The organism is Nocardia sp., from assembly GCF_025465275.1.
Lineage (GTDB): Bacteria > Actinomycetota > Actinomycetes > Mycobacteriales > Mycobacteriaceae > Nocardia.
In genome coordinates this window covers 1-57,671 of the sequence record NZ_JAODNK010000153.1, presented here as the reverse complement: position 1 = coordinate 57,671, position 57,671 = coordinate 1, and the positions used below count along the sequence as shown (strand labels likewise).

Annotated in this window: 52 protein-coding genes, 1 tRNA gene and 1 riboswitch (1 of these 54 running past the window's edge); of the genes, 36 read left to right on the top strand and 17 right to left on the bottom strand. The window is 66.4% G+C overall.

All coding sequences use genetic code 11. From position 1 onward, the window contains the following. The 3 genes in view from JWN03_RS32630 to JWN03_RS32620 are tightly spaced (at most 35 nt apart) and all read left to right on the top strand, a layout consistent with a single transcriptional unit that may run on beyond the window. Positions 1–538 carry the 3' portion of a hypothetical protein gene (locus tag JWN03_RS32630; RefSeq protein WP_297623031.1) on the top strand. The gene continues 143 nt to the left of window position 1, outside the view, so 538 of the gene's 681 nt are visible here — the last part of the coding sequence; its start codon lies off the left edge, out of view; the stop codon is at positions 536–538. A gap of 35 nt (positions 539–573) precedes the next feature. After that, positions 574–1,086, top strand: a complete 513-nt coding sequence (locus JWN03_RS32625; protein WP_297623029.1) for a DUF3558 family protein — start codon at positions 574–576, stop codon at positions 1,084–1,086. Positions 1,087–1,091: 5 nt separating this feature from the next. Beyond that, a complete protein-coding gene (locus tag JWN03_RS32620) occupies positions 1,092–1,607 on the top strand; it encodes a DUF3558 domain-containing protein (protein ID WP_297623027.1) in 516 nt (171 codons plus the stop codon). A gap of 24 nt (positions 1,608–1,631) precedes the next feature. Here JWN03_RS32620 and JWN03_RS32615 read toward each other — a convergent pair whose 3' ends face one another. After that, the gene (locus tag JWN03_RS32615; protein WP_297623025.1) at positions 1,632–3,383 is read right to left on the bottom strand and encodes an NRAMP family divalent metal transporter; all 1,752 of its coding nucleotides are present in this window, start codon (positions 3,381–3,383) and stop codon (positions 1,632–1,634) included. Positions 3,384–3,721: 338 nt separating this feature from the next. After that, positions 3,722–3,901, bottom strand: a riboswitch (M-box (ykoK) riboswitch). A 158-nt stretch (positions 3,902–4,059) separates the two neighbouring features. Between JWN03_RS32615 and JWN03_RS32610 the strand changes: the two genes are divergently transcribed. Next, a complete protein-coding gene (locus tag JWN03_RS32610) occupies positions 4,060–4,491 on the top strand; it encodes a DUF6636 domain-containing protein (protein WP_297623022.1) in 432 nt (143 codons plus the stop codon). Positions 4,492–4,502: 11 nt separating this feature from the next. Here JWN03_RS32610 and JWN03_RS32605 read toward each other — a convergent pair whose 3' ends face one another. The 3 genes from JWN03_RS32605 to JWN03_RS32595 all read right to left on the bottom strand — a co-directional run bounded on the left by JWN03_RS32605 (position 4,503) and on the right by JWN03_RS32595 (position 9,348). Beyond that, positions 4,503–5,963, bottom strand: a complete 1,461-nt coding sequence (locus JWN03_RS32605) for a dynamin family protein (protein WP_297623021.1) — start codon at positions 5,961–5,963, stop codon at positions 4,503–4,505. After that, positions 5,960–7,735, bottom strand: a complete 1,776-nt coding sequence (locus JWN03_RS32600; protein ID WP_297623020.1) for a dynamin family protein — start codon at positions 7,733–7,735, stop codon at positions 5,960–5,962. Before JWN03_RS32600 ends, JWN03_RS32605 begins: the two co-directional genes overlap by 4 nt. Positions 7,736–7,809: 74 nt before the next feature. Further along, positions 7,810–9,348: a hypothetical protein gene (locus JWN03_RS32595; RefSeq protein ID WP_297623013.1), complete on the bottom strand. Its 1,539-nt coding sequence runs from the start codon at positions 9,346–9,348 to the stop codon at positions 7,810–7,812. A 168-nt stretch (positions 9,349–9,516) separates the two neighbouring features. On the opposite strand from JWN03_RS32595, the gene JWN03_RS32590 reads away from it, so the two are divergent. From JWN03_RS32590 to JWN03_RS32560, 7 genes are all read left to right on the top strand, one after another. After that, positions 9,517–9,960: a hypothetical protein gene (locus JWN03_RS32590; protein ID WP_297623012.1), complete on the top strand. Its 444-nt coding sequence runs from the start codon at positions 9,517–9,519 to the stop codon at positions 9,958–9,960. A gap of 255 nt (positions 9,961–10,215) precedes the next feature. Then, positions 10,216–11,991 (top strand): hypothetical protein, encoded by a 1,776-nt coding sequence (locus tag JWN03_RS32585; protein WP_297623011.1) that lies wholly within the window; start codon positions 10,216–10,218, stop codon positions 11,989–11,991. Between the two features lie 205 nt (positions 11,992–12,196). Continuing rightward, positions 12,197–13,477, top strand: coding sequence for an Hsp70 family protein (locus tag JWN03_RS32580; protein WP_297623010.1), 1,281 nt, complete (start codon positions 12,197–12,199; stop codon positions 13,475–13,477). A 108-nt stretch (positions 13,478–13,585) separates the two neighbouring features. Further along, the gene (locus tag JWN03_RS32575; RefSeq protein ID WP_297623009.1) at positions 13,586–13,867 is read left to right on the top strand and encodes a hypothetical protein; all 282 of its coding nucleotides are present in this window, start codon (positions 13,586–13,588) and stop codon (positions 13,865–13,867) included. 110 nt (positions 13,868–13,977) lie between these two features. Further along, positions 13,978–15,213: an ATP-grasp domain-containing protein gene (locus JWN03_RS32570; RefSeq protein WP_297623008.1), complete on the top strand. Its 1,236-nt coding sequence runs from the start codon at positions 13,978–13,980 to the stop codon at positions 15,211–15,213. A gap of 145 nt (positions 15,214–15,358) precedes the next feature. Beyond that, positions 15,359–16,912: an acyl-CoA carboxylase subunit beta gene (locus tag JWN03_RS32565; RefSeq protein ID WP_297623007.1), complete on the top strand. Its 1,554-nt coding sequence runs from the start codon at positions 15,359–15,361 to the stop codon at positions 16,910–16,912. A 115-nt stretch (positions 16,913–17,027) separates the two neighbouring features. Further along, entirely contained in the window at positions 17,028–18,029 is a 1,002-nt protein-coding gene (locus JWN03_RS32560; RefSeq protein ID WP_297623005.1) for an AraC family transcriptional regulator, read from the top strand. Between the two features lie 238 nt (positions 18,030–18,267). On the opposite strand, the gene JWN03_RS32555 is transcribed toward JWN03_RS32560, so the two are convergent. The 3 genes from JWN03_RS32555 to JWN03_RS32545 form a co-directional block, all read right to left on the bottom strand. Beyond that, on the bottom strand, positions 18,268–18,771 hold the full coding sequence (locus tag JWN03_RS32555; protein ID WP_297623003.1) for an HPP family protein: 504 nt from the start codon (positions 18,769–18,771) through the stop codon (positions 18,268–18,270). Further along, a complete protein-coding gene (locus tag JWN03_RS32550; protein WP_297623001.1) occupies positions 18,768–19,262 on the bottom strand; it encodes a carboxymuconolactone decarboxylase family protein in 495 nt (164 codons plus the stop codon). Before JWN03_RS32550 ends, JWN03_RS32555 begins: the two co-directional genes overlap by 4 nt. Positions 19,263–19,533: 271 nt before the next feature. Continuing rightward, the gene (locus JWN03_RS32545) at positions 19,534–19,899 is read right to left on the bottom strand and encodes a TetR-like C-terminal domain-containing protein (RefSeq protein WP_297623389.1); all 366 of its coding nucleotides are present in this window, start codon (positions 19,897–19,899) and stop codon (positions 19,534–19,536) included. Between the two features lie 28 nt (positions 19,900–19,927). On the opposite strand from JWN03_RS32545, the gene JWN03_RS32540 reads away from it, so the two are divergent. From JWN03_RS32540 to JWN03_RS32515, 6 genes are all read left to right on the top strand, one after another. Next, positions 19,928–20,488 (top strand): serine hydrolase, encoded by a 561-nt coding sequence (locus JWN03_RS32540; RefSeq protein WP_297622999.1) that lies wholly within the window; start codon positions 19,928–19,930, stop codon positions 20,486–20,488. A 350-nt stretch (positions 20,489–20,838) separates the two neighbouring features. Continuing rightward, positions 20,839–21,318, top strand: a complete 480-nt coding sequence (locus JWN03_RS32535) for a PPOX class F420-dependent oxidoreductase (protein WP_297622997.1) — start codon at positions 20,839–20,841, stop codon at positions 21,316–21,318. A 117-nt stretch (positions 21,319–21,435) separates the two neighbouring features. After that, positions 21,436–21,828, top strand: coding sequence for a hypothetical protein (locus JWN03_RS32530; protein WP_297622995.1), 393 nt, complete (start codon positions 21,436–21,438; stop codon positions 21,826–21,828). Positions 21,829–21,952: 124 nt separating this feature from the next. Next, positions 21,953–22,357, top strand: a complete 405-nt coding sequence (locus JWN03_RS32525; protein WP_297622993.1) for an SRPBCC family protein — start codon at positions 21,953–21,955, stop codon at positions 22,355–22,357. A gap of 383 nt (positions 22,358–22,740) precedes the next feature. Next, positions 22,741–23,637 carry a LysR family transcriptional regulator gene (locus JWN03_RS32520; protein ID WP_297622991.1) on the top strand — a complete coding sequence of 299 codons (897 nt, stop codon included), beginning with the start codon at positions 22,741–22,743 and terminating at the stop codon, positions 23,635–23,637. 316 nt (positions 23,638–23,953) lie between these two features. After that, positions 23,954–24,412 carry a YybH family protein gene (locus tag JWN03_RS32515; RefSeq protein WP_297622989.1) on the top strand — a complete coding sequence of 153 codons (459 nt, stop codon included), beginning with the start codon at positions 23,954–23,956 and terminating at the stop codon, positions 24,410–24,412. Here the strand turns inward: JWN03_RS32515 and JWN03_RS32510 are convergent. The 3 genes from JWN03_RS32510 to JWN03_RS32500 form a co-directional block, all read right to left on the bottom strand. Continuing rightward, positions 24,307–24,969 carry a hypothetical protein gene (locus tag JWN03_RS32510; protein WP_297622987.1) on the bottom strand — a complete coding sequence of 221 codons (663 nt, stop codon included), beginning with the start codon at positions 24,967–24,969 and terminating at the stop codon, positions 24,307–24,309. The genes JWN03_RS32515 and JWN03_RS32510 overlap by 106 nt on opposite strands. A 510-nt stretch (positions 24,970–25,479) precedes the next feature. Further along, positions 25,480–27,063, bottom strand: coding sequence for an acyl-CoA synthetase (locus JWN03_RS32505; RefSeq protein ID WP_366914503.1), 1,584 nt, complete (start codon positions 27,061–27,063; stop codon positions 25,480–25,482). 68 nt (positions 27,064–27,131) lie between these two features. Next, positions 27,132–28,016, bottom strand: a complete 885-nt coding sequence (locus JWN03_RS32500; protein WP_297622985.1) for a short-chain dehydrogenase/reductase — start codon at positions 28,014–28,016, stop codon at positions 27,132–27,134. Positions 28,017–28,089: 73 nt separating this feature from the next. Between JWN03_RS32500 and JWN03_RS32495 the strand changes: the two genes are divergently transcribed. Next, positions 28,090–29,133 carry an AraC family transcriptional regulator gene (locus JWN03_RS32495; protein WP_297622983.1) on the top strand — a complete coding sequence of 348 codons (1,044 nt, stop codon included), beginning with the start codon at positions 28,090–28,092 and terminating at the stop codon, positions 29,131–29,133. A gap of 9 nt (positions 29,134–29,142) precedes the next feature. On the opposite strand, the gene JWN03_RS32490 is transcribed toward JWN03_RS32495, so the two are convergent. Then, positions 29,143–31,071: a propionyl-CoA synthetase gene (locus tag JWN03_RS32490; RefSeq protein WP_297622981.1), complete on the bottom strand. Its 1,929-nt coding sequence runs from the start codon at positions 31,069–31,071 to the stop codon at positions 29,143–29,145. 155 nt (positions 31,072–31,226) lie between these two features. Between JWN03_RS32490 and JWN03_RS32485 the strand changes: the two genes are divergently transcribed. The 13 genes from JWN03_RS32485 to JWN03_RS32425 all read left to right on the top strand — a co-directional run bounded on the left by JWN03_RS32485 (position 31,227) and on the right by JWN03_RS32425 (position 44,209). Then, entirely contained in the window at positions 31,227–32,108 is an 882-nt protein-coding gene (locus tag JWN03_RS32485; RefSeq protein WP_297622979.1) for a short-chain dehydrogenase/reductase, read from the top strand. Next, positions 32,105–33,610: a flavin-containing monooxygenase gene (locus JWN03_RS32480; protein WP_297622977.1), complete on the top strand. Its 1,506-nt coding sequence runs from the start codon at positions 32,105–32,107 to the stop codon at positions 33,608–33,610. The genes JWN03_RS32485 and JWN03_RS32480 overlap by 4 nt, the downstream gene beginning before the upstream one ends. Further along, positions 33,610–34,551 (top strand): alpha/beta hydrolase, encoded by a 942-nt coding sequence (locus JWN03_RS32475; protein WP_297622975.1) that lies wholly within the window; start codon positions 33,610–33,612, stop codon positions 34,549–34,551. The genes JWN03_RS32480 and JWN03_RS32475 overlap by 1 nt, the downstream gene beginning before the upstream one ends. A 91-nt stretch (positions 34,552–34,642) precedes the next feature. Beyond that, on the top strand, positions 34,643–35,470 hold the full coding sequence (locus tag JWN03_RS32470; RefSeq protein ID WP_297622973.1) for an SDR family oxidoreductase: 828 nt from the start codon (positions 34,643–34,645) through the stop codon (positions 35,468–35,470). A 249-nt stretch (positions 35,471–35,719) separates the two neighbouring features. Beyond that, the gene (locus JWN03_RS32465; RefSeq protein ID WP_297622971.1) at positions 35,720–36,547 is read left to right on the top strand and encodes an ABC transporter permease; all 828 of its coding nucleotides are present in this window, start codon (positions 35,720–35,722) and stop codon (positions 36,545–36,547) included. After that, entirely contained in the window at positions 36,547–37,413 is an 867-nt protein-coding gene (locus tag JWN03_RS32460) for an MlaE family ABC transporter permease (protein ID WP_297622969.1), read from the top strand. The genes JWN03_RS32465 and JWN03_RS32460 overlap by 1 nt, the downstream gene beginning before the upstream one ends. Positions 37,414–37,423: 10 nt before the next feature. Continuing rightward, positions 37,424–38,464: an MlaD family protein gene (locus JWN03_RS32455; protein ID WP_366914508.1), complete on the top strand. Its 1,041-nt coding sequence runs from the start codon at positions 37,424–37,426 to the stop codon at positions 38,462–38,464. Beyond that, positions 38,461–39,462, top strand: coding sequence for an MlaD family protein (locus tag JWN03_RS32450; protein WP_297622965.1), 1,002 nt, complete (start codon positions 38,461–38,463; stop codon positions 39,460–39,462). The genes JWN03_RS32455 and JWN03_RS32450 overlap by 4 nt, the downstream gene beginning before the upstream one ends. Next, on the top strand, positions 39,453–40,487 hold the full coding sequence (locus JWN03_RS32445; protein WP_297622963.1) for an MlaD family protein: 1,035 nt from the start codon (positions 39,453–39,455) through the stop codon (positions 40,485–40,487). Before JWN03_RS32450 ends, JWN03_RS32445 begins: the two co-directional genes overlap by 10 nt. Positions 40,488–40,491: 4 nt before the next feature. After that, positions 40,492–41,589, top strand: coding sequence for an MlaD family protein (locus JWN03_RS32440; protein ID WP_297622961.1), 1,098 nt, complete (start codon positions 40,492–40,494; stop codon positions 41,587–41,589). Beyond that, complete coding sequence (locus JWN03_RS32435; protein ID WP_297622959.1) at positions 41,586–42,632, top strand: MlaD family protein; 1,047 nt, start codon at positions 41,586–41,588, stop codon at positions 42,630–42,632. The genes JWN03_RS32440 and JWN03_RS32435 overlap by 4 nt, the downstream gene beginning before the upstream one ends. Continuing rightward, complete coding sequence (locus tag JWN03_RS32430; protein WP_297622957.1) at positions 42,629–43,585, top strand: MlaD family protein; 957 nt, start codon at positions 42,629–42,631, stop codon at positions 43,583–43,585. Before JWN03_RS32435 ends, JWN03_RS32430 begins: the two co-directional genes overlap by 4 nt. A gap of 15 nt (positions 43,586–43,600) precedes the next feature. After that, complete coding sequence (locus JWN03_RS32425; RefSeq protein ID WP_297622955.1) at positions 43,601–44,209, top strand: hypothetical protein; 609 nt, start codon at positions 43,601–43,603, stop codon at positions 44,207–44,209. 354 nt (positions 44,210–44,563) lie between these two features. On the opposite strand, the gene JWN03_RS32420 is transcribed toward JWN03_RS32425, so the two are convergent. From JWN03_RS32420 to JWN03_RS32410, 3 genes are all read right to left on the bottom strand, one after another. Continuing rightward, a tRNA-Arg gene (locus JWN03_RS32420) sits at positions 44,564–44,636 on the bottom strand. A gap of 86 nt (positions 44,637–44,722) precedes the next feature. Continuing rightward, positions 44,723–45,637 carry a methyltransferase domain-containing protein gene (locus JWN03_RS32415; protein ID WP_297622953.1) on the bottom strand — a complete coding sequence of 305 codons (915 nt, stop codon included), beginning with the start codon at positions 45,635–45,637 and terminating at the stop codon, positions 44,723–44,725. 135 nt (positions 45,638–45,772) lie between these two features. Continuing rightward, a complete protein-coding gene (locus tag JWN03_RS32410; RefSeq protein ID WP_297622952.1) occupies positions 45,773–47,242 on the bottom strand; it encodes a flavin-containing monooxygenase in 1,470 nt (489 codons plus the stop codon). A 515-nt stretch (positions 47,243–47,757) separates the two neighbouring features. Between JWN03_RS32410 and JWN03_RS32405 the strand changes: the two genes are divergently transcribed. Both JWN03_RS32405 and JWN03_RS32400 read left to right on the top strand, forming a co-directional pair. After that, the gene (locus JWN03_RS32405; RefSeq protein WP_297622950.1) at positions 47,758–49,395 is read left to right on the top strand and encodes a long-chain fatty acid--CoA ligase; all 1,638 of its coding nucleotides are present in this window, start codon (positions 47,758–47,760) and stop codon (positions 49,393–49,395) included. Between the two features lie 191 nt (positions 49,396–49,586). Beyond that, on the top strand, positions 49,587–51,266 hold the full coding sequence (locus tag JWN03_RS32400; RefSeq protein WP_297622948.1) for an acyl-CoA synthetase: 1,680 nt from the start codon (positions 49,587–49,589) through the stop codon (positions 51,264–51,266). A gap of 21 nt (positions 51,267–51,287) precedes the next feature. Here JWN03_RS32400 and JWN03_RS32395 read toward each other — a convergent pair whose 3' ends face one another. From JWN03_RS32395 to JWN03_RS32385, 3 genes are all read right to left on the bottom strand, one after another. Then, positions 51,288–51,710: an EF-hand domain-containing protein gene (locus JWN03_RS32395; RefSeq protein ID WP_297622947.1), complete on the bottom strand. Its 423-nt coding sequence runs from the start codon at positions 51,708–51,710 to the stop codon at positions 51,288–51,290. Between the two features lie 125 nt (positions 51,711–51,835). After that, positions 51,836–52,228, bottom strand: a complete 393-nt coding sequence (locus JWN03_RS32390; protein WP_297622945.1) for an SCO5389 family protein — start codon at positions 52,226–52,228, stop codon at positions 51,836–51,838. 57 nt (positions 52,229–52,285) lie between these two features. Further along, positions 52,286–53,335: a nitronate monooxygenase gene (locus tag JWN03_RS32385; protein ID WP_297622943.1), complete on the bottom strand. Its 1,050-nt coding sequence runs from the start codon at positions 53,333–53,335 to the stop codon at positions 52,286–52,288. Positions 53,336–53,674: 339 nt separating this feature from the next. On the opposite strand from JWN03_RS32385, the gene JWN03_RS32380 reads away from it, so the two are divergent. From JWN03_RS32380 to JWN03_RS32370, 3 genes are all read left to right on the top strand, one after another. After that, entirely contained in the window at positions 53,675–54,361 is a 687-nt protein-coding gene (locus JWN03_RS32380; RefSeq protein ID WP_297622941.1) for a M23 family metallopeptidase, read from the top strand. A 59-nt stretch (positions 54,362–54,420) separates the two neighbouring features. Continuing rightward, the gene (locus JWN03_RS32375; protein WP_297622939.1) at positions 54,421–55,401 is read left to right on the top strand and encodes a helix-turn-helix transcriptional regulator; all 981 of its coding nucleotides are present in this window, start codon (positions 54,421–54,423) and stop codon (positions 55,399–55,401) included. A gap of 198 nt (positions 55,402–55,599) precedes the next feature. Then, positions 55,600–57,671: non-ribosomal peptide synthetase (locus JWN03_RS32370; RefSeq protein ID WP_297622937.1), on the top strand; the 2,072-nt coding region annotated here is incomplete at its 3' end.

Here is a 57,671-nt window from a genome sequence, read left to right as displayed (position 1 = left end):
GGTGTTCAGTTTGGCGGACTGGCCCACCATCTCGTCGACGATCGGGCATCTGCAGGCCCAGCACGCGTGGGTACGCCTGATCGTGGTATTCGTCATCGTGGTCCTGGCGTATTACGCGGTGCCGCAATTGACGATGGATCCCGATCCGGCGCCCAGCACCGTCGGGGGTCGGCCGGTGACCGCCAATGGCCGTATCACCACGAACAATGCGTCGGTCCAGCTGCTCGGGGTGGGGTATCTGGTGCTGGCCGCAGTGGTCTTGGTCTTCGGCGTGCTGTTCGCGGCCGGTGCGCGGCATATGGATCCGAATACCTACCTGGGCGCATACGTGCTGTACGGCCTGATCGCGCTCGTATGGGTGGTGATTCCCAGCGTGCTGTCGCTGGTGTTCAGCCGCGATGTCCCGTTTCCGACGCTGTTCCGGACCATCGGCTATCTGGAGCGCCGGGCCCATCCCTTCGCGGCGGTCCTGCTCGCGCTGCTGGTGGTGCTGCTCATCCATCTGGCCCTGTACCCGTGGCCGCGGGTGGTCGCGTAGCGCCTGGAAGTCGCTCCGTCGCTATCATCGCAATCGTGCGTGCATTGTCGGGAAAGGTGAGTGTGGCGCTGCTGGCCGCGCTGCTGCTCTCGGCCTGCGGCACGCAGCACAGGGACACTCCCGCCGCCGCTCCCGCCGGTTCCAAGCCGCAGGTGGCCGCGCCGTCGGTGGATGTCGGGCTCTGTGGTTCGGCGGACGCCGCCCAGGTCGGCACGCAATCCGGGCTCGGCGCGGTGACTCTGGTATCGAGTGACGCACTGCTGTGCCGCTGGGAGGCGCAGGACGGATCGAGCGTCACCTTCCGCTGGTTCCGCGGCAGTCCCATCGATCAATATCACAGCGACACAGCGACTTCCGGGAAGCGGGACGGCATCGATATCGGCGGCCGCCCCGGATACAGCTGGCGCACTGCGCATTCCTGCGAGGTGGCGGTGCCCACCGGTGACGCCGATTTCATCGCCTGGACAGTCGATTCCACCGCCGGCACCCCCGATGCCGCCTGCGTCGCCGTCGACCGGCTGGCCTCGACGACCCTGGCGAAGGGGTAAAACCCATGCTCACCAAGACAATTGCGGCAGTGGTGGTAGCCCTTGCGGTAGTCGGCGGCATGACCGGATGCTCGAGCCACCAGCAGGACACCACCGTGCGCTCGGCCGACGACCCCGACCTGCTTGCCGGGTGTGGTCCACTGCCCGACCAGGTCATCGCGAATACCCTGCACGTGCCGTCGGTGCACCAGCAGAGCGCGCCGACCATCTGCAATTGGGTCGGCGACTACCCGGCAGGCGGCACCGTCGGACTGACCTATGCCTGGCTGCGGAACGACAATCTGATGACCGAAACCAAGGTGGCCGCCGATTTCGGTTATCAGATCGAGCGCGTGGTGATCAAACATTTCGCGGGCATGTACGTGCGGGACCCCAGCGATCCGGGCAGCTGTGCGGTGACCATTTCCGATACCGGCATAGTCACCTGGTGGGTGCACAATCGCAACCACACCGCACAGCCGGATCCGTGCGCCGCCGCCATGAGCCTGATGCAGGCGACGCTGGCGATCGACGGCGTCTGATCGCCCTTTCCTGCCTTCGGATACTCAGCCGGTAATCGCCTGGAAGATCTTGACGCCCACCAGGATCACCGCCACGAGCAGATAGCCGCGCAGTGCGAGCATGCCCGTCATCCGCGCCGTACCGAACACCGGACGCTCCAGCGTGTGCAATGCCGGGGTGCGCCAGGTGTCGCGGTCCTGCTCCGCGATCGCCTTGCGCTCGGCGCGGGTGAGCGGGGTGGCATCCAATTCCTCGATCTGATCCGGGTCGATATTGCCGAGTTCCTGTGCGGTGCGCTCGATTTCGCGCCGCTTGGCGATCCGCCGGCTGATCAGCATGCCCGCGCCGCCGAGCAGCCCGACGGCCACCCCCGCACCGAATCCGATCTCGAGGGCGCCGGTGGTCAGACCGGGGAAGAAGGTCGCGGCGGTGAGCGCCAGCGACAGCAGCACCAGCGACCACACGATGACACCCGCGACAATGTTCTGCCGCACGGTATTCACCCACGGGCCGAGCACAGCCCGGTCATTGCAGAGCAGCACCAGAAACACTGTGGCGGAAGGCAACAGGACACCGGCCAGCGCCTGCACGCCCTGGGTCAGCAGGCCCAGTACATGATCCGGGCTGAACGACACCGCCGCCGCGATCGCCAGCAGCGCCGCATATCCCGCATAGAACATCGGCGCTTCGGTGATCTTCCAATGCAGCGAGTGCCGCTTGCCCATGGTGTCGCCGAGGGCATAGGTGGTGGCCAGGCCCACGGCATTCGCGCCGATGAGCGAGGCATCCAGCAGCAGGATGGCGAACAGCGCGCCGACGGTCTTGCCCATGTGATCGGACAGGCTCTGGGCAACAGCCCCCGCATCGGTGAAATTGCCGATGGCATCGGTGCCCGCGAGACCGAAAGCAGCGGCGGCCATGATGGCGATCGCGCCGGCCATGACCACGACGATGCCGATCCACAGATCGATGCGCTCGTAGCGGATCCAGCGCGGGGTGATGCGCTTGTCGACGATATTGGATTGCTGGAAGAACAGCTGCCACGGCGCGACGGTGGTGCCGACAATGGCGACGATCAGCAGCAGCAGTGTGGAATTCAGCCCACCCGGGAATGAGGGGAGCAGGCCGTGGGCGGTGTCGCGCACACTCGGATGCACCATGAAGGCCAGTGGGAACATGACGATATTGACGGCGATGAGCCCGAAAAGGAAGCGCTCCCAACGACGGAACGAACCGCCCGCCACCATGGCGAACAACAGCACCGCCGCCAACGGTACCGAAATGCCCTTGGGCAGGCCGAAATAGCCCAGAGCCATGGAGACACCGATGAATTCGGTGACGATCGTCAGCGCGTTCACAATGAACAGGTCGCCGACGCTGAACGCGCCCCAGAACCTGCCGAATCGGTCGAAGATCAAGCGCGCGTGCCCGACTCCGGCGACCGCGCCAAGTCGCACCACCATCTCCTGGTTGACGTACAGCACCGGGATCAGCAGCAGCAGCGTCCAGACCAGGGCCATGCCGTAGTTCTGTCCGGCCTGCGCGTAGGTGGCCACGCCACCGGCGTCATTGTCGCCGACCATGACGATGAGGCCGGGGCCCATGATCGCGAGCAGCATGCGCACACGCTGTTTGCGGGTACGCCCTTCGAGGGTGTCGTGCTGGCCGATACTGCCCAGCGCGCCGACGATATCGCCCACGTGGGCGGAATCCATGGTGGCGGAGGTGGCGGCGGCTCCGGTGGGAGCCGCGGTGGTCGCGGTACGGCGGTCGCCGCCATTCGAGAAGAAGGCCATAACCATTCCCTCGCTTTCGACATCAGGTGTTGCGGGCGTGCGGAATCAACCCGGTCACCTAGCGATTTCGGGCATACCGAAGCTGCTCGCGGCGCACGCCTACCACACCGCCGGCAATGCGCCGGAGGGTCGAATGTGCTTGCGGGTCAGCCGATTACCGAAATGCGGCAAGCCGGGGACGAGACGAATCGGAAATCCGTACTCGGATACGGACTATCGCCGGAACTCATGTGTCGCCCCTCACCTCCTTGCCGCCGTGACGCACGAGGACGTCGTGAAACTCGTCGCGTCAGACCGCGCGGGCAAGGGGGAAACACGGCCACGCGCAAAGGCGTAGCCCTGCACCCCTCTCGTCAGAGCTTCGGCACTGTACGACGTATCCGGGGGCTCGCGGCCCGGGGAAGCCACTTTGGATCAACCCTTAATCCGGGCTGATCTGTCCTAACCCTGGGCGTCTCTCGACGTCGTCGGATCAGTGGCCTGTGTTCGTACAGGAGCCTCGCCTAGCGAGGTGCTGACTCGGCAATGTTGAGCGTGCTCGGTGGGATTGTCAACTTCGGCCCGGTCGGTTCGTTTTCCGGACTGCCTGTTGACAAGCCGGGCGTAAGGGTTTTGAAACCGGGCGGGAACAGCATGGGGACACCCTCATCGAGCACCCGAGAAAGACTCCGAAGTCATGAAAGCGACATACTTTTCGACCGTCCTGTGTGCCGTCGCGGCGGCCACCACGGCCCTCGCCCTCAGCGTGGCACCGGCGAATGCCGCGCAACTCGATCAGTTCGTCACGCCGTCCGGGAATATCGGCTGCCTAGTCGGCCCGCACGGTGCGGTGTGCGAGATCAGGGACCACAGCTATGCCCAGCCGGCGGTGCCGGCCAACTGCCACGGCGCGTACGGCGACGTGTTCTCCGAACAGGACGGCGCCTTCGCGCAGATCAACTGTCACACCGATCAGCCTGTCGACTTCCATTCTCGCGTAGTCGATTACGGTCAGCAGGTCCGGCAGGGCACGCTGGCGTGCAATGTCACCACGCGGTTCGTCGAATGCGCCGACGGCAGCACCGGCCACGGCTTCACGCTGGCTCGCGAGTTCTACAGCGTTTACTGAAACCCGTCCGGCTACCGAATCGCGGTCCGGCTGTCTTCGACAATGGATTCGCAACTCCGGGCAACGGCCCGGCAAGTGGCGGCGGTGAGCGGATCCAGCAGCGGATTGTCGAGTCGGTTGCGCCAGTCCCGGATTGCGCGCAGGGCGGCATCGCGCCGCTGCGCCGGACCCGCGTTCGCGGGCAGGCCGAGCCGCTGGTGTGCGGAGATACCCTTGCCGCCGAGGACCCGGGTGGCGAGGTCGCGGTCGAGTTCGCTCAGTCGGGTGGCGCGCATGCTGGACAGTAGCCGGAGCTCGGTGAAGGTATGTGTATCGGCGAGACTGCGATCCACCTGACGGGACAGCCCCTCGCTCGCCGGGTGGCGGGCCAGAATGCGTTTGAGCGATGCCATCGCGGAATGGGCTTTCAGTTGTTCATTGCGCTGGCCGAATTGGCTGTTGAGAGTGCGGCGCAGGTCATCGAGGCCGCTGCGGCGCAGCAGTTCGGCGGCCAGCGCCGGTGCGTCGGCAATGCCCGCGTGAATCATGGAGACGGCCAGTCGAATACCGAACAGGCCGAAGGCATTGACCAGACGGGTGCGGTCAATCTCGGTCACCGGAAGATTGCTGGTGGGCGCGGTGAAGCGGGTGACCGAGATCAGGGCCGCGTCGAGGTCATTGCGGGGGACCGATGCCAGGGCGCGCAGGATGGTGAATTCGGCCTGGCGCAGCGTTTGGCCGCGCAGGGCCAGCAGACCGGAAACCGGAATGAAGCTCTGGTGCAGCCCCTGTAGTTCCGGCGCATCGGCCAGGTCGCGGCTCAGTCGGTGGGCGGCCGCCAGCGGATCGCCGTGGCCGCCGTCGATCTCATCGGCTCGCGACAGTACGCCGACAACGCCCAGCGGACCGGTGCCGGTCGCCATCTGGTCCTGAATATGTTGCAGCAGTTGGACATCGGTGTCGTGCAGATCGCGCATGAGGTAGACGATGGCGTCCGCTTCGCAAGTCCCGTCCTCGGGGGCGAGCAGTGCCAGGGTGCGTTCGGAGACGTCGCGAGAGTTCGACGAGGTGCCGGGGGTGTCGATGATGGTGAAATCGTCGAGCAGCGAGGAAGGCCAGAAGACCTCCAGCTTTTCGACACGGTCGGCGGAGACACCCGGGTCGAGGGTGAGCTGGCCATCGGTGCGCAGCACCGGCAGCAGGCGCGGGCGGCCGTCTGCGGTGAGCTGGATACGGGGTGTCGCCGATTGCTGGAACCAGGTCACCACGCGGGTGCATTCGGTGGCATCGGTCGGCGCGATCTCATCGCCGATCAGCGCATTGAGCAGTGTCGATTTACCCGACTTGAGGGTGCCGGCCAGCGCCACCCGCAGCGGTTCGCCGAGTCGGCGCTCGCACGCGGCCAATTCGGCGGCGCACCCGGAGCGCGGGCCGAATTCGGCACGGGCCGTACGGATCAGGCGGTACGCCTCGGTCAGTTCTCGCCCGGTCACTGTGCCTCTCCTGCCTGGACCAAACCTGCTGCCTGCACGCGCAATTGACGCAGATAGCTCAGATTGCCCTCGACCTGGGCGATGCGGGTCGCACGCTGGCTCTCGTGCGTATTGCCTGCCTCCTGCGCGGCCTGCAGGGAATCGCTTGCGGAGCGGAGCATTTCGTCGGCCACCGTGGTGAAGTGGTCGCGCAGGGTGCGCTGCACATCGCGCAGGCGCTGCTTGGATTCCTTGCTGACCTGGAAGACGACCTCGTCCATGAGTCGGGCCACGGCGAGCCTTGCCTCGGAACGGCGGCGGGCCTTGAGGGTCTTGTGATCCTCACGGAAAGTGTTGGCGCCGAGCAGCAATCCCGCGCCGATCGACCACGGATTCACCAGGGCGAGTCCGAGCAGGCTCGTGGCCAAGCCGACCATCAGCACGCCGCCGTACGAACCGCGCAGGCTGGTGATGGCGCGCTGGATAACTCCGGCCTTGCCGCTCTCCAGCGCTTCCACCGAACCGAGCCGGCCGAGCAGGGAATCGGTGTCCGCGCCGGGGAGCGCCGGCAGCTGGACCTTGCCGTCCTCGCTGAACTTGTCGGCGACCTTGCCCGCCAGATCGATCGAAAGCTGGTGCGCCAGAATGAAATTGTCTTCAACCGCGGCCGAGACCCGACCATTGATCCGCTCGCCGAACGCCTCCCATCGGCGTGCTGGATCGGATTTCATGATCTCCTCCTCGGCCTCGCGCACAATGGCGCGCAGCCGGTGCCGCAGATCATGTTCGACGGAGACGGTCAGCTCGGTGATGCCGTCGCCGAGGACGTACTGCCAATTCGCCGTGCGCTTGCGCAGTGCGTCGGCGGTGTCGCGGGCGGCTCGAATGCGATCGAGGAGTTCCGCGCTGCGCGCCGAGTCCTGCAGGGCGGTCAATTCGGAATTCAGTGCCAGCGCAACGTGATCGGAGACCACTCGGACATCGTTGACGACCGATTCGCGGGCCAGCGCATCCGCCCGGGCGACCAGGTGATTGCGAATGAAGGCCACGAGTTGCGGGATGCCGGATTCGACCTCCAGCATCTGGTCGTCCAGTCGATGCGCCGTTTTGTGCATGGCCGAGGAGACGGGCAGGATCGGCAGATCGAGATCGGCATCGGTGAGATGCTTGCGATCGGCCTTCTGGATATCGGCCCAGCGGACATAGCTGTCGATCTTGTTGATCACGCCCGCGACCATCGGGCAGAGCTGGTGAATCTGTTGCAGGAAACGGATTTCCGGTGCGGTGTACTCCTGGCTGGCATCGGAGACGAACAGCACCGCGTCGACGGTGGGCAGCATCGACAGGATCTCCGTCGCGCGCCGGGAACCGGCGCCGGTGACACCCGGCATATCGATGAGCACCACACCCTCGGCGAGCAGATCCACCGGCAGGGTCACCTCGGTCCGGCCCGCCTGGCTGACCTTCTTGGACTTCGACTCGCCGTACTCGACGACCACCGGACCGGCCACCGGCTTCGATCCACGATTGCGTTCCGGCGCAGCCACATTCGTGGCACACACATCGGCCGCGACCAGGGCGTTGACCAGCGAGCTGATGCCCTTCTTCGACTGGCCGGTGACAACGATGCGCAGTCGTGAATCGCTGACCCGCTGCCGCGCCGACAACAGCCGGTTCGACAGATCGGTTCGCCCGACGGCATCGGTCACCGACCGCAGCTCATCGAGCAGCGTGGTCATCGAATCGGTCGAGGGGGAGAGTTTCCTCGCGGAAGCCGGGTTTGACGCGGTCACACCATTTCCTTTCATGCGTAGTGGCGGGGTGCTGTCCGGCCCGCCGCGTCGGACGCGGCGGGCCGGATCGGCGATCAGTGGTGCAGATCGGTGGTGGTGGTGGGGTGACTCGTATCGACCGTGCTGTGGGTCAGCGCGCCCGGATCGGAGGTCAGTCCGGTCGACAGACCGGCGTCGGAGGTGGTCAACCCGGTGTGATCGGTGGTCGCGCCGGGGTCGGCCGCCGTGACATCGACCGGATGCGCTGTGGTCGCATCGGCCGGGTGGACGGTGGTGGCGGCCGATACGTGATCCACAGGTGCCGGTGCAGCGGCCGGTGCCGGTGCCGGAGCAGCGGCCACTGTGGTGACCGGAGCGCTGGCCGCCGGGGCGGTGGTTGCCGGGTGTGCGGCATCCGCGGGGTTCGCTGTGCCCGCGGACGTTGTCGGGGCAGTGGTCGAATTGCCCGACAGCAGCGCGCCGGCATTGGCCGAGGCGTGCGGGGTGGTGCCCGCCGTTGTGCTGGTGCCCAGATCCGCGGTGGGAGCCGCGGCCGCGGTGGTCGGAGCGGTGACCGGCGCATGCGTGGGTTCCGGTGCGGGCGCACCGCTTTGCGGCGCCACCGCCGCGCCACCGGCAGCCACTGCCGCGCCGCCACCGGCCGCAATGGTGGGTGCGGTGACTCCCGCGTGAGCGGGTTCCGGTGCGGCCGAGCCGATCTGGGATCCGGCCGTCGTGGTCGAGCCGAGCTGGGATCCCGCCGGTGCGGTCGCGCCGAGCTGAGGCGCCGCCGGTGCGGTGGTCACCAGGTGGGTCGGTGCTGCCGCAGCACCGCCGGTGGTCGGCGACAGTGCGGTCGAAGCCGCACCGAGGTCGGCCGCCGGCGCGGTGACCGGATGCACCGAGCCACTCGTCAAGGAGAAGGAATTGGCGACAGCGGCAGGCTGCGGAGCCGCCGCGGCCTGCGCCACCGTCCCCGAAATCGACTGTGCGGCAGCACTCGTCTGTACACCCGCCGACACCGGAGTAACGGCGATCGGCGCGACCGCATTCGCCGCGGCCACCCCGGAAGCGGACGACGCCGCCGACTGACCGAAGTGGGCGATACCGACATTGCCCGACGAGTTGAGATTGGCACTCGAATTCGACAGTCCGAGCGACGCCCCCGGCGCCTGCCCCAACCCCGCGCCGGACGAAAGGCCAGCGCCGGAGGACAACCCCACGCCGGACGCACCGCCGCCGGAGGACAACCCCACGCCGGACGCGCCGCCGCCGGAGGACAGGCCTACACCGGAGGATGCGCCACCGCTGGTAGACAGGCCCACACCAGAGGGTGCAACGCCTGAGGTCAGGCCTACGCCGGACGACGCGCCGCTGCCGGAGGACAGGCCCGCGTTGGTGGACAGGCCGGTGCCGGATGGCAGGCCTACGCCGGAGGATGCGCCACCGCTGGTAGACAGGCCCACACCAGAGGGTGCAACGCCTGAGGTCAGGCCTACGCCGGACGACGCACCCGCTCCGGAGGACAGGCCCGCGTTGGCGGACAAGCCTGCGCCGGACGAAACACCGGCGGAGGACAGGCCTGCGTTGGCGGAAAGTCCTGCGTTGGAAGACAGGCCGACACCGGGGGACACACCCCCGCTGTGGGCTCCCGTCAATTCATTCGACCCTGCGCCGGAAACGCCTGCATTGCTTGCGAATCCACTCCGCCCCTGGCTGTCGTCGCCGCCCGAGGAGTTTCCGAACCGCTCGCTCTGCCCGCCGGAATCCTGCGGCCCCGAGCTCTGCTGCCCCGCGCCACCATGAGACCCGTTGTCGTGCCCGGCATTCCCGACGCCGACCCCGACACCTCCGGCCGCATGCCCACCGGCGCCTACACCGAATCCACCGGCCGCCCCGCCATTCCCATGCTCACCCACACCGCCGTGCTGCTCCCCGCCGCCGACCCCGACCGAACCGCCGGCCCCGATCCCACCGTGCGCCCCACCCGAACCGTGCTCACCCGAACCGCCGTGCCCGCCAACCCCCGACTGACCCGGATTCCCCTGCTGCCCAACCCCACCCGGCGCACCAGGCTGCCCATGCTCCCCGCCGCCACCGTGCTGCCCGGGATTCCCGGGCTGCCCCGATCCGCCAGGCGCACCCGGATTGCCGTGTTCGCCTCCACCGTTGTGTCCGCCCGGCGCACCGGGATTGCCATGCTCGCCCCCGCCGTTGTCCGACCCCGGGTTCCCGAGCTGCCCTGATCCGCCGGGTGCCCCGGGGTGGCCGTGGTCATCGCCGCCGTTAGGTCCGCCGGGATTTCCGTGCTGGCCTGATCCGCCGGGAGCTCCGGGGTGCCCGTGGTCGCCGTCGTTAGGTCCGCCGGGGTTGTGCTGTCCCGGTCCGCCGGGCGCGACCGGGTGGCTGTGTTCGCCACCGTTGGGTCCGCCCGGGTTCCCGTGCTGTCCATTGCCGGGAGCCCCGGGACGCCCGTGCTCGCCTGACCCGGGAGCACCCGGATGTCCGTGCTCGCCTCCGCGATTCGGTCCGCCGGGATTCACTCCCGAGCCGGGCGCACCCGGATGTCCGTGCTCGCCTCCGCGATTCGGTCCGCCGGGATTCACTCCCGAGCCGGGCGCACCGGGATGGCCATGCTCACCACCGCGATTGCCGCCGCCATTGTGCTGGCCGGATCCGGGAGCCCCGGGATGCCCATGTTCGCCTCCACGGTTGGGTCCACCGGGATTCACGGGTCCGCCGTGCTCCCCGCCGCCGTTGTGCCGTCCCGGCTCCCCGTGCTGTCCCGAACCGGAGCCGTGTTCGCCGCCGCCGTTGTGCTCGCCGGGCCGACCGTGCTGGTCCGATCCGCCGGGTGCGCCGGGATGCTCGTGTTCGCCACCGCGGTTGGGTCCGCCGGGATTCACAGGTCCGCCGGGGTGGCCGTGTTCGCCGCCGCCGTCGTGTCGGCCGGGCTCCCCATGCTGCCCCGAGCCGGGTGCGCCGGGACGTCCGTGTTCGCCGCCGCCGTTGTGCTCGCCGGGCCGACCGTGCTGGCCCGGGCCTACGGGTGCGCCCGGGTGGCCGTGTTCGCCGCCGCGATTGCCGGGGCCGTTGTGCTCGCCGCCACGGTCGCGGCCGCCGTCGTGTTCGTCGGGATTGTGTTCCGGCCCAACCGGGTTGGGCTGGCCGGGGCGCCACGAGTGTCGGCCTTCGCCGCCGTGCTCATCGACCCCGCCGCGTCCATCGAAGCCGCCGCGCTGGTCGACCCCGCCGCGTCCGTCGAAGCCGCCGCGCTGGTCGAATCCGCCGCGTTCGCCGATCCCGCCGCCTGCATCGAAACCGCCGCGCTCGTTGAATCCTTCGTGCTCACCGAATCCGTTGTGCTGGTTGAAGTCACCGCGTTCGTTGAAGCCCCCGCGCTGGTCGAAACCGATGCCTTGGTTGAAGCCGTCGTGTTCGTGGAAGGACTGCTGCTGGTCGAAACCGATGCTCTCGTTGAAGGTTTCGCTCTCGTTGAAGCTGACGTTCTGGTCGAATCGGGTCTGCTGGTCGAATCCGACTTGCTGGTCGAACCCGCTGGCGTTCTGGTCGAAGCCGAACTGCTGCTCGATCCCGCTGATCTGCTGGTTGATCCCGCTGAACTGGTCGGAGCCGCCGATCTGCTGTTCGAATCCGCTGACCTGCTGGTTGAACTCGTTGACCTGCTGGTCGAAGCCGATCTGCTGTTCGAATCCACTCACCTGCTGGTCGAATCCGCTGACCTGCTCGAAACCGGTCTGCTGCTCGAAACCGGTCTGCTGGTTGAAACCGTCATGTTCGTGGAAGTCGTGGTGTTCGCCGAATCCATTGTGCTGGTTGAAATCGCGGTGCTCGTTGAAGCCATTGTGCTCGTGGAGGGCGCCGGTCTCGCCGAAAGCGGTGTGCTGGTTGAAGTCAGCGCTCTCACGGAAGTCTGCGTTGTTGTCGAAACCTGCGTGCTGACCGAAGTTGTTGTGGTCGCGCGGTTCCGGGCGGGTGTCGAGGTGCTGGGATTCGTTGACGGTCTGGCTCTGGTACTCGGAGAAGCCGGCCTGGCCACCAGTGGTCTGGAAGACAGCTTGGTTGGTGGACTGAACGTCGACGGTTTCGCCGATTCCCGCGTGCTGGTCGAAGGCTTGGAACGATCCGTGCGGGAGGTTTACGGCCGGCGGACCGGCGTGCTCCGAAACCGCTTCTTGCGCAGCCGCACCGATCGATCCGAGCTGGGGAATTCCGTTCATGTCAATTTCGACAGCCATTGCTGTTCCTCTGAGTAGCAGGGCGGCTTGTCTTCGCCGTTGATAGAACGAGACGCTATGCCCGGAGTCTGGGAGCCAGTTGCCAGTGATCTGTGCTTTTGCCTGGGGTTTTCCAAGGTTCGGCCGACAGCGACCACACAGGAAGGGTGCAGCCTTTCACCAGCTTCGATCCCTAATCTGAATGAGCTGTCGAGTCGGACTACACGGAATGGAGAGCCGGTCCATGGCAAGGTCATCAGGTATCGGCGTAGGTGTGGTCATCGGCTCGGATTCCTTTGTTTCCGCATTCACCGATCGCCCCGAGATCATTCGTACTCCCGCGGTTGTTCAGCTCGCCGACAATTCGCTCCCACTGCTCGGCCGCCTGGCCGAAGAAGCGGATCGAGCGCACCCCGGTACCGCATTCCGCGACTTCACCTCCCGTGTCGGCGACCCGGTTCCCGTGGTGGCACAGGGCGGTAGCCGCACCGGCGCGCAGCTGGTCGCCACCGCGATCCAGTGCCTGCTCACCACGGATACGGCGCACACTCCGACCTGCGTTGTCGCCCATCCAGCGTCCTGGACCGCGCATGCGGTGCGAGAGCTGGGATCCGCGCTGCGAACCAGCGGCAGTCGAGTCACCCTGGTGTCGGAGGCCGAAGCCGCTTACACAGCGCTGGCGGTATCACACGAAATCCCTGCACACGCAACGGTATTGCTGTGCGATGTCGGCAGCTCCACCTTCGACGTGGCGCTGGTGAGCTGGCCCGACGGCAGTAATGTGCGAGTCGACCGGCCGACGCGTACCCAAGAGTTCAGTGGTGACCTGGTCGATGCACTGCTCGTCGAGCATGTGCTCACCGAATTGGCCGCCGCGAACCCGGGCTTCGATCCACGAGATCGCCGTAACTGGAATGGAATTCGAGCACTGCGTGCCCGAGCCCGGCACGCCAAGGAGCGCCTGTCCCGCGATGTGTCCGCGGTACTGGAGATCAATCTTCCCGGTATTCAAGAGAATCGGCGAATCGTGCGCTCCGAACTGGAGGCGCTGATCGCCGAACCGGTAGCGCGTGCGGTGCAGCGCATCGCGGACGCCGCGGATGCGGCCGTCCGGGCGGGTCGTGAGATCGACTCCGTGGTACTGACCGGAGGCGGATCGGCAGTGCCACTGCTCGCCGAACGCGTCTCCGCCACAATCGGTTTGCCCGTGATCAGCAGTGGCGAGCCCGCCCGCACGGTACTGCGCGGCGCCACCATGATCGCCTGCCGCCTCGTGGCGAAGCAGCCGCCTGTTGCTGCCGCGCGCATCGCATCGCCGCCCCCTGCGGCCGCACGTGTCACGCCGCATCCCGCCGCGCGTATTGCACCTCCTGCCGCTGCCCGTGTGCTGCCTCCTGCCGCACGGGTACTGCCGTCCGTGCAGCGACCTGCGGTATTCGACAGCGGCCCCGTCGCTGCCGAACTGCCCAAGGTTCCTGCCCCGGTCCATCCGGTTTCGACCATGAATTCCGGCGGCCGGCACTGACCGCGCTGGTTGGAATGTGCTGAGAGTCCGCTGTCATCTCTAGGTGCACGGCCGGTCCTGGGCTGCAATGGGTTCGCCACCATGGCACGTAAGCAGGAAGGACCAGTTTTGAAACCAAAGCTCTTCACCACGTTGTTCGCCGCAGCGGCCGCCGGCGCCATGCTCGTAGTTCCGGCAATGGGCACCGCCGCTGCCGCGGCTCCGACGGCACATCAGTCCCCTTGGGATCACGATCGTGACGACAATGACTGGGGCGGCTTCAACCGTCCCGGCTGGGCCGACCCGAACGATCCCTGGCGCAACGACTGGCACTGCGATCGGCACGGCCGCTGGCACGACCACGAGCGTGACCGGTGGGGTCACGACGACGGCCGCTGCCACGCTTGGTGATAGCCCACCGCGGCTGAGCCGCACCCCTCAGCAAGCCTGCGTGCCCGCCGCCCGGTGGGCACGCAGTGCGTTCGCATGCCCTCGGCGGGATCCGGGCAGCAGGGAGAACCGTGGGCCGTTCTCGCCGAAATGTGCACGTCACCGAACCGGGATACCATCCGCCCACCACCGGATTGCGCCAAGGTTCACCGCTCGGCCGCATGGAACAGGAGAGGAGCGTTGCTATAACGCTTCGTATTTGGCTGAGCAGTGCGGGGGCGGCAACCGCCCAGGTCATGCGCTTGCTACGGGAGAACCCCGACGGGGTCGACGTCACCATGTATGCCAGCAATGTGGATTCGGGCGCGGCGGCCCTGTCGGTCTGCGATGTGCCGGCCGTCGAACCGCGCCACGTCGGCAATGAGGAGTACGCGCAATTCGCGCTCGACTTCTGCCGGACGAACCACATCGATGTCCTCATACCGCCGCGCCGCCTCGATGCCCTCGCCGGCCGCGCCGCGGATTTCGCGGCGGTCGGCACCAGCCTCATGTGCTCGCCGCTGTCCGCCGTGCAGGTGTTGACCAGCAAGACCCGCACATATGAAGCTGCCAGTGCCGCAGGCATTCCGGTGCCGCCGTGGCGCGTGGTGTCCGACGCCGAGAGTTTCCGCGCGGCCGTCGAGGAGCTGTCGGCCGGCGGCGAGACCATCTGCATCAAGCCGAGCGGTGAGTATTCGGCCTTCGGCTTCCGGATCCTGGACGACCACCCGCTGAGCATGGCGAGCCTGCTGGCTCCGCCCCGGCCGGTGGCCTCGGTCGATGCGGTGGCCGAGGCCCTGCAGCGCTCGGCGGAGGACGGCGACCCGGAGTTCGAACTGCTCGTCATGCCGTACCTCGACGCCCCGGAGATCAGCGTCGACTGCCTCTCGGCGCCGGGAGGCGAACTGCTGGTGGGCATTCCGCGCTCGAAGCAGGGCCGCTTCCGCATGCTGCTGGACAATCCGGAAGTGGTCGACATTGCGCGGCAACTGGTCCAGCACTTCGAACTGGCCTATCTGACCAATGTTCAGCTGCGGTACCGCAAGGGCGAACCGGTGCTGCTGGAAGCCAATCCGCGCCCCTCGGCGGGTCTGTTCCAAACGGCCTTCGCCGATGTGAACCTGCCCTGGGCCGCGGTCCGGCTACTGCTGCAGGGTGATTCGGGCCTACGGCACCCGCCGCGCCTGGGCGCCTGCCTCGCGGTGGCGGAAGCGGTCATGGAGGTCGCCCCGCGCCCGATCGTTCCCGAGGCTCCGCCGCCGCCGGCGTCACCGGGTCGAGTATCGGATCCGGTGGTCGAGTCCTGGAACGCCGGCTTGGCGGTCTGATCCCCACCCTGGCATCGTGGGATTCGGGATGTGAGCCTCACCGTGATTGTGATTCATCCCGTATATCTGATTCAGTGACGCGTGCTGCGTCGACACCGCTTAACGTCGCGGGGGCATAAGAGTTGTTCGGAAGGTGGCAGTAAGCGTGATCGGTACCCAGGCCAAACTCGATGAATTGGCCAAGATCCTGGCGATCGCCGCGGAACCGGCGGGTGAGGCCGCTATCGCGAAGCGGGCGAAGAAGGGCATTCCCAGCGTTCGCGAGCGCGTGCACATGCTGCTCGACCCCGGGACGTTCATCGAGACCAGTGCGCTGGCTCGCCAGCCCGGTCAACCGGATGCGCTCTACGGTGACGGACTGGTCACCGGTCGCGGGCTGATCGGCGGGCGTCCGGTGGTGGTGATCTCCCACGATCAGACCGTGTACGCCGGGACCGTCGGCGTCACCTCCGCCCAGAAGTTCATGCGGGCCTTGCGATTCGCGTTCGACAACGCGTGCCCGGTGGTGACGATCAACGATTCGGGCGGCGCCCGGATTCAGGACGCGGTGGGATCGATCGCCTCGTTCGGCGATATCTCCCGGGTGCTGGAGAAACTGTCCGGCTATGTGCCGCAGGTGTCGATCATTCTCGGCAAATGCGCCGCGGGATCGGTCTACGGGCCGATCAATACCGACGTGCTCATCGGCACCAAAGACTCCTATATGTTCGTCACCGGGCCGGACGTGATCAAAGCCGTCAACGGCGAGGACGTCAGCGCCGAGGAGCTCGGCGGCGCCGAGGTGCAGGCCAAACGCGGCACCCTGCATCATGTGGCCGAGACCGAGCAGGAGGCCTACGAATGGGCCCGCAACTATCTCAGCTATATGCCGACGAGCTGCGTCGAGCAGCCGCCGATCGTGAACCCGGGCCTGGAGCCGGAGATCACGGACAGTGATCGGGAGCTCGACAAGATCATTCCGGACTCCGATCGCGCCGGTTACGACATGCACGAGATCCTGCTGCGGCTCTTCGACGATGGCGAGTTCCACGAGGTCCGCGCCAAGTTCGCGCAAAATCTGATCACGGGGTTCGCCAGGGTCGACGGTCGTCCGGTCGGCGTGATCGCCAGTCAGCCGCTGGTGCTCGGCGGTTCCATCGACGCCGCCTGCTCGGACAAGTCGACCTACTTCATCCGGCTCTGCGACGCGTTCAATATCCCCATCATCTTCGTCGTCGATACCCCGGGCGTACTGCCGGGCCTCGTCGAGGAAGCCAACGGTGTGATCATTCGCGGCGGTCGTGTCCCGCGCGCGATCATCGAGGCGACGGTGCCGATCATCAACCTGGTGGTGCGCAAGTCCTACGGTGGCGCGTACGGGATGATGGGCGCTCGGCAGGTCGGCGCCGATATCAGTTTCGCCTGGCCGACCGCCCGTATTGCGGTGATCGGCGCCGAAAGCGCGGTCGACCTCGTCGGCAAGCGGCAATTGGCCGCATTGCCCGACGAACAGCGGTCGGCAGCACGCGAATTCATGATCAAGCAGTACAACGAGACGATGGCCACCCCGTGGGTGGCCGCCGAACGCGGCTACATCGACGCCGTCATCGAACCGGTGCGCACCCGCCTGGAGATCCGGCAGGCCCTGCGCCTGCTGCGTGACAAGTCACCGGTCAAGCCGGAGTTCAACCCCCGCAAGCACTCGATCTACCCGATGTGATCTGCCCGGACAATTCGCTGCCCGCGTCCGTCGGCTGACGCGGGTAGTCAACGCCGAGTTGGCACCTTGCTGAGGAAGCGCTTTCATGACACACGTCGATCTACACAGAGATACTGTGTCATCGCACATCGCGCGGTCACTGCTCGACGCCGCGACGCAGGCTGGAGTCACCGGTTACGAGGTCACCTCGATTGATGGTCTCCGGCGTGACCTTCTGGACGATGACCGCCTTCGGGTTCCGACTGTCGCACTGCATCGGCTATGGGAATTGCTGCATGCTGCAGAGGGGCCCGACGCGGGTGTCCGCGCAGCTGCCACGTCGGAACGCGGACAGCTGCATGTCTGGGACTACCTGATCGTCGGCGCCACCACCCTTGCCGATGGTTTCACCGACGCCGCGCGGTTCGCCATCGCCATGACGGATCCCGCAGTCACCTTTACCGCGGCGGAGGACGGCACCCGCCTGACTGTCGGATACCAGGGCATTCCGTACGACGAAGGCGTGGACGGAGTGATCAACGAATACGCGCTGACGGTGATGTTGCGCCGAGCGCGTGAAGCACGTGGCGCCGCAGCGGATCCGGTGCGTGTCGAATTCTCACACAGTCCGCCGAAGAACCACGGATATCTCACAGAAGCGTTCGGTACCAGCAATATCCACTTTCGCCAGCCGCACAATTCCTTCACCATGCTGGATCCGGAGCGAGCGCAGCAGGGCCGATCGCACGACCCGGAACTGCGGCGCATCATGCACCTGTACGCCCAGTCGATCATCGATACGGCGCGGCCGCTACCGACATGGACGGAAATGTTCCACGGCGCGATCCGAGAGACCTTGGCCGACAGTCAATCCCGTGCGATATGTATCGAGGAGGTCGCCCGCCGACTCTCCGTCAGTACTCGCACATTGCAACGACGCCTGGCCGATCAGGGTACTTCCTGGCGAGAAGAACTCGAAGTCGTTCGATACCAGCACGCCAAGAGTCTGTTGCGCGACACGCAATTACCCCTGCAGTCCATCGCCGGGCGTCTCGGCTACAGCGACCACCGCACCCTGCGACGCGCATTTCAGCGCTGGACCGGGCAGTCCCCCAACGACTACCGGCGAACAGCCTGACAACCTGCGCCGGAGTGGGCGTAACCCAGCCGGCCTGCCGCCGCCTATGCAGAGTTATATGACCCCCTGCGCGAAATCCCGCCCTATGACCGGGATCTCGACACGCCCCAGTTGCGCCCTACGGTGGTAGCCGATCCGCTCGATCCGGACCACCGGCACCAGAGATCTCGGGTACTGCGGACGACGAAGGCCCCAAGTCGGAATCGACTCGGAGCCTTCGTGCCGGACCGGGGTTGCTTCAGGCTTGGATGGTGACCGTCGACGCCGTCCGTGCCTGCTGAGCGATGACCAAGCCCTGCTGAATGATCACCAGTGCAACGGTTCCGGCCAGCAGCGCTGCGGCACCGTGCCAGGAGCCGACGGCGCCCATTACGGCGGCGGACGCTACTGCGGGCGCGTGCAGCCGGCCGAGTCCGCCCATCACCGCGACCGCGACGATTGCGGCAATAAGGGCGGCGGTCGTGCCGTTACCGAGCAGTACGGCCATCACCAGACCGGCAGCCACCGACACCACGTGACCGATAACCACCGTCGACCATCGGGCGGCGGGGGCCGCCGGTGTGGCGGCGACCAACGCGGCCGTGGCAGCCAGCGGCGGCGCGAAAAAGGGTTGGTGGCTCACGGCTTGCGCCACCGCCAGCGGGATCAACAGCAGTGCGGTGATCGCGACAGGCTGCGGTAACTGCCGCAGCCTGTCGGTGACCTTGCTCCGCGTGCCCGCAGCTGTAGCAGTGGCGGTCATGCTGCGGGCCAGTCGTTTTCGGTTTCGGCGATCTTGTTGACGTAGTTGGTCAGGGTTTGCAGTGCCACCAGGGCGACGATCTCGAGCAACTGTTCCTCGGTCCAGCCCGCGGCCAGCACGGGGGCGGGGTCGGCATTTCCTCGGCTCTCGGTCAGCTCCCGGGCGAAGGCCACGGCCACAGCTTCTTTGGGATCTTCCGAGGTGCCCGCCTTTGCCGCGTCGATTTCGGCATCACTCAGCTTGGCCACTCGCTTGCCGGTGAAGGTATGCGCCGCAACGCAATAGCCGCACTCATTGGCCGCACCGACCGCCAGCGCAATGCGCTCGGAAGTCGGGGCGGGCAGGGTCGCGCGCTTCAAGGCGCCGGCCAGGCCCAGATAGCCTTCCAGCACGACCGGGGCGTTGGCCATCACCCTCGTCATATTCGGCACCCGACCCATGCGCTTCTTCACTTCGTCCAGCAGCGGAGCGTTCTCAACAGTCTTGATCATGACGACAGCCTTCTCAGTTCGTTTCGTGCTCGGTGAGTCGTTCGCGATCTCGAATCTATGGCCGGTCCCAGCGCCTACCCGGGGACTCAATACGCCATGGTGCGGACTCCACCCGCCATACCGTCCATCCGGAAGTATCGGGGTCTCTGTGGCAGTCGGCCCATACCGATGTGTGGGCTCGGACATGCGACGAGATTTGCTCAATCGCTTCTGGGGGCGGGATTCGGCATTGATGGCTCAGGCGGCCCGGCGATGGCTCGATGTGTCAGGTTCATGGCCTCATCCCGGTGAAGAGCGCGTCGTGGAGTCGGTCGACGTATTCATGGGTTAGCGGTTCCTGGGTAATTAATAATTGGAAGTACAGCGGGCCGGACAGAATTGCCATCGCCAGGTCCAGGTCGAAATCGGGTAACAGTTGGCCCTGGTCTTGGGCCGTCTCGAGGCGGGCGACCGTCTTGCCCGCGTACGGGGTGATAAAGCGCTCGTTGAGCGCGGCGGCGATCTGAGGGTCGCCCAGGGCCTCTGCCACCAGGGCCCGGAATAGGGAGCCATAGGATGGCCCGGTCAGCAGATCGACGGCCGTGTGAGCCTGCCCGCGCAGATCGGCGACGACGTCCCCGCTGTCGGGGAAGTCCAGGTCGGATTCGTGCAGCGACAGTTTCCACGTGCCCGCCGACCAGATCGACCGGTTGCCGCCGCTGTACTCCCCCGACCCGCAGACCGGGGAATTCCTCGTTTGGGACGAGGCCGTGGGTGGGCGGCACAGCCGGCCACCGGCGTTCGCTGGGGGTGGTGGCGGACTGAACTCCACCGTCGACGATTACCACGCCTACTTCCGGATGCTGCTGAACCACGGCGTACACGACGGCCAGCGGATCCTTTCTCGACCCGCCGTCGAGTTGATGACCACCAATCGGCTTACGCCCCAACAGCTGGACGCGCGAGAGGCGATGGCCCGCGACAACGTCCACATCTCCTTCGGCCAAGGCCAGCATGGCGGTTGGGGTTTCGGCATGGCTGCGCGCACCTACCGCGGCGACTACGCGCCGGTCGGCCAGTTCGGCTGGGACGGCGGAAGCGGCGCCTCGACCTACGCCGATCCGGTCAACGGGATCACTGGGCTCCTGCTCACGCAGGTCGGAGCCTCCACACCGGATTCGATGCAGCTCATGCACGACTTCTGGACCACGGTCTACCAGGCCATCGACGACGAGTGCAGAGGGTGACGTCGTCGTGAAGATGCAGCTGCACCCCGAGATAGCGCACGTTCTGGGCACAGTTCCTGGCTTCGACCCACTGGCCGACCCGGAGGCGACCCGCGCAGTGCTGCGCTCGCTCTTGACCGCCAAGCCCTTGAACGGCCGACCCGCACATCGCCCGAGCACAAGTACCCGTCGCACCCTGCGGGCCGTTCGGTCAGCCCGGTCGGCGATCCGAATGGCAGTTTGTCACAAGCGATTTCTCAGTGCGGACGCTTCGGCTTCGCCTGTAAGTCGCGCCCGTATTCGACCGGGGACTGCGCGGCGTACGTATCGTGGTTCCTGGCCACGACGTTTGGTGCCGGAGGGTGGTAGTCATGGGCATCTTGGCGAATTTCGGCAGCGGGATGAATCTGGTGTACGACAGATTGCGGGATCGGCGCGCGTTTTCGATCACCGAATCGGGCGCGATGGCTGGGGATTTCGAAGGTTTGCGCGGGCACCGGCACGCGGTGCTGGTGACGTTCCGGCGTAGCGGCGAGCCGGTGCCGTCGCCGGTCTGGTTCGGGATCGATGGTGACGGGCTCGCCTACGTCTTCACCGAGCGGAAGTCGGGGAAGGTCAAGCGGATCCGGAACAATCCGCATGCGCTGATCGCGCCCTGCAATGTGCGGGGGAAGCCGCTCGGTCCGGCGGTGAGGGCTACGGTGCGCGTGCTCGGCGAATCCGACTGGCCACGTGCCGAGCAGGCTCGCAACTCGATATACCGCGTGTGGCCTCAACTCTATGACAGGGTCTTCTTCGGCGGCGTGCCGGAGGACACGGTGTACCTGGAGCTCGAGCCACGGCCTTCCTGATCGCGTCGACATCGAATTCGAGTCGAAGAGTGAAGAGCGCCTGAGTATTCTGAGATTTTGGCGACGGTACCCGGGGAGACCCGGACGGCCGCCTACATCGATCGGAAGGGGCCGTCGATGCCCGCCCTGCCCTGGTCTGCCGGAGTCTACAAACCCGCTGACGGACATCAGTTACATGTTCTGACCACTAATTTGCCTCTGACCCGTTACCGAGATGTTCCACGGTTCCTGCGTTGGACGGTGAAGATTCGTACCCAACTGAAGTCCGCCCCGGGCTGCGCCGGTTACACAATGGACGCGAAGCCGTTCACCAAAACTTTCTGGACCCTGTCCGCCTGGTCCGACAGGCAGGCCATGGAGAGATTCGTGTACAGCGGTGCGCACGCGGACATGTTGAAGGATATGGCCGGTCGTCTCGGCAATCCCCACTTCGCCGACTCCACAGCAACTTCCGCCGACCTTCCGCTCTCCTGGGCCGATGCCCGCACCCGGATAAAGCGAGCCACCTGACGTCCAGTGAACCGTCGGAGTATCGCAACGAGCGGCGTCTGATCGAAATTTCCTATGGCACTGCTCCTTCCATGGCGCAGCTGCGATGATCGCATCACGGTTCCGGATGTGGAAGGACAATGCCATGGCTTCGATCTCCCGAGAGATCCTCATCGATGCTGCGCCGCAGGAGGTGTGGGCGGTGGTCGCCGACTTCGTCGACGGCCCACTCCTGATGGCCCCCGGCCTGGTCACTGCTAGCGCCGACCTGGGTGACGGCGTCCGCGAGGTGACCTTCGCCCACGGCACCGTAGTCCGCGAACGACTTATCACTGTCGACCACGAAGCCCGTCGCTTCGTCTACTCGGTCGTGGGCGGGACCGTGACGCCACTGCACGACAACGCGGTCATGCAGGTGTACACCAGCGGCGACAACACCACCCGTTTCGTGTGGAGCCGCGACATCCTGCCCGACGCCATGGCCACCCCCTTCACGGCCACCATGGATCAAGCCCTGATCATCTTCAAGAAAACAGTTGAATCCGACTGATCCACAACCGAGGCTGCACCGTCCTTGCGCGTCGGCAATCCATCGCCCTCGCCGACTGGATTTCGACTTCTTCACCCACTAGTTGCACGAGAAGTTCACTTCTGCAGGCGAATTCAGCGCCGCCCAGGGCAGTCGATCGCACCCTGTCGGCAACAAGACCGTATCGCGGGTGGCGACCAGCAGCATCCGCTTCTGCCGCTGATCGCGCGGTTCGATGCGGCCGCGCAGCCCGGCGGAAGGTCAACGCGGCGAGGCCGTCTCCGAAGGGTGGACCAGCTGGCTATATTGCTCTATAGGTGTCCTGAGCAACATCGGGAGCATGAGCAGACGCCAGCTGCTGGGCCTCGGTGGCGCCCTGGGAATGGTGGCCGAGGGAGAAGATCATGGACTTGCACACGCTCCGGCAGTTCCTCGTGGTGGCGCGGCTCGAGCACCTCAGTCATGCGGCCGAGGAACTTCGGGTGGCTCAGCCGTCGCTGAGCCGGACCATCGCGCGACTCGAGAGCGAGCTCGGCACGCCGCTGTTCGACCGGGCCGGGCGGCTGCGGCTCAACGACACCGGGCAACTCTTCCGTGGCTACGTCGAACGCTCGCTCGGCGAGCTCGAGGCAGGCCGGCGGGCCGTCGCCGAGTCCCTCGGCGGGGATTTCGGCACCGTGCGACTGGCATCGGAGACCTTCCTCACCTTCATCGGCCCGCTCGCGGAGTTCAAGCGGTCCCACCCTGGCATCGAGGTCGAACTCCACCAGCTACCCGCCGCGGAGATGGCCCGCCGCCTGCTGGCGCAGGACGTCGACCTCTGCGTCGCCTCGCAGCCGATCCGCGGCGACGGCGACGGCCTGGAAGCCGTCCGGCTACTCGACGAGGCGATGTGGCTGGCCGTGCCGCTGGATCATCCACTGGCGGGCCGGACTTCGGTCACCGTCGACGAACTCGCCGAGGAGCCGTTCATTGCCGCCGGCAAGGGGCACTGGCACCGGCGGCTGCTCGATCGGCTCTTCGGCGCCCGGGATCTCACCCCGAAGATCGTCTGCGAGGGTGACGAACTGGGCGCCATCGGCGAGCTGATCAAGGCGGGACTCGGCATTGGTCTTGTCCCCGACCTCGCGCGGCGTTCCATCCCCAGCGATTCCGTCGCGTGGATCGCCGTAGACAGTCCGCAGTGCCGCCGGACACTCACGCTGTACTGGGGTGCCGGCAGCCATCTCCCGGCCGCGGCCCAACGGCTGCGCACCACGATCATCGACTGGAACTGGGACTCCACCGAACCGCGGCAGTGAAATCCGGCAAGTGCCCGAGGGTGGGATCAGCTTCGGCATAGCCCCGGAGCTATAACACCTTAGCGATATTGGTCTTAGCGAAAATGTCTGAGGCGCAATAACTTTTGGGCATGATCAGCCCAATTTCCACAGTGCCGATGAGAACTATCCTGATGACCACCGCCGCGGCGCTGCTGGTCGGTGGGCTCAGTGCCTATGGTCAGGAAACAAGCACAGCGAGCGTGCCGCACGATCAGACCACCCGCCCACACCGAGGCCATTCCAGGCTGCCTCGCCGGAAGGTCATACGCGCAAAACAAGACAAGGAGTTTCGGATATGACTACAGACAACAACTTTCGAGCACACACCGACCGCGACGAAGTCGAGATCCGTGATCAGATCGGCAAGCTGGTCGAAGCCTTGCACGCAAAGGACCTAGAGGCCCTGCGGCAGTCGTACTCGACCGATGTCGTGTCCTTCGACGTCGAGCCGCCGCTCCAGCACGTCGGCATCGCGGCGAAACTCGAGAACTGGGCGCGGGTGTTCGCGTTCTTCGAAACGGTGAACTACGAACTGCGCGACCTGACATTCACCGTGGGCGACGGGGTGGCCTTCGGCCATGCCTTCGCTCGCCTGCGTGGCACAATGCCGAACGGGGTGACGGCGAACGGCATGTGGGTCCGGGTTACCTACGGCATGCGAAAGATCAACGGCGCCTGGTTGATCGCCCACGACCAGGTCTCGGTGCCATTCGATATTTCCAGCGGCAAGGGGATGGTCGACCTCGAGCCCTGACCGAGCGGTCGACGGGCAATCGAAGCCGAATACCCAACTACAGGCGGGAATTCGACGAAGAATAGATGTCCTGAAACGCTTCGCGCACCACGGACGGCTGCGCCCCGCTCTTCGATACCGGTAACCACCTCGGAGACGCGCGAGAAATTCGAGGGCACCAGCCGCCCGGATTCGACTGCGGCCAGCGCGACGTCCGCCGCCTCGTCGGGTTTGTCGGCGGCCACGAGCGCAAGACCGAGGTCCAGGTCGGCCGACGCGATCCGGCGCGGCCGGACCGGCGCAGCACCCGCCAGATCGGCCAGCACGTGCCGGGCGTAGGACTCCGCCGCCGGGTCGCCGAGCCATGCCAGAGTGGTTGCCACATGGGCGTCGGATTTCGCCGGATCGTAGCGGAAGTGATGTTCGGGCCGGTCGGGCGTGGTCAGCTCCGACACCAGGCGGGACACCCACCGCAGCGTGTCATAGGTGCCGGTGGTGTCGCCGAGTCGCGCCAGTGCCCGCCCCTCCTGGGCGGTGGCCTGGATGAATGCCGAACTAGCTTGCGGTGCAAGGCTCAAAGCGCTCTGGGCTCGGCGCCAGTGGACCGTGCCGTGGCTCGGCTGCGAACAAACATTGCCCTGACCTAGGCAAATGGGTTCTCGACTGTGCCCTCGGCGGGAATCGAACCTGTGGCCTGCCCTTTAGGCAATGGGTGCAGGCTCTGGTGCCCTCGGCGGGGCACGATATGGATGGGAACAGGACCGACCAGCATCTTCTTGGTGGTCGGTTTGGTGATTGAAGCCGACTTCGCGTTTTGATGGTCGAGGAAGAGAACTGTGTCGGTTTGTGTCCGCAAGACAGCACGTGCGGCATTCACGACAGGGCACCAAGGACATGGCCGGGCCCTGAACCGCTGCGAGACCAACACCCATCAGGATCATCGACGCGAGAACGACGCCCAGATGCTGCGAATCGACGGTCACCGGCCCCGCGAGATACCTCCCGAGTGCGAGCACCAGTAGCCCGGTGACGTGTGACCAAGCATTCTGAAGGTGGAAGTGATGATCGCTCGGGTGATGTGATCCGACCTACCGACGCTGAGGCTGTTCGAGTTGATTACGCAGCAGTTTTCCGGTGGCGTTGCGGGGGAGTTGGTCGAGGATGGCGACGTCGCGGGGGACTTTGTAGCGGGCTAGGTTGGCCTTGACGTAGTTCTTGATCTCGGCTTCGTCGGGGGTTGAGCAGGGGGTGGGGACGATGAATGCGCGCAGGCGTTTTCCGAAGTCCTTGTCGTCTACGCCGATGACGGCGGCCTCGATGATGTCGGGGCGGGCGCTGAGGAGATTCTCCACTTCGAGTGGGTAGACGTTCTCGCCGCCGGAGACGATCATGTCGTCGTCGCGGCCGACGACGAACCAGAGGCCGTCGGTGTCGAAGTAGCCCATATCGCCGCTCGAGAGGCGGCCGTCGATGGTCTGCTTGTGTCTGCCGTCGGTGTAGCCGGCGAAGCTCAGGCCGCTGGAGACGAAGATGCGCCCGATCGTGCCGGGTTCGGTGATGCGGCGATTGTCGTTGTCGTACAACGCGATATCGCAGCCGACGGGTGGGCGGCCGACGGTGCCGGGGGCGGCGGCGAGCTCCTTCGGATTGGCAACCGCGGCGACGGCGACCTCGGTGGAACCGTAGAGGTTGTAGAGGACTTCGCCGAAGATCTCGCGGACTCGGCCGCACAGGTCTGGGGCGAGTGACGAGCCCGCGGCGAAGATGATGTGCAGCGTGGAGAGGTCGTAGCGGCTCAGCACGTCCGGGCCGAGGTCGACGATGCGTTGCAGCATGGTCGGAACCAGGATGAGCACGGTGACACGATGCTTCTCGATCAGTCGGAGCGTGTGCTCCGGGTCGAATTTGCGTTGCAGCACAATGGTATTGCCGAGCGCCAGGCCGAGCGAGCCCATGACCAGGCCGGTGCCGTGGAACATGGGGGCGGCCAGGCAGAAGGTCTCACCGACCGGCAGCGGGATCCGATCCAGGAATTGCGCGGTCTGCAGCGGATTGACCCGGTCGCGGGGCGCGCCCTTCGGCGTGCCCGTCGTACCGCTGGTCAGCATGACGATTCCGCCCGGCTTCGCCGGAACCGGCATCGGGGCCCGCGACGGCCCCGCGATCATCCGATCCAGTGTGCTTGCCCGATCGGCCGCGCCGGGAAGGTCGGACCACGCTGTGACGCGCGGTATTTCGGGCCGGATCGCGCCGAGCAACTCGAGGAATTCCTCGTCCGCGACGATCGCGGTGACCCGCTCGCGCTCGGCGACATCGGCGAGCTGAGGTTTGGCGAAGCCGGTGTTCATGAGCACCAGCCGCGCGCCGATCTTATTGGCCGCCACGGTGGTCAGCACCAATCCGGCATGATCTCGGCAGAGCACCGCGATGACATCGGAGGGGCCGAGCCCATATGCGAGGAAGGCCCGGGCCAGCGCGTTCGATCGCCCCTCGACTTCGGCGAAGGTCAAGGTCTCGCGTTCGTCGACCAGTGCAGGCGACTGCCCGAATCGGTAGGCGCCCGAGGCGATCACGCCCGCGAACGGGCCGTATCGGGTGGCCGCCCGGAGTGTGCGCACCGTGATGTCCGGTCGCAAGGGGTCGATGATGCCGCGCCGGATGAGCACCGTCACGCTTCCGGCGAGGGTGCATATCGGAGCGAGCCGCCGAGAGATGCTGCACTGCACCATGTTTGGTGTGCTCACTGTCCGGCTCGGCTCGCGGCTGCGGTCACCATCCGGTCGGCACGGCGGATTGCCGCGCGCAGCTTGGTGTTTCGCGCGATGAGTGGTTCGGCCAGCGCCACCAGCGTGCGGATGCTGATCAACACCGTGATGTAGCGCGGCGCGCAGATGAAGCGCCCGCGCCGCTTGATGCCGTCGACAATCGCGCGGGCGGCGTCCTCGGCGGGGACGGGTTGGCCGAACGCGCTGGGCAGGGTTGCCATCATGGCCTCGAGGCCGGTGCCGTTGAGCAGTTCGTCGCGGACCATGCCGGTGTCGATCAGGCCGAAGTAGGCCACGCCCGCGGTCGCGCCGGTCTCGGTGAGCTCCATGCGCAGGGACCGTCCGAACGACTCCGCGCCCGCCTTGCTGACGCCGTAGGCGGCGAAGCTGGGCGTCGGGATGGCGGCGGCGGCCGAGGCGATCACCAGCACATAGCCTTCGCGCTCGATGATCGACGGCAGCGCGGCGCGCACCGTGCGAGCCACGCCGAACACATTGACATCGATGACGCGCTCGAAGGCTTCGGCGCTCATGGTTCGGACGGTCTCGATCGGCCCGATGATTCCGGCATTGGCAATCACCACATCGATGCCGCCGAAATGCTCGATCGCCGTGTCTACCGCAGTCGTCACCGCCGCCGCATCGGTGACGTCGGCGAGGAAAGTCGCTGTGTCACCGCTCAATTCGGCCGCGATCGCCTTCAGCGCCGCCGCGTCGCGATCCACGAGCGCGAGGCGTGCGCCCTCCCGGGTCAAGTGCCGGGCCGTCGCCGCGCCGATACCCGCCCCGGCTCCGGTGATGAGCACGACTTTGCCGCGCAGATCATCGTTCTTCGCTCGCGCCGGTGAACCAAATGCCATGACAGCAACACTATGAATGCGAAGTTCCCCGAGGAATGCGTGAACCGGACCGGCATTTGATACTTTCAGACACATGCCCGGCAATGTCGCTAGTCGCAGTCCCGTGTGGGATCACCCGCGCGCCCCGGATGCCTCCCGGCACCTGGTCGAAACGGCCGAGGCGCACGGCGTCGCGGCGGAGGACTGCCTCGCCGGAACCGGGCTCACCAAGGCGGCACTGTCGGATCCGGCGGTCGAGGTGCAGGCAAGTCAAGAGCTGGCCATCATGCGGAACCTGCTCGCACACGTCGACCAGGCGCGGGGTCTCGGGATGGAGGCGGGGTTGCGCTATAGCCTCGGGAACACCGGCATTCTGGGGTATGCGCTGCTGACCAGCCCGACCATCGGTGACGCGGTGACCGTCGCCCGCCGCTACGCCACGCTGAGTTCGGCCTTCATCGATTTCCTGCTGCACGAGAACCGGGACGAGGTGGTGCTCGAATTCGGCACCGACCAGATCCCCGACGATGTGCGCGGGTTCGTGCTCGAACGCGATCTGGCCGCCATCGCACACGTGCTGCCGCTGCTGGTCGGTGCGGTGACCACCGAACTGCGGGTGCTGCTGGAGATTCAGGGATTCGACTTCCCCCGGGAGTTTCTCGCCATCCCCGGGCTCGTCGTCGAGATCGAGGACAATGCGGCACGCACGGCGATCACCTTTCCGCGCGCGGTCCTCGAGCTGCCGATGGCCGCGGCCGACCCGCAGACCTGGGCCATGTGCGTGCAGCAGTGCCAGCAGCTGCTGGATCGGCGCACGCACCGGGGCGGGATCGCGGCGCAGGTGCGGGCCCGGCTGATCCAGGAGCCGGGACAGATGCCGTCCATGGCCGCGATCGCCCGCGAGTACGCGATGACCGAACGCACGCTGCACCGGAAGCTGGCGGCCGAACAGACCAGCTACCGGGCGCTGGTGGACGAGGTGCGCGAGACCATCGCGGTGGAGCTGCTCAGCAATGGCCTCACCGTGGAGGAGGTCGCCCGCCATCTCGGCTACTCCGAGACGGCGGCCTTCACCCACGCCTACATCCGCTGGCGGGGCCACCCGCCCAGCCATCAGCGCAAGGTCGCCAGGGCCTGAGTCGAAACGCTATCGGCCGATTACCTTTTCGAGTGCGGTCAGCACCGAGGGATCTTCGATGGTGGACGGCACGGCGTACTCCTCGCCATTGACGATCTGTCGCATGGTCTTGCGCAGGATCTTGCCCGAGCGCGTCTTGGGCAGTGCCGCAACGACTGTCACGTCCCGGAACGAGGCGACCGCGCCGATCTCCTCGCGCACCTTCCGGATCAGCTCCGCGCCCAGCTGCGACTCCGGGATAGTGGACCCTGTCTTGAGGACCACATACCCGCTGGGGCGCTGGCCTTTCAGCTCGTCCGGCACGCCGATCACCGCACACTCCGCTACGGCCGGGTGCCCGCCCAGCACCGCCTCCATACCGCCGGTCGAAAGCCGGTGTCCGGCAACATTGATCACATCGTCGCTGCGACCGAGGATGAAGACGTACCCATCCTCGTCGATGAAACCGGAGTCACCGGTGAGGTAGTACCCGGGATAGGTCGACAGGTACGAGCGCACATAGCGCTCCTCGTCGCGCCACAGCCCAGACAGCGTCCCGGGCGGAAGTGGCAGTGCCAGCACGATATTCCCCTCGATCCCGGGTCTGACCGGTGCACCGCCGCCGTCGAGCACCTCGATGCGATATCCGGGCACCGGCACGGTCGGCGAGCCGACCTTGATCGGCATCCGCTCCAGGCCGACCGGATTCGCCGCGATGGGCCAGCCGGTCTCGGTCTGCCACCAGTGGTCGATCACTGGGCGTTCGAGCGTCGCGGTCGCCCATTCGTAGGTGCTCGGGTCCAATCGCTCACCGGCGACGAACAGCGTCTCCAGCGCCGAAATGTCATATCCGGCAAGCAGGCTCGCCTCCGGATCGACCTTGCGGATGGCGCGCAATGCCGTCGGCGCGGTGAACATGGACCGCACCTTGTGCTCGGCGATGACCCGCCAGAAGGCCGCGGCATCGGGTGTGCCGACCGGTTTGCCCTCGTACAGCACGGTGGTGGCTCCCGCGATCAGCGGACCGTAGACGATGTAGGAGTGGCCGACCACCCAGCCGACATCCGAGGCGGCCCACATGACCTGGCTCGCACCCACGTCGTAGATATTGCGCATGGACCACGCCAGCGCCACCGCGTGACCGCCGTTGTCCCGCACCACGCCCTTGGGTTTGCCGGTGGTTCCGGAGGTGTAGAGCACATAGAGCGGATCGGTAGCGGCCACCGAAACAGGCTCGGCCGCAGTTGCTTCCGACGCCAGAGCATGCCAGTCGAGCCAGGGCAGCGGCTGTCCCGCATAGTCCGCGACCGATCCCGGAACCTGCGCGCGCTCGGCGACGATCACCGCCCGCACCGAATCGACCGTGGTGTATTCGAGCGCCCGTGCGACGATAGGCAGATATTCGATGGTGCGTCCCGGCTCCAATCCGCCCGAAGCGGTGAGGATCAGCACCGGTTCGGCATCGTCGATGCGCGCGGCCAGTTCCTTGGCCGCGAAGCCGCCGAACACCACCGAGTGCACCGCGCCGATCCGGGCACACGCCAGCATGGCGATAGCGGCCTCGGGAATCATCGGCAGATAGACGATCACCCGATCGCCTCGCGAAACACCTTGCGCGGCCAGTACTCCAGCGAACCGCGCCACCTCGTCGAGCAGCTCGGCATAGCTGTACCGGCGCTGCTCCCCGGTCATGGCGGAGTCGTAAATCAGCGCCGTGCGCTCGCCGTGCCCCGCCCCGACATGCCGGTCGAGCGCATTCACGCAGGTGTTCAAGGTGGCGTCCGGAAACCAGCGGTAGTGGGGGGCGTCGTCCGCATCCAACGCCCGCGTCGGTGCGGTATCCCAGCTGACGGCCTCGGCTGCCGAGAGCCAGAAGGCTTCCGGATCGTTCGAAGCGGCCGAATAGACGGCCGTATATCCACCGTCGGAGGCTGCGTGCTGCGTCTCGGGGCTGTGCATGCGGCGAGGTTACGGTGTTTCGAAAGCCCCGGACCATGGGTGAGTCGGACTGGATTTTGATCGGTTCGGACGCCGCTCGCTGGTGTCCGAACCGATCAAATACGTGACTTGTCCACGCATTCCGGCAGCGCGCTTTCGCTTCTAGCGTTGCCTGCATGACAAAGACGTCGCTCTGCAACGGCGTGCGCTCCGACCTGGTGGATCAGGTCGTGCTGATCACTGGCGCCGCCAATGGAATCGGAGCGGAGACCGCCCGCCGACTGGTGGCCAGGGGCGCGCGAGTAGCCCTGCTCGACCGGGACCGGGACGCACTCGACCGGCTCACCGAGGAATTAGGTTCCGGCGCAGCGGGATTCCTCGTCGACGTCGCCGATGCCGCATCGGTCGATGCCGCCGTGCGGGCGGCGGCCGAGCGATTCGGCGGCATCGACACCGTGGTCGCCAATGCCGGCATCTCCGGTCCGACGCGCACCGTGGCCGCCGTCGACCCGCTCGAGTTCGAGCAGATCATCCAGATCAACCTGCTCGGCGTCTTCCGCACCGTCCGGGCCGCTCTGCCCTATGTCACCGAGCGCGGCGGCTACGTCATGGTGGTGTCGTCGATCATGGCGGCGGTCGCCAGCCCGGCCGTGTCCGGCTACGCCGCATCGAAGGCGGGCGTCGAAGCCTTCGGGCGCGCCCTGCGCATCGAATTGGCCGGTGCCGGTGTGCGAGTGGGCATCGCGTACTTCGGAATGATCGACACCGGCATGCTCCGAGGCGCCGTGGACAGCGGGATGGGCAAGGTGCTGGCGGTACTGCCGGAGTCCCTGCGCAAGCCCGCCCCGGTGACCGCTGCGGGTGCGGTCATCGTGTCCGGCATCGAGCGCCGGGCGCGCCGCGTGTACGCGCCGAACTATGTACCCCTGCTGCTGGACCTGCGCACCGTGCTGGCCCTGGCCGATCCGCTGCTGGCCCGCAGCCGCCGGATCGCCGAGCTGGTTCGCGGCGCGGGTGAACGGCCGGTGGCAGCGAATTCCGTGGAGGTGGACCAATGACGAATAACGAAGCGGCACAGCGCCGGATGCCCTCGGTAGCCATTATCGGGGCAGGCATGTCCGGGATGTGCATGGCGATCACCCTGCGCAAGGCGGGGATTACCGATGTGACCCTGTATGAGAAGGCCTCCGAGGTCGGCGGGACCTGGCGCGACAACACCTACCCGGGACTCAGCTGCGATATTCCGTCGCGGTTCTATCAGTACAAGTTCGCCACGAATCCGGTGTGGTCGCACCTGTTCTCACCGGGCGGGGAGATCCAGGAGTACTTCACCGGCGTCGCCGACACGTACGACCTGCGCGAGCGGATCCGGTTCGATACCGAGATTGTCGACGCGGTGTACGAGAACGCGCGCTGGCGTATCCGCACGGCCGCGGGGGAGGAGCGGGTGGTCGACTTCCTGATCTCGGCCGCGGGCATCCTGCGTGAACCGCGCTATCCGAATATCAAGGGCCTCGGTGATTTCGGTGGTGCGGTCATGCATTCCGCGCGCTGGGATCACAGTGTCGAGACGACCGGCAAGCGGGTCGCGGTGATCGGCACCGGATCGACCGGTGTGCAGATCGTCTGCGGCCTGGCTGAATCCGTCGAGCGGCTGGAGTTGTTTCAGCGCAGTGCGCAATGGATTCTGCCCATACCCAATCCAAGCTATTCCAGCCTGACGACCTTGGTGCACAACCGGATTCCCACGCTCGACCGGCTCGCCTACGTCGGCTACCGGAATTTCTTCGAGTTCTTCGCCCAGGCCCTGGTGCGGCCGGGCTGGAAGCGCACGGTGATCAGCCAGCTGGCCCGGACGGCCCTGCGTACGGTGCGTGATCCCGAACTGCGGCTGGCGCTTACCCCGGACTACGAACCCATGTGCCGCCGCCTGGTCATCTCCTCCGGTTTCTATCCGGCGATGCAGCGCGACAATGTGGATCTGGTGACCACCGGCATCGACCACATCGAGGAGCGCGGCATCGTCACCACCGACGGCCGCCTGCACGAATTCGATGTGATAGCGCTGGCAACGGGTTTCGACGCGCACGCTTTCATGCGGCCGATGAACCTGACCGGGGTCGACGGCCGCACCGTCGATGAGGCGTGGGCCGAGGGGCCGCGCGGGCACCTCACGGTCGGGCTGCCCGGATTTCCGAACTTCTTCATGCTCATGGGTCCGCACAGCCCCGTCGGCAACTACGCGCTCACCGCGATCGCCGAGAACCAGGCCGATCACATCCTCGGCTGGATCGACGGCTGGCGCGACGGTCGCTTCGATTCGGTCGCGCCCACCGAGCGGGCGACCGCCGCCTTCAATGACGAAATGCGTTCCGCCATGCCGGGAACCGTGTGGACCACCGGCTGCACCAGCTGGTACCTGGGCACCGATGGGCTGCCCGAACTGTGGCCGTGGACCCCGGACCGATTCCGAGCCCGCATGGCGGAGCCGCCCCGGCTGGCCGACTACCACCTGAATTCGGTGACCGATGACCGCGTACTGCCTGTGAGGACCCACTGATGTCGCTACCCGTCCCGCGGCCGCTGTTCAATGCGGGACTGCGCCCGTTCGCCAAGCTCGTCTTCCCACCGGCGGCATCCTGGGGCACCCAGCGATTCCGCATGCGCCTGCTGCTCGCCTGGCCGGGCACACCCCGCGATGTCACCGTCGAAACGATCGAATTCGCGGGCAGGCCAGCGGAATTGCTCACACCGGCAGGTGTCGAGCCCGGCCGGGTGCTGCTGTATCTGCACGGCGGTGGCTACTGCGTAGGGTCGCCGCGCACCCATCGAGCGGTGGTGGGGCGTCTGGCCACCCAGCTGCGGGCGGTCGCGTACGTCACCGACTACCGGCTCGCCCCGGAGCACCCGTTCCCGGCCGCCTTCGACGACACGCTCGCCGCGTATCAGGCGCTGCTGGAGGCGGGTTGGGCCGCGGAGCAGATCTTCGTCGCCGGGGATTCCGCCGGTGGCGGCCTGACCCTCGCACTCGGCATCGCGGCGGTACAGCGAGCGCTGCCGCTGCCGGCCGCACTGGGACTGCTCTGCCCGGGAATCGATTTCACGCCTGCCGCGCTCGGCCTACTGCCGAAGGACGGCCGCGAACCGGCGCTGACCCCCGCACTGATGGCGCGCTTCGGACGCACCTACCTCGGGGACGCGGACCGCGCCGATCCGCGGATCTCATCGCTGCTTGCCGACCTGACCGGACTGCCGCCACTGGTGATCGATACCGCCGAGTACGACATCCTGCTCAGCCAATCACGCCGGCTCGCGGCCTGTGCGACCGAGGCGGGCGTCCACGTTCGCTATCGCGAGCACGGCGGTCTCGGACACGCCTTCCAGTGTGCGGCGGGTCTCCTGCGCCACGCGGACCTGGCGGTGGATGCCCTCGCCGCCGACCTGCTCGCGGCGGCACACCGGTCCGCGCGGGGCGGGCGGGCGCACCCGGAAACCGCTTGATCCGTTCGGGTGGCAGTAAGCCGGAATGCCCTCTGTCCGAGCGTGAATCATCCGCCGGGCGTCTCCGCCCAATCGAAAGGACTGCTCACCGATGAGCGTCAACTCAGTACGCGGCAAGGTCGTCGTCATTACCGGCGGCGCACGCGGCATCGACGCGGCCACCGCCGCGGCCCTGCACCGCCACGGTGCCAAGGTCGCCATCGGCGATATCGACGCGGCCGTGGTCGAGGAGACCGGTGCGGCGCTCGGCCTGCCGCTGGCCGGCACGCTGGATGTGACCGATCCGGAATCCTTCGCGGGCTTCCTCGATCGGGTCGAGAACACGCTCGGTCCGCTGGACGCGCTGGTCAACAATGCAGGAATCATGCCCGCGGGCAAGCTGATCGAGGAGAGCGACGCGCTCACCCGCCGCATGCTCGACATCAATGTCTACGGCGTGATCCTGGGCAGCAAGCTCGCCGCGCAACGCATGGTGCCGCGCCGCTCCGGGCATGTCATCAATATCGCCTCGCTGGCCGGGCAGATGCCGACCGCCGGGCTGGCGACCTACTGCGCCACCAAGCATGCAGTGCTGGGGTTCACCGAATCGGCGGTGCTCGAATACCGGGGCAGCGGCGTCCAATTCTCCTCGGTGCTCCCGGCTTTCGTGAATACCGAACTCACCGCGGGCACCCGCGCCACCCTCGGCATGCAGGTCGAACCCGAGGATATCGCCGACGCTATCGTGCGCCTGCTGGCGAAGCCGGAGCCCAGCGTCGCGGTCAGCCGCCTTGCGGGACTGCTGGTGTCCTCGCAGAAGCTGCTGCCGCGCGCGGTGCGCCAGGCTGTGACCGAACAGCTCGGGATGACCCGGGTCTTCCTCGACGATGTCGATGTCGCGGCCCGCAGGGCGTATGAGGATCGCGCCCGCGGGGTGTAGGTTTCACCGCCCGCTCGACAGGGTGCGGCAATCGTACAGCCGCTGTCCGAAACCCGCGAAACCGTGTCCGATCGGCGCATTCATCGCGGGCGAAGGATTGACGCTGGCGGCCGCCAGGCGTTGAAATTCGGCATGGGCCAGTGGAAATTCCGCTGGCCCTGCTTTTTATCCGCCCTGTCGTCCGAAACTATCAAAATCCTGTCCGGCCAGCGCATTATCGCTTGCCCAGCGACTATCTACGGTTGCGGAATGGTGTCCGAACAATCGCCGATCAGCGTCGTACGTCGAAATTTCTCGGAGACGATTGTCGGCGGACTGCGCACCTATGGGCGTGCGGTGGGTGTCGGAATGGAATCGGTGGGAGGGGCGGCCGGCGATATTGCCCGCGGGCGATTTCAATGGCGCGAGATGGTGCATCAGTTCTGGTATTTGATCACCGTTACCGCAATTCCCGCCATTCTCATGGCCATTCCCTTCGGTGTGATCGTCTCGGTGCAGGTCGGAAATCTGATTCGCCAACTCGGCGCGGATTCATTGCTCGGCGCGGCGGGCGGTCTGGGCGTGATCAAGCAGGGCGCGCCCATGGCCACCGGACTGCTCTTGGGCGGCGCGGGGGCGGCGGCCATTGCGGCGGATCTGGGGGCCCGCACCATTCGCGAGGAGATCGACGCGCTGCGCACCATGGGCATCAGCCCGATTCACCGCCTGGTGGTGCCGCGCCTGGTGGCCATGGTGCTGGTCGCGCCGCTGCTGAATATCCTCATCATCTTCGTCGGTGTGGCCGCGAGTTACGCGGTCGCGGTTGCCGCGCAAGGGGTCACGCCCGGCAGCTACTGGGCCACGTTCGGGTCGTTCACCGTGGTGGCCGATGTGTGGATATCTCTGCTCAAGGCGACCATCTTCGGCTTCCTGGTGGTGGTCATCGCCTGCCAGCGCGGCATGGAGGCCAAGGGCGGGCCGCGCGGTGTCGCCGACGGCGTGAATGCGGCGGTGGTGCTCTCGGTCGTGTCGATCGTGCTGGTGAATCTCGTGATCACCCAGCTGTCGGCCATGTTCCTGCCGGTGAGGTTGGCCTGATGACCGCCACGAGTTACACCCCGAAGGGGCTGGGCTGGCTGTACCGCGTCCTCCGCAACCGCGGCCGGCTGCTGGCGCCGCTCGAAACGGCCGGATTCGCACTGGGTTTCGTGTGGCAGGTGCTCTCGGCGATTCCGCTCACGCTGCGCCGGTATCGGAGCGAGACCATGCGGACCATCACCGATATGACCTGGGGCCGCGGGTCGATCATCGTGGGCGGCGGGACCGTGCCCATGATGATCGTGCTCGGCATGGTCATGGGCGCGTCGGTGGGTGTGGAGTCCTTCGCGACCCTGGATATGCTCGGCATGGGACCGGTGACCGGCATCGTATCGGCCTTCGCCAATACCCGTGAGCTCGCCCCGATCGCCGCCGCCATTGGATTCGCCGCACAGGCCGGCTGCCGGATGACTGCCGAAATCGGTGCCATGCGCATCTCCGAGGAGATCGACGCGCTGGAATCCCTTGGCCTGCGCTCGATTCCATTCGTGGTGACCACTCGCGTCATCGGCGGCGCCATCGCCATGGTGCCGACCTTCCTGATCGCGCTGATCCTGAGCTACCTGTCCTGCACCGCGGTGATCGTGCTGATCCACGGCCAGTCCAGCGGCGTGTACGACCACTACTTCTATCAATTCATCAGCGGCTGGGACGTCACCGCCGCCGTGATCAAAGTCCTGATCTTCACCGTGGGAGTGATTCTGATCCATTGCTATCAAGGCTTTTTCGCCACCGGCGGCCCCGAAGGCGTCGGTATCGCGTCGGGGCGCGCGGTACGGGCCAGCTTCGTGGCGATCATCGCCATGGACATGCTGCTCAGCATTGTGCTCTGGGGATTCAACGCGCCCATCACGTTTACGGGGTGATGGCGTGCCGATGTATGGAATGCCCGGTGTGGCAATGGATCAGCGGCGGTCGCTCTTGCTCGGCGGGCTCGCGCTCGCCGTGGTGACGGTGCTGGCGCTGACGCTGCTCGGGGTGCAGCGGTTGCGTGGCGAGGACAGTCTGCGGGTCGTGCTGCGTACCGAGCAGACCGGGGCGGGCATCAAGGCCGGGACGCAGGTTCGGCTCAATGGCGTGCAGGTCGGTGAGATCACCGCGGTGACGCCCGGGGAGGGCGGTGGGCAACGGATCGCACTGGCACTGAACAAGTCTCAGCTGTTCGGGCTCACCGACATCCTGGCCGTCGATTACGCCCCGTCGAGCCTGTTCGGCATCAGCGAATTGGAATTGAAGCGTGGCAGCGGGGGAACGCCGCTGACTCAGGGCGCGGTCATCGATCTGACCGGGGCACGCGCCGAGCAGGTTCGCGACGCCACCATGGGCACCCTCATCCGTGCGCTCACCCGCACCACCAATGGCGTGCTGACACCCGAGCTGGCACGCGCGCTGGGTGCGGTCGCCGACAGTCTCGACGCCTTCACGCCGCTGCTGCAGGTGGTGGTGGACGGCAGCCGCGCGGTCGCCGACACCCAGCGGTATCCGGCGTCGTTTCTGATCGACCAATTCTCCTCGGCGCTCGAAGGCGCCGCCCCGATGATCGGCGGGACCATTCAGCTCTTCGACTACATCCACCACATCGATATGCTGCGTACCCAGCGTGACCTCTACGACGCCACCATCCGCCTGCTCGCCGACGACGCCTTCGCGCCGATCACCGCCCTGGGCAGGGCGGCCGAGCCGGCGCTGAGCGGTTACACCGAAATGCTGCCGCCGCTGCTGAATACGGTGTCGCAGATGGTGCCGACGCCACAGCTGTCCGGCGAGCAGCTGCGCGCAATGCTGGATCGGCTCGGCGCGGATTTCGCTGATGGTCCGAACGGACCGGTGCTGAACGTGGCGGTCACCCTGCGCGGCGTTCCCGCGCTGGCGCAGCCGTTGCTCGGCCGGCTGCCGGGCGGCGGAGGCCCGCGATGAAGTCGATTGCGTCCGCGGTCTGGAAGCCGGTGGTGTTCACCCTGGTGATGCTGCTGTTGCTGGGCTTTGTCATTCAGGCAATCCAGCGTCCCATCTCCGGTGAAACCCGGGAATTCCGAGCCGTTTTCACCGATGCGAGCGGTCTGAAGAGCGGTGACGACGTGCGCATGTACGGCGTGCAGGTCGGCAAGGTGGAATCCATCGGCCTCGACCACGGCCGCGCGGTGGTGCGATTGACCGTGGCCACCGGCCGCCCGGTATTCACCACCAGCCGCTTGGCCATTCGCTATCAGAATCTGACCGGCCAGCGGTACGTCGATATTCAGCAACCGGCCACTCCGGCGGGCGAGCTCGCCGCCGGCACGACAATCGGTGTGGAGCAGACGATTCCGTCGTTCGACATCACGACGCTGTTCAATGGTCTGCAACCGGTGCTGGCCGAGTTCTCACCCGGCGCGCTCAACCAATTCACGCAGAGCATGCTCGGTGTCATCGAGGGCGACGGCACCGGCCTGGGTCCGGCGCTGGAGGCCATCGACAAGCTCGGCGGCTATGTCACGGACCGGCAGGCCGTGCTCTCGGTGCTGGTGGCCAATCTGCGGCGCGTCTCCGACCAGATCGGCGGCAAGTCAACCGAATTGGTGGCGCTGGTCGACGGGATCACCAAGGTGTTCACCGCGGTGGAGGCCCAGCTCGACGGGCTGATCACCTTCGCGACGTCCGCGCCGAGCATCTTCGGGCCGCTGAACCGGCTGCTCGCCACCCTCGGCTTCACCGAGACCACCAACACCGACCTGGAGAACGCGGTGCGGGCGGCCTTCCCTGATCCCGCCGAGACGGCGCGGACGCTCGGCCGATTGCCCGGTCTGTTGCAGTCGCTCAACGCGCAACTCCCGGCCGACCCGGGGGTGGACCTCACCTGCTCGCACGGCGCCGCCGCGGTGCCGGGGATCTTCGAGGTCCTGATCGCTGGACAGCAGGTGTCGATATGTCAGTAGTGAAGTGGTACAGCCGATTTCGTGGCAGGACCGCGCCGGTACGCACCGCGTCCGGACTCGCGCGCATCGAGGTGCGGCGCGGCGTCGTCGGTGTGATCGCGGTGGTCTCGGCGCTGATCGTCAGCGGTGTCGTGTACGTGTACCCGGCCGGCCACACGACCTACACCGCCGAGCTCGCGGAGGCGGATTCGGTGAAGGCGGGCGACGACGTGCGGATGGCCGGGGTGCCGGTGGGAAAGGTGCGGTCGCTGGAGTTGGGTGACGACGGGGTGCGGATGAGCTTCACCGTCGATGACGGGGTGTTCGTGGGCGATCAGACGACACTGGACATTCGCATGCTCACCATTGTGGGCGGGCACTATGTGGCGCTCAGCTCGGCGGGATCGGTCCCCGTGGGGGACACGACCATTCCCTCCGACCGCGTGCACACGCCGTACAGCCTGGTGCGCGCCTTCCAGGACGCGGCCGCTCCGATCGCCGCGGTCGACGGCGATACCCTGCGCCGCAATTTCGCGGCCATGGACAGCGCGCTGAACGGCAGTCCGGACGGCCTGCGCCGCGCGGGCGCGGCCATGGAATCCATGGTGACGCTGCTGAATCAGCAGAGCGCCGACATCTCCGCCACGCTCGGCATCGCCGACGAGTACCTGAGTTCGATCAATGGCGCGAAATCCATTCTGGGGCGGCTCATCAGCAAGCTCAACGTGATCGAGACGGTGTTCATCGACAAAAGGGCCGAGGTGCTCGAAGCGCTCGACGTCACCGGCGGGGTACTGAGCCGGGTGGCCGCGATGCAGCCGGTCTGGGAACGGACGCTGCGGCCGATGGCAACGCAGCTGGCCGCCGCGGTGCCCGAATTGCAAAGCCTGGGTGCGCGTTTGGACAGTCTGGTCGCCTCGATTCATGGACTCCTCACCGGTGTGCGGAAGTTCGTGCTGCCGAGCGGTGAAGTCGGCGTCGATCAGTCGGCGATCACGATTTCGGCTCCGGCCCTGTGTATTCCGGTACCAGGGAAGGGGTGCTGAGCCGATGACACGGATGCTGGGTTCACGCGCATTCATGTCGGTCGCCGGTGTGGTGGTGCTCGTCGCGGTCACGCTGTTCGGCTATCTGATCGCCTTCGATCCGATCGCGAAGACGCGCGGCTACTGCGCGATCATGCCCGACGGCGTCGGGCTGTACGCCGGAAACCATGTCACCCTGCGCGGTATCCCGGTCGGCACCGTCACTCGCATCGAGCCGCAGGGGCAGGCGGTCCGGGTCGATTTCACCGTCGCGGCAGCACATCCACTGCGCGGAATGGTCTCGGCGACAACGGTGTCCGGTACCTTGGTGGCCGACCGGAACCTGGCGGTGCTCAGTGACGGCAAGGCCGCCGACGGCTGGAACCCGGACCAGTGCATCACCCGGACACTGACGCCCAAGAGCATGACGCAGACGCTCAACGCCCTGGCGAAATTGTCCGGTGAGCTGACCGGCGGCACCGACGCCACGCAACAGGATCAGGTGCGCGATGGCATTGCCGCGCTCGATACCGCCACGGCCGGTGCGGGTCCGAAATTCAACCGGCTGATCAAGGATCTCGGCACCGCACTGAGCACGCCGGACGCCGCCATCGGCCACATCGGCGCCCTCGTCGACACGCTGAATTCCTTGTCGGCCAGTGTGTCCGGTGGCTGGGGCGATATCAAGACCATGCTGACCAGATTCGCCTCGGTGCTGAGTCAGCTCAATGATCAGGTGCTCGGACCGGCGGCGCAGCTCATCGCGGGCCTGGCGACGGATCTGCCGATGCTCAATGAAGTCACCACCACGCTCGGCGGGGCCATTCTCCAGGGACTCGACGCCACCGTGCCGTCGCTGCGCTGGATCGCCGCGAATATCGGCAGCCTCCAGGAGATCATCACCATGATCCCACCACTCGCGGCCGCCGTGCGGCGTTCGGCGGATCCGGAAAGCGGGAAACCGGTGCTCACCTATGTATCACCGAATGTGGCTCTGGCCCAGGGAGATACGGATCAACTGTGCGGAGCGATCGATGCGGTCGCGCCCGGGCGATGCACCGCGGGTGCGCCGCTGAAAATGCCGCTCGCACAACTGGTGCTGGGTCTGGCGGGCGCGCGATGAGGCGGGCGCGCTGGTGCGCGATCGCGCCGGCGGCGGCCGTGCTCGCGCTGAGCGGATGCGGCGTGGACCCCAGTTCCATTGTGCTGCCGGGTACTACGGTGTCCGGCTCGACCTATCCGGTCTCCATCGAGTTCGCCAATGCCCTCAATCTGCCGACCCGCGCCAAGGTGATGGCCAATGGGACGCGCGTCGGTGACCTGCACTCGGTCACCGTCGTCGACACCACGGCGGCGGGCGGCGGACACGTCGTCGCGCGGGTGGACGTCACCGACTCGGTGCGGCTACCGGTCGACACCACCGCCGAGCTGCGCCAGGACACCGTGCTCGGCGACATCTACATCGCGCTGATCACCCCGCCCGGCGGCGCCGACGGGCGGATCGAACCCGGTGGGCGGATTCCCCTGGCGCACACCGTTCCCGCTCAGCAGATCGAAGATGTCATGGCCGGCCTGGCGACCTTCGTTTCCGGCGGCACGGTGCGGCAGATGCAGGACATCGTCAACCGGATGAACGCGGTGCTGCCGCAGGATCCGAAGGAGACCGCCCGGGTATTCGGGGCGCTCGGGGCCAACCTCACCGATATCGCGGCGAACCTGCGGTCTGTCGACGACTTCTTGGCCGCTATGGGCTCGGATTCGACTGTGCTGCTGAATAATCAGCGTGCACTGTCGGAGCTGCTGACCGCCGAGGGTGTCGATCAGGTGACCGGATCGATGAACTCGATCGTGCTGACCCTCGGCCTGCTGGAGCCGCTGGGCGAGGTCGCACAATCACTCCAATTCCTCGGGCCGACAGTCGATTCCCTCGATTCCGCCGCGAAAGCCATGATGCCGCTGCTGTTCACCGGCAGGCCGCTCGACCTCAGCGCGCCGTCCAACCTCAACAAGCTGGTCGCGCTGCTACGCGACAAGGTCATTCCGTTCGTCGAGATGGGGCCGAAGGTGAACATCGCCGGCGTCGATACCGGGGCCGCGCCGGTGAGCGGCGCCGATCAAACCGATCAGATCGTCCGGGTGCTGCGCATGATCGGAGCGGTGCGATGAAGCGGAGCTCGATCATCTCGCTGGGCGCGATCCTCGCCGTATTCCTCGTCGGCGCGTACTACCTGACCTTCGGCATCGTGCGCGCCGACTGGTTCGCCAAATACACCACCGCCACCATGGTGCTCACCAACTCGGGCAGCCTCGGGCCCGGATCGCCGGTGCTGCTGTCCGGGGTGGCGGTCGGGACAGTGACCGCGGTGAACAACACCTCGGCGGGAGTCGAAGTCCGCCTGCGTATCTCGGACCATTACCACGTTCCGGCGAACAGCGCGGTGACCATCGAGAACCTGTCCGCGCTCGGCGAACCCTATGTGCAGTTCACGCCGAGCGGAGCCGGGGACTACCTGCGCGACGGTGCGCGCATCGACACCCGGGCCATCCAGATGCCGATCTCCATCCCCGATGTCGCCCGCACCGTCACCCGTCTGCTCGGCGAATTGGACCCGGCCGCAATCGGTTCCCTCATCAAGACCCTCGATCAAGGCTTCGCCGGGCTCGAATCGGTGATCCCGCAACTGACCCGTTCCACCCAGCTGCTGGCCGCCACCCTGCTCAGCCGCACCGGTGAATTCCGCAGCCTGCTCACCCAATTGCAGTCCATCGGCGGTGATATGGCCTGGACCGGCCCGTCTATGGCCGCCGCGGGTCCGCTCTGGGGTCAGCTCGGCGCGAAGATCGACGCCGCCGTCCAACAGGTCGCCACCCTGGCGCACAACGGCAATGTCCCCGACGACTACCACGTCGAGAACGGCTTCCCGCTGTACATCGCCGGTCTGACCGCCTACCTACAGCAGGTCGGTCCGGACCTGCGCCGACTCGCGCCAGCCCTGCAGCCGCTGGTTGCCTCGGCCGACAGCGCCGCGGCCCACATCGATCTCAGCGCCCTCATCGCACAGGCACTCGACTCCGTCGCTGATGACGGAGCGATCCATCTGCAGATCAACGTCAAATAAGTCAGGGAGCCCGAAATGACGACACAGACCACCGACGAGACCCCCGCCGACACAGCGGGTACACCGTCCAATACCGCCCCGGCCGATCGGCAAGCCGGTCGAAAGACCCTGTCGCTGCGGGTCTCCGACATGATCGGCGCGGCCGCGATCGCCGTGCTGCTGGCCGTTGCGATCACATTCGCGGTCCTCTGGCACTCGGCGAGCGGCACCCTCGCGGCCCGGGACGCCACCGCCGACGACAACCAGCACGCCGAGCGGGTAGCCACGGACTACGCGCTGGCGGCGGCGACCATCAACTACCAGGACGCCAATGCCTGGATCGCGAAGTTGAAGGACGGCACCGCCCCGCAGCTCGCCAGCAAATTCGACGCCGCCGCCCCTAAACTCACCGAAATCCTCATCCCGCTGAAGTGGACCTCGACCGCCGCCCCCCTCGCGGCGAACGTCAGCTCTCAACAGGGTGGCATCTACCACGTCGACGTCTTCCTCAACGTCACCTCCACCAACGCCCAAAACTCCACCGGCACACAGACAACCGTCACCTACAGCGTCACCCTCGACAAGAACGCGGACTGGAAGATCACCGACGTCGGCGGCATCGACGGCGCCCTCCCCACCAAGTGAGATGCGTGGCCTCGACTACCGCCAATTCGACTGCGATGGCGCAGGGGCTCCGCCGAAGCGGTGATGGTCGACGGTCAAGCCTTGGCCAGGTGCTTCGAGGTGGACGGTTAGCTGACAGCTAGCACCCGAGAGCGCCAACCCCAGACCTACGAGCCGGCGCGTGAGCCGGGTCAGGACGTCAGCTCGTTGATGGTCTATGACCAGCATTCATGAGCCCACTGAGCTGGGGTGTTAGCTGACAGCAACCCCCGTAGGGTGCGAACCTGCGACACGCGACCTGCGGTTTCTTGGTCACGCAAATATACCTGCGAATCAAAAACATTGCCTGACCTGGGCAAATGACAGGCCCGACTGTGCCCTCGGCAGGATTCGAACCTGCGACCTACCCTTTAGGAGAGGGTTGCTCTATCCCCTGAGCTACGAAGGCTGAACCGGTGGCGCGTGGCCGACCTGAACGTCGGGGAGTCTACCTGGTTGGGGCTCGGTGGACAGCATCCTCGTGTTCGGGCGGGGTCAGGGTTTGGTGGCGACGGCGATGATGTAGTCGGCCCAGGGGCCCCAGGCGAGCAGGCCGGGGCGGCTGAAGGTGGCGCGCAGGACCGGGTTGACGCGGCGCATGTCGGGATCTCGGAGGCGTTTGCTGAGGTAGGTCGCCAGGGGTGAATAGACGTCGCGGCGAATCGAATACACGCTGATGTTCTCGAAACCGGCGGCGGTGAGCGCTTTTCGGTAGCGGGGGAGGTCGTAGGCGGTGCGTTCGGCGCCGGGGCGGTCCGAGGCGCGGATCATCAGGTCGGTGACGGGGTTGGGGCGCACCGTGATGTCGGCGGTCACCAGTTTGCCGCCGGGCTGTAGGACGCGGTACGCCTCGGCGAAGAAGCGGTCGTACGAGGGGAAGTGGAAGGCCGACTCCAGGGCGGTCACCTTGGTGCAGGAGGCGTCGGCGCGGGGCAGTGCGATGGCGGAACCGTATTCGAAGCGGATCTGGCCGGCGAGGCCGAGTTCCGCGGCGCGGCGGGTGGCGATGTCGATCTGTTCGGTGGCGATATTCATGCCGATGATTTCCTTGGGGCCGAATTCGCGCGCCCACAGGAAATCCTGGTCGCCGTAACCGAATCCGACATCCAGTTGCACATCGTCAGGTCCGAGTTCGGCTTCCCGGGCGACCAGCCTTGCCAGATCGCGGCTGGCCTCGTCGAGGCTTTCGGGGTGGTCGCGCCAGTAGCCGAGATTGATGAAGAGCGAATCCTCGCCGAAGAGGTTCTGCGGGCCCACGATGTCGTAGACGCGGCCGACCCGGCGGCCGGAGGGAAGGAACGGCACCCTGGCCCATTCGAGGCATTCCCGGGCCCAGCGGGCCGTGCGGCCGGGCAGGGTTTCGACCGGTATGGCGTCGGTGGACTGCGCAGGCGAAGAAGGCAGCGTCATTGAGACCCTCCGAAAGGTCGGGTACGCCCCCGGCGTTGTCGCCTGTGTCTCAGACGATCTATTGTCGGAGTAATGACAGTCTCAGACAGTTGGGCGGGGGAGTCAAGGGTCCGCGTACACCCCCGCCGCCGCGCGCTACCGCCGTCCGGACTGCGTCTCGTCGTAGTCGGAGGGCTTGAATGTGCTTGTCTTCCAACGGAACAGGACCGTCGCACCGGGCCAGTTATTGGTGATGCGCCCGGAAGCATTGCGGTACCAGCTGGAGCAGAAGTTCCACGGAGTGTCCTTCAGGCGGCGTTGCAGCCAGTCGTCCCAGGACTGTTCGACCTCGGCCCGCGCGGACAGGAACGTCCCGGGCTTGGGCGCCAGGTACTCCACCACCTGCCGGATGTACCGGGCCTGCGACTCCAGCATGTAGATGATCGAACCCGAGCCGACATTGGTATTCGGCCCGTACATCATGAACAGATTCGGGAAGTCCGGCACCGATATGCCGAGGTATGCGCGCGCACCTTCCGCCGACCACGCATCGGCCAGCTTGCGACCGCCCACGCCGTAAATGTTCATGGGCGCAAGGAATTCCGTGCCTTTGAAGCCGGTGCCGTAGACGATCACATCCACCGGATGCTCCACACCGTCAGTGGTGCGAATGCCGGTGGGGGTGACCGCCTCGATGCCGGTGGTCTCCACGGTCACATTGGTCTGGCCGAGCGCGGGCATATATTCATTGGAGAACAAACCGCGTTTACAGCCGGCCGCGTAATCGGGAGTCAGCTTGGCGCGCAATGCCGGATCGGGCACCTGCTTCTCGCGGTGCCGATCGGCCAGTGCGATCACCGGCGTCTTCATGGCGGGTATATCGGTCAGCGCCAGCGCCAGTACCTCGAAAAGCGACCAGATGGCGAATCGCTCCGCCATACGGGTGATCGGCACGTGCTTGAACAGCGCCTTGTGTATCTCGCTGTATTCGGTGTCGAACTTGGGCAGCACCCAGGCCGCCGAACGCTGGAACAGTGTCAGATGCGCGGCCAGCGGCACGATCGCCGGAATGTATTGAATGGCAGAGGCTCCCGTGCCGATGCATGCCACACGTTTGCCGGTGAGGTCGACCGAGTGATCCCATTCGGCGGAGTGGAAGGCGGCGCCGGTGAAACTGTCGATGCCGGGCAGATTCGGCATGGCCGGGCGCGAGAGCTGCCCCACCGCCGGGATCAGGATGTCGGCGATATGGGTGACACCGTCGGTGGTGCGCACCCGCCAAATCCCGGCCTGCTCATCGAATTCCGCCTCGTCGACCTCGACGCCGAACTCGATTTTCGCCGGCAGATCATGTTTCTCCGCGACCGTGCGCATGTACTGATGAATATCGGCCTGGTGCGAGAACCGGCGCGGCCAATCGGATTTCGGCTCGAACGACCACGAGTAGAGCGGTGACGGGACATCGCAGGCCGCGCCCGGATAGGTGTTCTCGCGCCACACACCGCCCAGATCGGCCGCCTTCTCCAGAATGGTGAAGTTGGACAGCCCATGGCGCTGCAGCTCCAGCGCCATGCCGAGTCCTGCGAACCCGGCGCCGATGATCAGGATGGACGGCTCACGATTCATGATTCGACAATAGGGGCATCGTCGCTGGTCAGTAAGGCATCCGCGGACACTGAATCGGTATTTTCGGCCATCTCGGCCGGTGCGGCCGCAGGAAAGGTGGCTCGCGCCGGTGCGATTGCGGCTCACAGAAAAGTTTCTGGGACGGTGATCGCTGCCTGACCTGCGCCGCCGCGCCCCGACTGGACAGCCTGCTGTCCTACTACCTATATTCACGGAAGATCCTACTCCAATTTGCTTGTCCTGGTTAGTGATTGGCTATTCAGCGGCGCCGCAGGGGGCGTCGTTGCGACACCGGTCTTTTCCAGGACTTCGAGGCCGGCTGGTTGCCGCACAGGCGGTGGCGGGTCGGCGACAAAAACTGCGGGCGGCGAGAGTGGGGTTCGCCGCCCGCAGTTTCTTTTGCGGGCAGGTTGCCCTCAGTTGATGCCCATCCCGGCCATGTCCGAATTCAGCTATTCTGCCGAGACGTGACTCAGTTCACTCGCCAGTAGGGACATGTAGGGAGCGGTTGGGAAATGTTGAGCACCATGCAGGACGAGCAGCTGTCTCTCGCGACACTGCTGCGGTACGCCTCCACCTTTCAGGGCGACAGCACCGTGTCCACCTGGACCGGGGACGGGATTCGCACCCAGACTTACCGGGAGGTCGGCGCGGATTCGGCCCGGCTCGCCAATGCCCTGCGTGACCTGGGCATCGGCGAAGGCGACCGGGTCGGCACCTTCATGTGGAACAACAACGAGCACATGGTCGCGTACGTCGCCATCCCCGCTATGGGTGCGGTACTGCACGCCCTGAACATCCGGTTGTTCCCCGAGCAGCTGGTGTACGTGGCCAACCATGCCGAGGACCAGGTGGTCATCGTCGACGGTTCGCTGCTGCCGATGTTCGCGCAGTATTTGCCGAATTTGAAAACCGTCCGGCACGTCATCGTCGCCAATGGCGATGCCGCCGCACTCACCGCGCCCGCGGGCGTCCAGGTGCACTCCTACGCGGAACTGCTTGCGGCACAGCCGGACACCTTCGATTTCCCGATCGTGGACGAGCGTTCCGCGGCCGGTATGTGCTACACCTCGGGCACCACCGGCGACCCCAAGGGCGTCGTGTACTCGCACCGGTCCAACTACCTGCACGCCATGCAGGTCATCTCGCCCAATGGCATGGGCTTCGACAATTCCGACACCGTGCTCGCCATCGTGCCGCTGTTCCACGCCAATGCCTGGGGCATTCCGTACGCGGCGCTCATGTCGGGTGCGAATGTGCTCATGCCCGACCGGTTCCTGCAGCCCGCACCGCTGCTGGAAATGATGGCGGCGGTCAAGCCGACCTTCGCGGCGGCCGTGCCGACCATCTGGGGTGGTGTGCTGGCCGGATTGCAGGCCGCGCCGCAGGACATCTCGCATCTGCGCACCTGTGTGGTGGGTGGTGCGGCGGTCCCGCCGTCCATGATGCGGGCCTTCCAGGAGCGGCACAGTGTGACGCTGCTGCACGCCTGGGGTATGACCGAGACCTCCCCGCTGGGTTCGGTGGCGCATCCGCCCGCCGCCGCCGAGGGTGAGGAAGCGTGGGCCTACCGCTACACGCAGGGCCGGTTCCCGGCGGGCGTGCAGGCGCGTTTGGTCGCCGACGACGGGACCGTGGTGCCCAATGACGGGCAGGCGCTCGGTGAGCTGGAGGTGAAGGGGCCGTGGATCACCGGCGCGTACTACTCGCCGACCGGCGCCGAGGTCGATCCCGACAAGTTCCACGACGGCTGGCTGCGTACCGGCGATGTCGGCAAGATCAGCGCCAATGGGTATCTGACGCTGGTGGATCGGTCCAAGGACGTCATCAAGTCCGGCGGCGAATGGATCTCCTCGGTGGATCTGGAGAACGCCGTGGTGGGTCACCCCGCCGTCGCGGAGGCCGCGGTCATCGGTGTTCCGGACGAGAAGTGGGACGAGCGTCCCCTCGTCGCGGTGGTGCTGGCCGAGGGCGCCGAGGTGAAACCCGAAGAGCTGCGCGACTTCCTGTCCGACAAGTTCGCCAAGTGGCAGCTGCCGGAGCACTGGGCCTTCATCGACGAGGTGCCGAAGACCAGTGTGGGCAAGTTCGACAAGAAGCGGCTGCGGGCGCAGTACGCGGATGGTGCGCTGACGGTGACCACGCTGTCCTGACGCTCTGATGTCCGGTGCCCCGCCTCCCCGAACGGGAGGACGGGGCACTGTGCGTTGCGCAGATTGTTCCTCTGGCGTAGGTACGCCCGTACCGTTAGTTTGAGGGCGGATGCCCGCAGTGGGGTGGGCCACAGTGCTGGGGTGGATTGACGCAGCGCTGGTGTGGACGAGGAGGTCCGTGTGGAATCGGTATGCGCACAGGGAAAGCCGGCGACCGGATGTCCTGCGGGACCGGCGATCGGGGCACGCGCATGACTCTCGGACTGATTCGTTCGGTGGGGGAGCGGGCTTATCTGGAGCTCGAGTCCGCCCGGCTGTTCCTGGGTGCGGGGCTGGCGCGGATCGAATCGCCGATCGTGCTGTTGTCGGCGGCCACCGCGCTGGTTCGCTACGGCACCCTCGCGGCCGGACTACGGATGTCGGCCGCGCGGTACGGCGGCCGGACGGCGCTGATCGACGAGCTCGGCTCACTGACGTTCGCCGAGCTGGAGGACCGGTCCAATCGGCTCGCCAATGCCTGGCGCGAGGCCGGTCTGAAACCCCGTGAAGGCGTTGCCATTCTGGCGCGCAACCATCGCGGGATAGTGGATGCGATCTTCGCGGCCGCCAAGTGCGGTGCGCGCATCATTCTGCTCAATACCGATTTCGCCGGACCGCAGATTCGCGATGTGGCCACGCGGGAGGGCACCGATCTGCTCGTCTACGACGAGGAGTACGCCCACATGCTGGAAGAGGTCTCGCCGCGCCGGGGCAGCTACCTGGCGTGGACGGAGACTCCCAGCGAAGACAGCCTGGAGGCGCTCATCGCCGCCGGTTCGCCCGATGCGCCGCCGTCGCCCGGGGCCGAGCCCCGGATCATCCTGCTGACCAGCGGCACCACCGGCACGCCGAAGGGTGCGCCGCGTCCGGAGCCGAAATCCCTCGCCTCCCTGGGCGGTCTGCTCTCCAAGGTGCCGTTCCGGGCGGGTGAGGTGACCGAATGCTGCGCGCCCATGTTCCATACCCTCGGATTCGCCTGCGGCATGCTGACTCTCGGCTTCGGGTCCACCCTGGTGATCCGCCGCCGCTTCGACCCGCAGGCCGCCATCGACAGTGCGGCGCGCAACCACGCCAGCACCATGATCGTGGTGCCGGTCATGCTGGCCCGCATGGTCGACCTGGGCGGTAAGGGCGTCACGGGGCGTGACCTGTCCGCGCTGCGCATTATCTTCGTCGCGGGATCGCAGCTGGGAGCGCAGTTGTGCCGGGAGGTGACCGCTACCTTCGGTCCGGTCATCTACAACCTGTACGGCTCGACGGAAGTCGCCTACGCGACTATCGCCACGCCTGAGGATCTGGCGGTGGAACCCGGCTGCGTCGGCCGGCCCGTGCTCGGCGCGCGCGTGGAAATCCTCGATGCGGATGGAAAATCCGTGCCGGCCGGGGCAACCGGTCGTATCTTCGTCGGCAATGTCATCCAGTTCGAGGGGTACACGGGGGGTGGGCACAAGGAGATCATTCGAGGGCTCATGTCCTCGGGGGACGTCGGCCACTTCGACAGTGCCGGCAGACTTTTCATCGACGGCCGGGATGACGACATGATCGTCTCCGGTGGTGAGAACGTCTTCCCCGCGGAGGTGGAGGAGTTGCTCTACACACACTTCGCCGTCCGTGAAGTCGCCGTGATCGGCGTCCCGGATGAGCAATTCGGTTCTCGCCTCAAGGCTTTCGTCGTGGTCCACGACGGGCAAGCCTGCACCGAGGCCGAGGTGAAGGACTTCGTGAAGTCGAACCTGGCCCGGTACAAGGTCCCTCGCGAAGTGGTCTTCCTGGAGGAGCTACCCCGCAACCCCACCGGCAAGGTCCTGAAGCGAAAGCTGCAGGAAGCGTAGCGCTGTCTGGGCGATTCCCTCTCAACCTGCCAGCAGGGCCAGGAGCGCAGCGAACTCGGCCCGGGACAGGTACCCGTCCCCATCAAGGTCCGCCTCGGCAATCAACGCCGCCGCCGAGTCGTCACTGAGTTCAGGACAGGTGCGGAGTAGCGATTCCAACTCCTCGAGCTCGATCAGCTCGTTTCGATTCACATCGAACGTCTCGAAAGCCGCATCCACATCGATGATCTCGACATTCCGCCCGATCCGGGCCGCCTCGAACTCGGCCCGCGAGATCAACCAGTCCCCATCGGTATCGGCCGCCGCTACCAGCCGTCCGACCGCATCGGCGTCGATATCCAGCCCCAAAGCCTCGATCCCGGCGAGGATGTCACCGCTGGAAATCAAGCCGTCGCCATCCTGATCCCACAGGTCGAAAGTGTCGGTCGGCTCATTGCTCGCCACGGCTGCTCCTCGAATACTGTTTTCCGCTGTCCGGCTGCAGAATTGCGCACTCGGCGAGCACCGGTCAAGGCCACGCGCGAATCGGCGCGGCCGGGGGTGCCGGTCGCGCCGATTCGGTGCTGCAGTCAGCAGTTGCGTAGTTCCGGGCTCTGGTTGAGGAGCTGGGCTCGGGTGGAGGTGAAGGTGCTGTAGGTGTCGCCGCCGACTGCGGCGAGCGGGAATGCTGCCACGCGATGGCAGTTCTGGAAGGCGAGCTTTACGCCGAAATGCCGTTCCAGCCCACCGCGAATGGCGTCGGACGCCATGGCGCGCAGCAGTTGGCCGCGTGCTACTTCATCCGGGGGTGGAATGACATTGTCCGCGTATTCCTCGGCGCCGGAATGCAAGTCGGCAGCCACTCGGCTGACGACCTCGTAGGCGTAGGGCAGCGAAGTCCGAACACATTCGACGAACTCTTCGTCGCTGACTTCACCGCGTTCGGCGCGCTCGAGCAGTGCGGTGGGTACGTCGAGTGACATATCGCTCTCCTCATGGGATGGCGGATGGTGTCAGCCGATTCTAAACGAAAAACGTTGTCAACAACCCTGGATTCGAATCGAAAGTGCCCTATTCAGAGCGGTTTTCGCGTCTTCGGACAGTTGCCGCACCAACTCGCCGGCTGGTAGCTCGGCCGCCAGCGAATGTGCTTGACCTGCCCAGAGATTCACTTCGTCGGCATTGCCCGAGGCCCGGGCGGCCGCGCGCAAAGGTCCGGTGGCGTAATGAATTTCCGGGTAGGCCGCGGGTGCGTCCCGGTGATCGAGCATGAATTGGTTGCGCAATCCGCGGGCGCGGCGACCGGTGAAGGCGCGCGTGAGCATGGTCGGGGTGTCGAGGGTGACGGCATCGCGGATCAGCGGTGCGGTGCCGGCCTCGTCGGTGCGCAGGAACGCGGTGCCGATCTGCACGGCGGCGGCGCCCGCGACGAGTGCTGCCGCCACGGCCGCACCGGTGGCAATGCCGCCCGAGGCGACCAGGGGCAGGTCCACGGCGACCGTCAGCAGCTGCAGCAGGGTCAGCAGCCCGAGCGGATCGGCGGTGTCGTCCTCGGGCCGGTCGGCGAAGCTGCCGCGATGCCCGCCCGCCTCCGCGCCCTGGGCGATCAGCACATCGGCTCCGACCTCGGCGGCAATGCGCGCCTCGGCGACCGAGGTGACGGTCACCCACGCCTCCGACCCGGCCTCGTGCAGTCGCGCGATCTCCTCGGCGGAGGGACAGCCGAAGGTCACCGAAACGACCGGCACCGGATCGGTGATCAGCAGATCGAGCTTCGCGGCCCACCCATCGGTATCGAATCTTGGCTCACCGATAGGGAATTCGCGCGCGAGGAGATCAACGTAGTCGCCGAAACTGGTCACAGGACTAGGTGTGGACGGGTAAAACAGATTCACACCGAATGCCGCGGAGGTGAGGGTGCGTGTTTGCTTTATTCGCCCACCGAGATCGTCCGCGCCGAGATATCCGGCGGCAAGCATTCCCAGTCCGCCCGCGTCGGAGACCGCGGCCGTCAGTTCGGGAGTGGACGGCCCGCCCGCCATCGGGGCAAGCACGATCGGCGTATTCAGCTCATCGAGAAGCACGCCCATCAGTGTGCGCTCCCGCCCCTTATTCGTGATCCAGCGGTGGGGTGTACCACCTGGGATTTTCGAACGCAAGGTTGCGGAATGGTCACGGGCGAGTACTGTTTCCATCACAGCGATGCCGAATCGTTACCGGAACTTCGAACTCTAGGACGAGCTTTGTCGCACCACAGAGAGACCGCGAACTCCGTATCCGTTCTGGATTTGCTCGATGATTCGAGCATCCACCGTGTCGGTTCAGTCGCCCGAAAGCGACATCGGGCTGAACCTTCCACCGTCGACCGCGTCAAAGTAGCGGCCGGAGCCGCGGTTGCCGCGAGTGCCCTGATCGGCACCGCCACCCAAATGGTTCCGGCTCTCGCACATGCCGCACCGGTGGCCCCCAATCACGAGAACAAATCGGCCGTTCAGGACGCCGCTCTGCTGCGCGATGCCGCGCCGGGCGTCAAGCAGGCCGCCGAGGTCGCCGCCCCCGTCGCGGCCGATGCTCCGGCCGGCGATGCTCCTGTCGCGGCCCCGGCGCCCGCGCCCTTCGGCCTGCAGAACCTGCCGCCCGAGATCGCGAACCCGCTCGCGCAGGCCGAGGCGACGCTGAAGGATCTGCAGCAGAAGATGGCTCCCGCCGCTGCGGTGCGCCCGACCGCCGGTGTCATCAGCTCCGGTTTCGGCGCACGCTGGGGCACCATGCACTACGGCATCGACTTCGCCGATGCGATCGGCACTCCGATCCACTCCGTCATGGGTGGAACCGTCCTGGACGCGGGCCCGGCACAGGGCTTCGGCCTCTGGGTGCGTGTCAAGCAGGACGACGGCACCACCGCTGTCTACGGCCACGTGAACGATATGTATGTGACCCGCGGACAGCGCGTCAACACCGGCGACGTGATCGCGACTGTCGGAAATCGCGGTGATTCCACCGGTCCCCACCTGCATCTGGAGATCTGGGACGCCGCTGGAACCAAGGAAGATCCGCTCCCATGGCTGGTCAGCAAGGGCGTAATCATGCAGCAGCAGTGGGGTCCGGACCAGTAGAGCGTTCACCCGCCCCCGCGAACGGGCGCTTCCCGGACCGGCGCATGCCGGTGGGCGCGGTGACGACATTGGATGATCTCTTCGACCCTGCCTCGTTGCACGGCCGCACCTATGCGGTGCTCGTGCAGCATCCACGGTCGACCGCACTCGAAGTCGCCGAGCGCTTGGGCTGCCCGCCGCGCATGGCAGAGGCGGCGCTGGAGGCACTGTGTCATTTGGAGGCTGCGGTGCGGTTGACCGAAAGCACCGGCACCGTGCGCTGGGACGCGCATGCTCCGGAAGCGTTGTCGGAGGCCGAGACTCGGCGCCGCACCTCCGATGTGATGCGCATGCAGTCGGCGGCGGCGCGGCTGGGTGAGACGTTCCGCTCGGTGCGGCGCACCACCGATGCCGATGGTGCGGTGGTGGCCGTCTACGAACGTCGCCAGCTGCTCGCCGATTTCGAGGATCTGCAGCACACGGCGCACACCTGCGTGAAAGTTGTGGAGCGCGGCCCGTTCCTCTCCGATGTGGAGACCGAGGAGCGGATGTTCGAGCTCAAGTCGGCGCGCATCACCTCGGGCATCGACTACCGCACGCTGTATCAGGAGACGATCTACCAGGACGCAGAACGGCTGCGGCATGTGCTTGCCACCAATTCCGCAGGCGCACAGGCGCGTACGCTGCCGGATCCGCCGATGAAGCTGATCGTGGCCGACGACCGCCGGGCGGTACTGGTACTGCACTCCGATGAGCGGCGCGGTGATCCGATGGGTGTGCGGGTCGGCCCCTCGCCCACACTGGATCTACTGGTCAAGACCTTCGATTCGCTGTGGTCCATGGCCACGCCGATTTCGGTGAATCCGTCCGAATCCCTCGATGAACGCGATCGCGCCATCCTCACGCTCATGAGCATGGGTGCGACCGACGACACCATCGCGCGCCGGCTGGGGTTGTCCCGGCGGACCGTGGTGCGGCGTACCGCGAGCCTGCTGGAGCGGCTCGGTGCGAGCACCCGATTCCAGGCCGGGGTGCAGGCCACCCGACGTGGGTGGCTGTAATCGCCTGTGGTGCAAATCACAAGCCTGCAACGAAGGTGCCTGGTCACCGATACTCTCTGAGCTCGAGCCGTCATCGCGGCACCGCGCGCCCGATATGATTGCTCAGTCCGCCAGCGTGGTTCGACCACCGTTGTTTGTGGGTTGGCCGAAGGTCTTCGGCATGCGGACCAGCTAGACCCGAGAGGTGAATGCACTCGAATGGATACTGCCCGCCGTACAGCTCGCGGTAATCGTCGGCGTCGGTCCGGCAGCCCCCTTTTCGGGCAGCTTCTCACCGCCGCGGTCGAGTCCGCGGCCGATGCGATTGCCGTCCGGTTCAATCCGACCGGTGACTCGGCTGATCAGCGTGAGATCAGCTACCGCGACCTGGATGCACGATCGTCCCAGCTGGCGCGGGAACTGATCGGGCGCGGGGTCGGCCCCGGCGATATGGTCGCCATCGGCATCACTCGATCCATCGAATCGGTGCTGGCAGTGTGGGCCGTCGCCAAGACCGGTGCGGCGTACGTCCCCGTCGATCCCGCCTATCCGCCGGATCGCATCGAACATCTGCTGACCGATTCGGGCGCGGTGCTCGGGCTGACCACGCGGGAGTATCGCGCAGCGCTCGGGACCTCGACCTACTGGATCGAATTGGACGATCCGGTGTGGACGCAGCGGATCGAAGCGCATCCCGCGCACCCCATTTCCTATGCGGACCGGGTGCGGTCGCTGACCGAACAGCATCCGGCCTATGTCATCTATACGTCCGGTTCGACCGGAAAGCCCAAGGGCGTTGTGGTCACCCACACCGGTCTTGCCGGACTGGCCGCCGCGGAGCGCGAGCACTACGGCGTCACCTCGGATTCGCGTGTGCTGCACGTGTGTTCGCCCAGCTTCGATGTGTCGGTGCTGGAGTTGCTGCTGGCTTTCACGGCGGGCGCCACCCTGGTGGTCGCCCCGGCCGGTGTGTTCGGCGGCGTGGAGCTGGCGGAGCTGCTCGGCCGCGAACGTGTCACCCATGTGCTGATCACGCCGGGTGCGCTGGAGTCGGTGGATGCGTCCGGGCTGGACGAGCTGAGCACCGTGGTGGTCGCCGGCGATAAGTTCGGGCCGGAGCTGGTCGGTCGCTGGGCGACCGGCAGCCGCTCCTTCTACAACGGGTACGGGCCCACCGAGGCGACGATTCTCGCGACCAGCAGTGCACCGCTGCTGCCGGGCGAGGGCATCACCATCGGTTCGGCGGTGCCGGGTGTCGGTGCGTACGTGCTGGATTCGCGGCTGCGGCCGGTGCCGGACGGCGTCGTGGGTGAGCTGTATCTGTCGGGGCCCGCGCTGGCGCAGGGCTACAACCAGCGGCCGGGGCTGACCGCGGAACGCTTCGTGGCCAGTCCTTTCGGCGACGCGACGGGTACGCCGGGCGCGCGGCTGTATCGCACCGGTGACCTGGTGAAGCGCACATCCGCCGCGGGCGGCGAATCGGATGCCGGCGGTGTCATCGAGTACCTGGGCCGCTCCGATTTCCAGGTGAAGATTCGCGGTCTGCGCATCGAGCTCGGCGAGATCGACAATGCGCTGACCACGCACGCCGATGTGGATTACGCTGCGACGCTGGGCAAGACGCTGCCGTCGGGTGTGACCGCGCTGGTCTCCTATGTATTGCCGCGTCCCGGAACCACTCTCGATACCGCCGAGCTGGCGAGCTTCATCGGTGAATCGCTGCCCGCGTACATGGTGCCCACCGCCATCGTGGTGCTGGACGAGATTCCGCTGACCCCGGTCGGCAAGCTGGATCGTGCCGCGCTGCCGGAGCCGGTGTTCGCGGCCCGGGAGTTCCGGGCGCCGTCCACTCCGGCCGAAGAGGCTGTGGCACAGGTCTTCGCGACCCTGTTGATTCCGGACAACCCGGAGGCGCGGGTCGGCGCGGACGACGATTTCTTCGAACTCGGCGGCAATTCGCTGCTCGCGGCGCAGGCCGCGGCGCGCATCGGCACCGCGCTGGGTACCCGGGTGCCCGTGCACGTGCTGTTCGAGGCCTCGACGGTAGCGGCGCTGGCGGCGCAACTCGACGGTGGCGCGGCTCCGGTCGCCGGTGCGGCGCTGGGTTCGCTGCCGCGGCCGGAACGCATTCCGCTGTCGTTCGCGCAGCAGCGCATGTGGTTCCTGAATCGTTTCGATCCGGGCAGTGCGGTGGACAATATTCCGCTGGCGGTGCGGTTGAGCGGTGCCATCGATGTGGAGGCGCTGCGCGCGGCGGCCCGGGATCTGGTTGCGCGGCACGAGGTATTGCG

What these genes read in the sequence shown, in the direction of transcription:
- JWN03_RS32435 (WP_297622959.1), top strand. Translation starts at nt 41,586, where the DNA reads ATGAGGCGGGCGCGCTGGTGCGCGATCGCGCCGGCGGCGGCCGTGCTC.
- JWN03_RS32410 (WP_297622952.1), bottom strand. Translation starts at nt 47,242, where the DNA reads ATGAATCGTGAGCCGTCCATCCTGATCATCGGCGCCGGGTTCGCAGGA.
- JWN03_RS32590 (WP_297623012.1), top strand. Translation starts at nt 9,517, where the DNA reads ATGAGACCCGTTGTCGTGCCCGGCATTCCCGACGCCGACCCCGACACC.
- JWN03_RS32400 (WP_297622948.1), top strand. Translation starts at nt 49,587, where the DNA reads ATGCGCACAGGGAAAGCCGGCGACCGGATGTCCTGCGGGACCGGCGAT.
- JWN03_RS32495 (WP_297622983.1), top strand. Translation starts at nt 28,090, where the DNA reads ATGCCCGGCAATGTCGCTAGTCGCAGTCCCGTGTGGGATCACCCGCGC.
- JWN03_RS32460 (WP_297622969.1), top strand. Translation starts at nt 36,547, where the DNA reads ATGACCGCCACGAGTTACACCCCGAAGGGGCTGGGCTGGCTGTACCGC.
- JWN03_RS32380 (WP_297622941.1), top strand. Translation starts at nt 53,675, where the DNA reads ATGGTTCCGGCTCTCGCACATGCCGCACCGGTGGCCCCCAATCACGAG.
- JWN03_RS32415 (WP_297622953.1), bottom strand. Translation starts at nt 45,637, where the DNA reads ATGACGCTGCCTTCTTCGCCTGCGCAGTCCACCGACGCCATACCGGTC.
- JWN03_RS32530 (WP_297622995.1), top strand. Translation starts at nt 21,436, where the DNA reads ATGCCCGCCCTGCCCTGGTCTGCCGGAGTCTACAAACCCGCTGACGGA.
- JWN03_RS32425 (WP_297622955.1), top strand. Translation starts at nt 43,601, where the DNA reads ATGACGACACAGACCACCGACGAGACCCCCGCCGACACAGCGGGTACA.
- JWN03_RS32390 (WP_297622945.1), bottom strand. Translation starts at nt 52,228, where the DNA reads ATGTCACTCGACGTACCCACCGCACTGCTCGAGCGCGCCGAACGCGGT.
- JWN03_RS32465 (WP_297622971.1), top strand. Translation starts at nt 35,720, where the DNA reads ATGGTGTCCGAACAATCGCCGATCAGCGTCGTACGTCGAAATTTCTCG.
- JWN03_RS32620 (WP_297623027.1), top strand. Translation starts at nt 1,092, where the DNA reads ATGCTCACCAAGACAATTGCGGCAGTGGTGGTAGCCCTTGCGGTAGTC.
- JWN03_RS32555 (WP_297623003.1), bottom strand. Translation starts at nt 18,771, where the DNA reads ATGACCGCCACTGCTACAGCTGCGGGCACGCGGAGCAAGGTCACCGAC.
- JWN03_RS32430 (WP_297622957.1), top strand. Translation starts at nt 42,629, where the DNA reads ATGAAGCGGAGCTCGATCATCTCGCTGGGCGCGATCCTCGCCGTATTC.
- JWN03_RS32580 (WP_297623010.1), top strand. Translation starts at nt 12,197, where the DNA reads ATGGCAAGGTCATCAGGTATCGGCGTAGGTGTGGTCATCGGCTCGGAT.
- JWN03_RS32535 (WP_297622997.1), top strand. Translation starts at nt 20,839, where the DNA reads ATGGGCATCTTGGCGAATTTCGGCAGCGGGATGAATCTGGTGTACGAC.
- JWN03_RS32615 (WP_297623025.1), bottom strand. Translation starts at nt 3,383, where the DNA reads ATGGCCTTCTTCTCGAATGGCGGCGACCGCCGTACCGCGACCACCGCG.
- JWN03_RS32450 (WP_297622965.1), top strand. Translation starts at nt 38,461, where the DNA reads ATGAAGTCGATTGCGTCCGCGGTCTGGAAGCCGGTGGTGTTCACCCTG.
- JWN03_RS32500 (WP_297622985.1), bottom strand. Translation starts at nt 28,016, where the DNA reads ATGGCATTTGGTTCACCGGCGCGAGCGAAGAACGATGATCTGCGCGGC.
- JWN03_RS32455 (WP_366914508.1), top strand. Translation starts at nt 37,424, where the DNA reads ATGTATGGAATGCCCGGTGTGGCAATGGATCAGCGGCGGTCGCTCTTG.
- JWN03_RS32440 (WP_297622961.1), top strand. Translation starts at nt 40,492, where the DNA reads ATGACACGGATGCTGGGTTCACGCGCATTCATGTCGGTCGCCGGTGTG.
- JWN03_RS32585 (WP_297623011.1), top strand. Translation starts at nt 10,216, where the DNA reads ATGTCCGTGCTCGCCTCCGCGATTCGGTCCGCCGGGATTCACTCCCGA.
- JWN03_RS32520 (WP_297622991.1), top strand. Translation starts at nt 22,741, where the DNA reads ATGGACTTGCACACGCTCCGGCAGTTCCTCGTGGTGGCGCGGCTCGAG.
- JWN03_RS32405 (WP_297622950.1), top strand. Translation starts at nt 47,758, where the DNA reads ATGTTGAGCACCATGCAGGACGAGCAGCTGTCTCTCGCGACACTGCTG.
- JWN03_RS32445 (WP_297622963.1), top strand. Translation starts at nt 39,453, where the DNA reads ATGTCAGTAGTGAAGTGGTACAGCCGATTTCGTGGCAGGACCGCGCCG.
- JWN03_RS32610 (WP_297623022.1), top strand. Translation starts at nt 4,060, where the DNA reads ATGAAAGCGACATACTTTTCGACCGTCCTGTGTGCCGTCGCGGCGGCC.
- JWN03_RS32385 (WP_297622943.1), bottom strand. Translation starts at nt 53,335, where the DNA reads ATGGGCGTGCTTCTCGATGAGCTGAATACGCCGATCGTGCTTGCCCCG.
- JWN03_RS32515 (WP_297622989.1), top strand. Translation starts at nt 23,954, where the DNA reads ATGACTACAGACAACAACTTTCGAGCACACACCGACCGCGACGAAGTC.
- JWN03_RS32480 (WP_297622977.1), top strand. Translation starts at nt 32,105, where the DNA reads ATGACGAATAACGAAGCGGCACAGCGCCGGATGCCCTCGGTAGCCATT.
- JWN03_RS32470 (WP_297622973.1), top strand. Translation starts at nt 34,643, where the DNA reads ATGAGCGTCAACTCAGTACGCGGCAAGGTCGTCGTCATTACCGGCGGC.
- JWN03_RS32525 (WP_297622993.1), top strand. Translation starts at nt 21,953, where the DNA reads ATGGCTTCGATCTCCCGAGAGATCCTCATCGATGCTGCGCCGCAGGAG.
- JWN03_RS32490 (WP_297622981.1), bottom strand. Translation starts at nt 31,071, where the DNA reads ATGCACAGCCCCGAGACGCAGCACGCAGCCTCCGACGGTGGATATACG.
- JWN03_RS32550 (WP_297623001.1), bottom strand. Translation starts at nt 19,262, where the DNA reads ATGATCAAGACTGTTGAGAACGCTCCGCTGCTGGACGAAGTGAAGAAG.
- JWN03_RS32475 (WP_297622975.1), top strand. Translation starts at nt 33,610, where the DNA reads ATGTCGCTACCCGTCCCGCGGCCGCTGTTCAATGCGGGACTGCGCCCG.
- JWN03_RS32485 (WP_297622979.1), top strand. Translation starts at nt 31,227, where the DNA reads ATGACAAAGACGTCGCTCTGCAACGGCGTGCGCTCCGACCTGGTGGAT.